Annotated in this window: 51 protein-coding genes (2 of these 51 only partly in view); 30 read left to right on the top strand and 21 right to left on the bottom strand. The window is 69.8% G+C overall.

Translation table 11 applies throughout. From position 1 onward, the window contains the following. Window positions 1–583, top strand: the final stretch of a protein-coding gene (locus C3V41_RS08140) for a chemotaxis protein (protein WP_106110751.1). The gene continues 761 nt to the left of window position 1, outside the view; the window shows 583 of its 1344 coding nt (coding positions 762–1344); its start codon lies beyond the left edge, outside the window; the stop codon is at window positions 581–583. A gap of 465 nt (window positions 584–1048) precedes the next feature. On the opposite strand, the gene C3V41_RS08135 is transcribed toward C3V41_RS08140, so the two are convergent. Then, window positions 1049–2512, bottom strand: coding sequence for a methyltransferase domain-containing protein (locus C3V41_RS08135; protein WP_106109858.1), 1464 nt, complete (start codon window positions 2510–2512; stop codon window positions 1049–1051). 768 nt (window positions 2513–3280) lie between these two features. Between C3V41_RS08135 and ispF the strand changes: the two genes are divergently transcribed. The 5 genes from ispF (at window position 3281) to C3V41_RS08110 (ending at window position 10220) form a co-directional block, all read left to right on the top strand. Then, on the top strand, window positions 3281–3847 hold the full coding sequence (gene ispF, locus C3V41_RS08130) for a 2-C-methyl-D-erythritol 2,4-cyclodiphosphate synthase (RefSeq protein WP_106109857.1): 567 nt from the start codon (window positions 3281–3283) through the stop codon (window positions 3845–3847). Between the two features lie 197 nt (window positions 3848–4044). Beyond that, entirely contained in the window at window positions 4045–5592 is a 1548-nt protein-coding gene (cysS, locus tag C3V41_RS08125; RefSeq protein WP_106109856.1) for a cysteine--tRNA ligase, read from the top strand. Between the two features lie 51 nt (window positions 5593–5643). After that, window positions 5644–6639 (top strand): 23S rRNA (guanosine(2251)-2'-O)-methyltransferase RlmB, encoded by a 996-nt coding sequence (rlmB, locus tag C3V41_RS08120; protein ID WP_106109855.1) that lies wholly within the window; start codon window positions 5644–5646, stop codon window positions 6637–6639. 527 nt (window positions 6640–7166) lie between these two features. Further along, complete coding sequence (locus C3V41_RS08115; protein WP_106109854.1) at window positions 7167–8411, top strand: hypothetical protein; 1245 nt, start codon at window positions 7167–7169, stop codon at window positions 8409–8411. 405 nt (window positions 8412–8816) lie between these two features. After that, on the top strand, window positions 8817–10220 hold the full coding sequence (locus C3V41_RS08110) for a uracil-xanthine permease family protein (RefSeq protein WP_106109853.1): 1404 nt from the start codon (window positions 8817–8819) through the stop codon (window positions 10218–10220). Between the two features lie 87 nt (window positions 10221–10307). Here C3V41_RS08110 and C3V41_RS08105 read toward each other — a convergent pair whose 3' ends face one another. Then, entirely contained in the window at window positions 10308–10850 is a 543-nt protein-coding gene (locus C3V41_RS08105) for a hypothetical protein (RefSeq protein WP_246742181.1), read from the bottom strand. Window positions 10851–10872: 22 nt separating this feature from the next. Here C3V41_RS08105 and C3V41_RS08100 point away from each other — a divergent pair, with 22 nt between their 5' ends. The 5 genes from C3V41_RS08100 (at window position 10873) to C3V41_RS08080 (ending at window position 14646) form a co-directional block, all read left to right on the top strand. Further along, on the top strand, window positions 10873–11241 hold the full coding sequence (locus tag C3V41_RS08100; protein ID WP_106109852.1) for a hypothetical protein: 369 nt from the start codon (window positions 10873–10875) through the stop codon (window positions 11239–11241). A gap of 393 nt (window positions 11242–11634) precedes the next feature. Continuing rightward, entirely contained in the window at window positions 11635–12102 is a 468-nt protein-coding gene (locus C3V41_RS08095; RefSeq protein WP_129591532.1) for a hypothetical protein, read from the top strand. 6 nt (window positions 12103–12108) lie between these two features. Continuing rightward, window positions 12109–13506 carry a hypothetical protein gene (locus C3V41_RS08090; RefSeq protein WP_106109850.1) on the top strand — a complete coding sequence of 466 codons (1398 nt, stop codon included), beginning with the start codon at window positions 12109–12111 and terminating at the stop codon, window positions 13504–13506. 144 nt (window positions 13507–13650) lie between these two features. Beyond that, window positions 13651–14028, top strand: a complete 378-nt coding sequence (locus C3V41_RS08085) for a hypothetical protein (RefSeq protein ID WP_106110749.1) — start codon at window positions 13651–13653, stop codon at window positions 14026–14028. Window positions 14029–14124: 96 nt separating this feature from the next. Then, window positions 14125–14646 carry a hypothetical protein gene (locus tag C3V41_RS08080; protein WP_254423532.1) on the top strand — a complete coding sequence of 174 codons (522 nt, stop codon included), beginning with the start codon at window positions 14125–14127 and terminating at the stop codon, window positions 14644–14646. A 97-nt stretch (window positions 14647–14743) separates the two neighbouring features. On the opposite strand, the gene C3V41_RS08075 is transcribed toward C3V41_RS08080, so the two are convergent. From C3V41_RS08075 to C3V41_RS08060, 4 genes are all read right to left on the bottom strand, one after another. Beyond that, entirely contained in the window at window positions 14744–16429 is a 1686-nt protein-coding gene (locus C3V41_RS08075) for a hypothetical protein (protein ID WP_254423531.1), read from the bottom strand. After that, a complete protein-coding gene (locus C3V41_RS08070; RefSeq protein ID WP_106109849.1) occupies window positions 16426–17619 on the bottom strand; it encodes an ABC transporter ATP-binding protein in 1194 nt (397 codons plus the stop codon). Before C3V41_RS08070 ends, C3V41_RS08075 begins: the two co-directional genes overlap by 4 nt. Before the next feature lie 9 nt (window positions 17620–17628). Further along, complete coding sequence (locus C3V41_RS08065; protein WP_254423530.1) at window positions 17629–18375, bottom strand: TetR/AcrR family transcriptional regulator; 747 nt, start codon at window positions 18373–18375, stop codon at window positions 17629–17631. Window positions 18376–18607: 232 nt separating this feature from the next. After that, the gene (locus tag C3V41_RS08060; RefSeq protein ID WP_106109847.1) at window positions 18608–18847 is read right to left on the bottom strand and encodes a PspC domain-containing protein; all 240 of its coding nucleotides are present in this window, start codon (window positions 18845–18847) and stop codon (window positions 18608–18610) included. A 291-nt stretch (window positions 18848–19138) separates the two neighbouring features. Between C3V41_RS08060 and C3V41_RS08055 the strand changes: the two genes are divergently transcribed. Continuing rightward, a complete protein-coding gene (locus tag C3V41_RS08055; RefSeq protein ID WP_106109846.1) occupies window positions 19139–19624 on the top strand; it encodes an NUDIX hydrolase in 486 nt (161 codons plus the stop codon). A gap of 335 nt (window positions 19625–19959) precedes the next feature. Here the strand turns inward: C3V41_RS08055 and C3V41_RS08050 are convergent, their stop codons facing one another. Further along, complete coding sequence (locus tag C3V41_RS08050; protein ID WP_106109845.1) at window positions 19960–20448, bottom strand: Dps family protein; 489 nt, start codon at window positions 20446–20448, stop codon at window positions 19960–19962. An 85-nt stretch (window positions 20449–20533) separates the two neighbouring features. Next, window positions 20534–20935 carry a thioredoxin gene (gene trxA / locus C3V41_RS08045; RefSeq protein ID WP_106109844.1) on the bottom strand — a complete coding sequence of 134 codons (402 nt, stop codon included), beginning with the start codon at window positions 20933–20935 and terminating at the stop codon, window positions 20534–20536. Between the two features lie 310 nt (window positions 20936–21245). Between trxA and C3V41_RS08040 the strand changes: the two genes are divergently transcribed. The 6 genes from C3V41_RS08040 (at window position 21246) to C3V41_RS08015 (ending at window position 27539) form a co-directional block, all read left to right on the top strand. After that, window positions 21246–22205 carry a metal ABC transporter substrate-binding protein gene (locus C3V41_RS08040; RefSeq protein WP_254423529.1) on the top strand — a complete coding sequence of 320 codons (960 nt, stop codon included), beginning with the start codon at window positions 21246–21248 and terminating at the stop codon, window positions 22203–22205. Between the two features lie 35 nt (window positions 22206–22240). Next, window positions 22241–22993, top strand: coding sequence for a metal ABC transporter ATP-binding protein (locus tag C3V41_RS08035; RefSeq protein ID WP_106109842.1), 753 nt, complete (start codon window positions 22241–22243; stop codon window positions 22991–22993). After that, a complete protein-coding gene (locus C3V41_RS08030; protein WP_254423528.1) occupies window positions 22990–23949 on the top strand; it encodes a metal ABC transporter permease in 960 nt (319 codons plus the stop codon). The genes C3V41_RS08035 and C3V41_RS08030 overlap by 4 nt, the downstream gene beginning before the upstream one ends. Continuing rightward, window positions 23949–24848 (top strand): metal ABC transporter permease, encoded by a 900-nt coding sequence (locus C3V41_RS08025; RefSeq protein WP_106109841.1) that lies wholly within the window; start codon window positions 23949–23951, stop codon window positions 24846–24848. The genes C3V41_RS08030 and C3V41_RS08025 overlap by 1 nt, the downstream gene beginning before the upstream one ends. 47 nt (window positions 24849–24895) lie before the next feature. Further along, entirely contained in the window at window positions 24896–25768 is an 873-nt protein-coding gene (locus tag C3V41_RS08020) for a MurR/RpiR family transcriptional regulator (protein ID WP_106109840.1), read from the top strand. 121 nt (window positions 25769–25889) lie between these two features. Then, window positions 25890–27539 carry an NAD-dependent malic enzyme gene (locus C3V41_RS08015; protein WP_106109839.1) on the top strand — a complete coding sequence of 550 codons (1650 nt, stop codon included), beginning with the start codon at window positions 25890–25892 and terminating at the stop codon, window positions 27537–27539. 75 nt (window positions 27540–27614) lie between these two features. Here the strand turns inward: C3V41_RS08015 and C3V41_RS08010 are convergent, their stop codons facing one another. The 8 genes from C3V41_RS08010 to C3V41_RS07975 form a co-directional block, all read right to left on the bottom strand. Next, a complete protein-coding gene (locus tag C3V41_RS08010) occupies window positions 27615–29141 on the bottom strand; it encodes a polyamine aminopropyltransferase (RefSeq protein ID WP_106109838.1) in 1527 nt (508 codons plus the stop codon). 145 nt (window positions 29142–29286) lie between these two features. Next, complete coding sequence (locus C3V41_RS08005; protein WP_106109837.1) at window positions 29287–29538, bottom strand: DUF350 domain-containing protein; 252 nt, start codon at window positions 29536–29538, stop codon at window positions 29287–29289. Window positions 29539–29548: 10 nt separating this feature from the next. Then, window positions 29549–30262 (bottom strand): hypothetical protein, encoded by a 714-nt coding sequence (locus tag C3V41_RS08000; RefSeq protein ID WP_106109836.1) that lies wholly within the window; start codon window positions 30260–30262, stop codon window positions 29549–29551. 4 nt (window positions 30263–30266) lie between these two features. Then, window positions 30267–30944 (bottom strand): hypothetical protein, encoded by a 678-nt coding sequence (locus C3V41_RS07995; RefSeq protein WP_106109835.1) that lies wholly within the window; start codon window positions 30942–30944, stop codon window positions 30267–30269. Then, window positions 30941–31288, bottom strand: a complete 348-nt coding sequence (locus C3V41_RS07990; RefSeq protein WP_106109834.1) for an S-adenosylmethionine decarboxylase family protein — start codon at window positions 31286–31288, stop codon at window positions 30941–30943. The genes C3V41_RS07995 and C3V41_RS07990 overlap by 4 nt, the downstream gene beginning before the upstream one ends. Before the next feature lie 56 nt (window positions 31289–31344). After that, window positions 31345–31575, bottom strand: a complete 231-nt coding sequence (locus C3V41_RS13135) for a hypothetical protein (RefSeq protein ID WP_165271607.1) — start codon at window positions 31573–31575, stop codon at window positions 31345–31347. A gap of 111 nt (window positions 31576–31686) precedes the next feature. Further along, the gene (locus C3V41_RS07980) at window positions 31687–32766 is read right to left on the bottom strand and encodes an aspartate-semialdehyde dehydrogenase (RefSeq protein WP_106109832.1); all 1080 of its coding nucleotides are present in this window, start codon (window positions 32764–32766) and stop codon (window positions 31687–31689) included. Continuing rightward, complete coding sequence (locus C3V41_RS07975; RefSeq protein ID WP_106109831.1) at window positions 32763–34406, bottom strand: aspartate kinase; 1644 nt, start codon at window positions 34404–34406, stop codon at window positions 32763–32765. Before C3V41_RS07975 ends, C3V41_RS07980 begins: the two co-directional genes overlap by 4 nt. An 802-nt stretch (window positions 34407–35208) precedes the next feature. Here C3V41_RS07975 and C3V41_RS07970 point away from each other — a divergent pair. The 10 genes from C3V41_RS07970 (at window position 35209) to C3V41_RS14215 (ending at window position 44029) form a co-directional block, all read left to right on the top strand. Further along, a complete protein-coding gene (locus C3V41_RS07970) occupies window positions 35209–35400 on the top strand; it encodes an SAV_915 family protein (RefSeq protein ID WP_254423527.1) in 192 nt (63 codons plus the stop codon). Then, the gene (locus C3V41_RS12870) at window positions 35397–35693 is read left to right on the top strand and encodes a hypothetical protein (RefSeq protein WP_129591531.1); all 297 of its coding nucleotides are present in this window, start codon (window positions 35397–35399) and stop codon (window positions 35691–35693) included. The genes C3V41_RS07970 and C3V41_RS12870 overlap by 4 nt, the downstream gene beginning before the upstream one ends. Continuing rightward, window positions 35690–36847 (top strand): hypothetical protein, encoded by a 1158-nt coding sequence (locus tag C3V41_RS12865; RefSeq protein WP_129591530.1) that lies wholly within the window; start codon window positions 35690–35692, stop codon window positions 36845–36847. Before C3V41_RS12870 ends, C3V41_RS12865 begins: the two co-directional genes overlap by 4 nt. 759 nt (window positions 36848–37606) lie before the next feature. Beyond that, a complete protein-coding gene (locus C3V41_RS07965; RefSeq protein ID WP_254423526.1) occupies window positions 37607–37822 on the top strand; it encodes a hypothetical protein in 216 nt (71 codons plus the stop codon). Between the two features lie 122 nt (window positions 37823–37944). Further along, the gene (locus tag C3V41_RS13810) at window positions 37945–38748 is read left to right on the top strand and encodes a hypothetical protein (protein ID WP_254423525.1); all 804 of its coding nucleotides are present in this window, start codon (window positions 37945–37947) and stop codon (window positions 38746–38748) included. 1031 nt (window positions 38749–39779) lie between these two features. Then, the gene (locus tag C3V41_RS13805) at window positions 39780–40601 is read left to right on the top strand and encodes a hypothetical protein (RefSeq protein ID WP_254423524.1); all 822 of its coding nucleotides are present in this window, start codon (window positions 39780–39782) and stop codon (window positions 40599–40601) included. 776 nt (window positions 40602–41377) lie between these two features. Next, on the top strand, window positions 41378–41587 hold the full coding sequence (locus C3V41_RS07945) for a hypothetical protein (RefSeq protein ID WP_106109828.1): 210 nt from the start codon (window positions 41378–41380) through the stop codon (window positions 41585–41587). A gap of 913 nt (window positions 41588–42500) precedes the next feature. Further along, window positions 42501–42830, top strand: coding sequence for a thiamine-binding protein (locus tag C3V41_RS07940; RefSeq protein ID WP_106109827.1), 330 nt, complete (start codon window positions 42501–42503; stop codon window positions 42828–42830). Between the two features lie 369 nt (window positions 42831–43199). Then, window positions 43200–43916: a hypothetical protein gene (locus C3V41_RS07935; protein ID WP_106109826.1), complete on the top strand. Its 717-nt coding sequence runs from the start codon at window positions 43200–43202 to the stop codon at window positions 43914–43916. Then, window positions 43901–44029: a hypothetical protein gene (locus C3V41_RS14215; RefSeq protein ID WP_302475970.1), complete on the top strand. Its 129-nt coding sequence runs from the start codon at window positions 43901–43903 to the stop codon at window positions 44027–44029. Before C3V41_RS07935 ends, C3V41_RS14215 begins: the two co-directional genes overlap by 16 nt. 717 nt (window positions 44030–44746) lie before the next feature. On the opposite strand, the gene C3V41_RS07925 is transcribed toward C3V41_RS14215, so the two are convergent. Next, window positions 44747–45145, bottom strand: a complete 399-nt coding sequence (locus C3V41_RS07925) for a DUF2218 domain-containing protein (protein WP_106109824.1) — start codon at window positions 45143–45145, stop codon at window positions 44747–44749. A gap of 452 nt (window positions 45146–45597) precedes the next feature. Between C3V41_RS07925 and C3V41_RS07920 the strand changes: the two genes are divergently transcribed. Both C3V41_RS07920 and C3V41_RS07915 read left to right on the top strand, forming a co-directional pair. Then, a complete protein-coding gene (locus tag C3V41_RS07920; RefSeq protein WP_106109823.1) occupies window positions 45598–46719 on the top strand; it encodes an ABC transporter ATP-binding protein in 1122 nt (373 codons plus the stop codon). Beyond that, complete coding sequence (locus C3V41_RS07915) at window positions 46716–47783, top strand: ABC transporter permease (protein WP_106109822.1); 1068 nt, start codon at window positions 46716–46718, stop codon at window positions 47781–47783. The genes C3V41_RS07920 and C3V41_RS07915 overlap by 4 nt, the downstream gene beginning before the upstream one ends. A gap of 127 nt (window positions 47784–47910) precedes the next feature. Here the strand turns inward: C3V41_RS07915 and C3V41_RS07910 are convergent, their stop codons facing one another. The 4 genes from C3V41_RS07910 to C3V41_RS07895 form a co-directional block, all read right to left on the bottom strand. Next, window positions 47911–48807: a MerR family transcriptional regulator gene (locus tag C3V41_RS07910; RefSeq protein ID WP_254423523.1), complete on the bottom strand. Its 897-nt coding sequence runs from the start codon at window positions 48805–48807 to the stop codon at window positions 47911–47913. Window positions 48808–48895: 88 nt separating this feature from the next. Beyond that, complete coding sequence (gene recR, locus C3V41_RS07905) at window positions 48896–49501, bottom strand: recombination mediator RecR (RefSeq protein WP_106109820.1); 606 nt, start codon at window positions 49499–49501, stop codon at window positions 48896–48898. Beyond that, window positions 49501–52710 carry a DNA polymerase III subunit gamma and tau gene (locus C3V41_RS14210; RefSeq protein ID WP_106109819.1) on the bottom strand — a complete coding sequence of 1070 codons (3210 nt, stop codon included), beginning with the start codon at window positions 52708–52710 and terminating at the stop codon, window positions 49501–49503. Before C3V41_RS14210 ends, recR begins: the two co-directional genes overlap by 1 nt. A 101-nt stretch (window positions 52711–52811) precedes the next feature. Then, window positions 52812–57671, bottom strand: the 3' portion of a protein-coding gene (locus C3V41_RS07895; RefSeq protein WP_106109818.1) for a DUF4011 domain-containing protein. The gene runs 384 nt beyond the window's last position; only the last 4860 of its 5244 coding nucleotides appear in the window; the start codon falls outside the window, past its right edge; it ends in the stop codon at window positions 52812–52814.

Here is a 57671-nt window from a genome sequence, read left to right as displayed (position 1 = left end):
CCCGGGGGAGGCTGACGCCGTCCGTCTGCGCTACCGGCAGGTCGACTCCCTCGTCCTGGAGTGCTTTGAGGAGCTGCGCCCCCTGGCCGGGCAGATCACCGAGCTGCGTGGGGACGTGGACTCCGTCCGCTTCGGCATCGCCCTGACCCGCCTGCACAACCTGGCGGCAGGGTTCTTCGCCCTCCAGATCCTGGACGGGCAGGACGCGCTGGAGGAGAACGACGCGGTGGGCTCCCTGGCGGAGCTCGTCTCGGCCCTGTCCGACGGCGCCGCCAGCCTGACCGACCGGCTCGCCCTGCTCGATGCCCGCCGCGAGCTGGTCGGGGGTGACCTCGACGCCGTCGCACAGGCCCTGACTGCCACCCACGCCCCGCTGCTGGACCTCCTGGAGACGGCCGCGCGGGCCGGTGCCGGGAGGTGCCAGAGCGTGGACGCCGCTCGGGCCCTGCTCGGTGACGGCTTCCCCGAGGCGCTCGACCTGGCCGACCTGGCCGGTGCCGTGCGCGACCTGGCGGTCCCCTACGAGGCCGAGGATCTCCGGGAGAGGCTGCGCCAGGTACGCGAGGCGCTGGCCGAGCTCTGAGGGCGTCCCAGCCCCTCCCCGCGAGAACGGTACTTATTGCTCGCGAGAACGGTACTTATTGCTCGCGAGAACGGTACTTGTTCAGGGCTCCCGTCTCACTCGCCCTGGGCCGCGTGGATACCTGGGTGGGCCGGGGTACGGCCGTGGGTGGGTCAGCACTCACCCCGGACTGCCTGAATATCTGTTAAGTGTTGGTGATGACTACTTGGGTGAGTAAATACCTACTGATCATCTATACATATATGGCAACCTATCAGGTACTGCTCTGGACTGTATTTTGATCTGTGTTAAGGCCGCTAAGACCCTGACCAGCTGCTGCCTCGGGCCGTGTGGCTGTGCCTTCTGGGGCTGAGGGAGGGGCCGTTCGGGCCAGATGTCGGTGTCAGTGCGTGGCCGCGCCTTTGGGGGCCGAGGTGGTCCCGCCCGGCTCAGGCCACCCGGCTCAGGCTGCCCGGCTCAGGCCGCTTAGCCCTCAGGCTGCCCGGCTCTCAGGCCACGGGACCGCCCGGCGCGGCCACCACCGCTCCCGGACCGGCCCAGCTCGACCAGGACCTCGGCGTGGCCGGTGTGGGGGAACATGTCGAACAACCGTGCCTGTCTCACCCGCAGCGAGGGCATGGCCGCCAGGTCGCTGACCAGGGAGGACGGGTTGCAGGAGGAGTAGAGGACCCGCCCCACCCCGCTGGCCTCGATACGCTGCGCCAGGTCGGGCCCGATCCCGCGCCGGGGAGGGTTGACCACGAGCAGGTCCGGCACGCTCCCGGACCTCGGGTCCAGGACCCGGGCGTCACCGGCCTCGAACCACACCCGTCGCGGGTCCAGGCCCATGAGGCGGGCGGAGGCCTGGGCCCCGTGGATGGCCGACGCCGAGAGCTCCACGCCGCGTACCTGCGCGCCGTGCAGGGCCGGGTGCGAGGCCAGCGCCAGGGCGAAACCGCCGACTCCGCAGAAGAGGTCCCACAGGCGCAGGGGGACGGCGCCCCGCTCGCTGCTGGCACCAGCCCGCCCGGCACCGGTTCGCCCACCGGCCCACCCGGCACCAGCCCGTCCGGCGTCGGCCCACCCGGCGTCGGCCCGCCGCCTCGATGCCCACTGGGCCGCCCACTGACGGGCGGTGGCGTAGAGCTCCTCGGCCACGGCGGTGTTCGTCTGGAAGAAGGAGCGGGTGGGCAGCAGCAGGGGCAGCACCGTCTCCTCTGCCTTCCTGCCCTCCGGCCGTCCGGGAACGTCCTGCGCCGGTAGGAGCAGGTCCATCTGGAGGCGGTCGGACATCCCCTCCGCCAGCCCCAGGAGGATCTCCTCCTCACCCTCCAGCACGGCCTGGCGGACCGGCTGGATATTGGCGCTCATGACCTCAAGCTGCGGCAGGGCCCGGCGGATCCGCGACAGCGCCCGACGCAGCGTCCCCACGTGCCGATGGGAGCGCAGGACCCAGCGGACCATGAGCGCCCCCGTCGGCGAGGCGGTCAGGAGGAGGTACTTCAGCTCCCCCCGGTCGGCCGCAATGTGGTAGGGCTCCAGGCCGAGCCCGGTAACGAGCTGGCCCAGGACCGGCAGCGACTCCTGGATCGCGTCCACGTGGAGCGGGCAGCCGCGCAGGTCCAGACTGCCCCCGAAGCGGTCGGCCAGCCCCAGGACGGGGGCGGACACGCTCCCGGAGACCGCCATCTTGGCCTTGTTGCGGAAACCGGTCGGGGCGCTGCCAGCTGGCGGGAGCCAGGTGTCACGAGCGACCGGGGCGGGCCCGTCGGCCAGGAGGCCGGCCACCTGCGCCTGCTTGGCGGCCAGCTGCTCGGGGAGGGGACGCGCCAGGTCCGGGCAGGAGCGGCACGCCCCGGCGTCGTGCAGGGAGCAGGCCGTCCGTGAAGGCGCCCGTCGAGAGGGGGCCGAGCGGGCACGGCCCGCCGTCGGGCGTGGTGGGCGTCCCATGCGTCTCCTGTCTTCCTGGGCTGTGTGCCGGTTGTGCGAGGCTGCCGACGGCGTCCGGCGCGGGGCCGGACACGCCCCTCGCCGAATCTTATGTAATAAATATCACTTATATGTCTGTAGGGGCGGACGCCGCCGCGACCGCCCCAACCGACCCAGAAAACCCCGGCCGAACCCAGGCCCCAGAGCGGTGGCCCGGAGGTGCTTCGCAGACGACCTGGACGGCAGTATCCTGCTGTGTGATTGTGGAGAGGCTGTCCTTCTTGGTGGAGTCGTCCGGTGTGTTCCGGGATTTATGGATCATTTTATGCGGGTGTGATATTTCTATATTATTGTAGCGAGGGTTTCTAACCTTTGCGGTCGATCCGGGTCGAGGCGATGGATACATGCCTGTGTCCAGTGGGTACGCGCTTGCACCCGCCGGAGAATATGACGAGGCCCGCGTCCGAGGTCTACCTCGGCCCGCGGGCCTTCGTCGTCGAGGGGCTCGCTCCCGGGTTCCCATTCCTGGGGGAGCTCCCTCCTTCGCCAGAACGCTCCGTGCGGGCTCCCTTGGACCCGTACAGTGCTCGGTCAGGGTAGGTCGTCGGGTTCCCCAACCCTCGCGACCCGTTCCGTCCGGCGGCAAGAACAATACAACGCCTCCTGCCTGTGAGAAGACCCTATATATGCCTGGGAAGCTGCTGGGAGATGGGGGGTGAATGGGCTCGTTCGGCGGGTGACCAGGTACTGAGCGCGCCTCCTGCCTGTGAAAGGCGGCAGACTGGGGCCATGAGTGAGCCCATTATCACACTGTCTGACCCCTCCGCCGTGCCCGACGACGCCCGGACGGGCCCGGCTGCGGCCGACGGCCCGGTCGTCCTGCCGCGCACGGGCATCGGGACGGACGTCCACGCCTTCGCCGCGCCGGACTCGGGGACACCCCTGCGCCTAGCGTGCCTCGAGTGGCCCGGTGAGGTGGGGCTGTCGGGGCACTCCGACGGCGACGTGGTGGCCCACGCCTGCGCCGACGCCCTCTTCTCAGCCGCCGGGCTGGGGGACCTGGGGAGCAACTTCGGCACCTCCGAGCCCGCCTGGAGGGGGGCTGCCGGAGCGGTCCTCCTGGCCGAGGCGGCACGACGGGTGCGCGAGGCCGGCTTTGAGATCGGCAATGTCGCGGTCCAGCTCGTGGGCGAGCGGCCCCGGGTGTCCGGCCGCGCCGCCGAGGCCGGTGCGGCCCTGAGCCGGGCGGTGGGCGCCCCGGTGTCCTTCTCCGCCACCACCACCGACCACCTCGGGTTCCTGGGGCGCGGGGAGGGGCTCCTGGCGGTCGCCACCGCCCTGGTCTACCCGGGATAGGCGGCCCCCGCACCCGCCAGGTCGGCCCTCGCCCTCAGCGCCCTCCTGGCCGCCGTCGGCGGCGGCCCCCGCACCCGCCCCGGGACCGGGGGGCGCATGGACGTGGGCCGCGCCCTGACCTAGCGCCCCCGCACCTGCCCCGGGACCGGGCCGCGGGGGGCGGGTATGTTTGGGCCGTGAGTGATCTCCAGCCTGGCATGCCGTCCCTGCGCCTGTACGACTCGGCCGCCCGCGCCGTCGTCCCCCTGGCGCCCACCGTCACGCCCGGAACGGTCACGATCTACCTGTGTGGTGCCACCGTCCAGGGCTCCCCGCACATTGGGCACATGCGCAGCGCCATCGCCTTTGACGTGCTGCGCCGCTGGCTGGAGCGCTGCGGCCAGGAGGTGCGCCTCATCCGCAACGTCACCGACATTGACGACAAGATCCTGGCCAGGTCCGCGGCGGCCGAGCCCCCCGTGCCCTGGTGGGCCTGGGCCCAGCGCCACGAGCGCGAGTTCGACGCCGCCTACCGGGCGCTCGGCGTGGCCCCGCCCACCTACGAGCCGCGCGCCACCGGGCACGTCCCGGAGATGATCGACCTGGTGCGGCGCCTGCTCGACGCCGGCCACGCCTACATCGGCGAGCGCGGCAACGTCTACTTCTCGGTGGCCTCCCTGCCCGACTACGGCTCGCTGACCAACCAGCGCCTGGAGGACCTGGCCACCACCGAGGACGAGTCCCAGATAGACGACGACGTCGAGGCCGACAAGCGGGACCCGCGCGACTTCGCCCTGTGGAAGACCGCCAAGCCCACCGAGCCGGCCGACGCCGCCTGGGACTCCCCCTGGGGGCGGGGCCGGCCCGGCTGGCACCTGGAGTGCTCGGCCATGTCCCGCCGCTACCTGGGTGACGAGTTCGACATCCACGGCGGGGGCATCGACCTGCGTTTCCCCCACCACGAGAACGAGCAGGCCCAGTCTCACGGCGCCGGCTGGGGGTTCGCCCGCCACTGGGTCCACAACGCCTGGGTGACCGTCAAGGGCGAGAAGATGAGCAAGTCGCTGGGCAACTCCCTGATCGTGGCTGAGCTGCTGAGGACCTACGACGCCGCCGTGCTGCGCCTGGCCCTGGGCACCGTCCACCACCGCTCCACCGTGGAGTTCTCCGAGGAGACCCTCGCCGACGCCTCGGCCCTGTGGAGGCGCCTGTCCTCGGCGGTCGTGCGGGCCCTGGACTACGACGGCACGCATGCTGTTGACGTCCCGGCCGCCGCCCTGCGCGAGCGCCCGCTGCCAGGGGCCTTTACCGCGGCCATGGACGAGGACCTGGGCCTCGCCGGGGCCATGGCGGAGGTCCACGCCGCCCTCAAGCGGCTCAACACGGCCTTCACCCCGGGGGACGACGCGGCCAGGCCCCTGACCAGGGACGAGCTGGAGGCTCTGGGCACGCAGCGCACGGAGGTCACCACCGTGGGCGACCTGGTGCGTGAGCGGGCCCTGGACCTGCGCTCCATGCTCGACGTCCTGGGCCTGGACCCCCTGTCCGCCCCCTGGCGCGACACCGTCCTGGGCCCGGGCTCCCGGCAGGGGCAGGACGCCGCGCTCAAGGCCCTGGGCCAGCTCGTCCAGCACGACCTGGACGAGCGTGCCCAGGCTCGTGCCGCCAAGGACTGGGCCCGGGCCGACGCCCTGCGCAGCAGGCTCGCGGCTGCTGGCGTCGTGGTGGAGGACTCGCCCGCCGGGGCCCGCTGGCACCTGGCCTGAGGCCCCGGCGCCCCGGGGCGTCACCAACCAGCCACGACAAGGAGATCAGCAATGCCAGGAAACGACCGCCCGCACGGTGCCCGACGCAGGCCCGGGAGCAAGAAGGGCCCTACCAAGGGCTCGGGAGGCAACCGTCGCCAGGGCCTGGAGGGCAAGGGCCCCACCCCGCGTGCCGAGGACCGCGTGGGTCACCCCAAGGCCCGGGCGAGGGCCCGCGCCGAGGCCCGTGCCGCCCAGCCCACACGGGCCAGGCAGCTGGAGAAGATCAGGCGCCGCTTCGGCGTGCCCGAGGGCCACGAGATCGTCTGCGGACGCAACGCCGTCGCCGAGGCCGCCCGCGCCGGTGTGCCCATCTCCCGGGTCTTTATGGCCGTGTCCGCCGAGTCCGACGACCGCCTGGGGGCGGTGGTGCGTCGCGCCGTCCTCGTGGGGGCCCCTGTCCTGGAGACCACCAGGCTGGACCTGGAGGCGCTGACCGAGGGCGCCGCCCACCAGGGCGTGGCCATTGAGATCCCCGCCTACGAGTACACCGACGCCGACCTGCTGCTGGAGCGTGCCCGGGCCCTGGGGCACACCCCGCTGCTCGTGGCCCTGGACCAGGTCACCGACCCCCACAACCTGGGGGCCGTGCTGCGCAGCGCCGGGGCCTTCGGGGCCGACGGCGTCATTATCCCCGAGCGGCGCAGCGCCGGGGTGAGCGCGACGGCGTGGAAGGTCTCCGCCGGGGCCGCCGCCCGCGTGCGCGTGGCCCGTGAGACCAACCTGGTACGCACCCTGGAGCGTCTCAAGAAGGAGGGCTGCTTCGTGGTCGGGCTCGACGGCGGGGGTGAGACCCTCGTGGAGGAGCTCACCCTGGCCGACGCCCCGCTGGTGGTGGTCACCGGGGCGGAGGGGACGGGCCTGTCCCGCCTGGTGCGTCAGACCTGCGACGTCATTGCCTCCATCCCCATTGCGACCAGGGTGGAGTCCCTCAACGCGGCCGTGGCCACGGGTATCGCCCTGTACGAGGTGGACCGCCTGCGCCGGGCCGCGCAGGCCGGAAGCTAGTGGCCCGCCCTGGGGCCGAGTTGCACATTCTTTTTACATTCGGCGATCATAAAACGGCATGATCACGCGGGTTCGCCTGACGGTGCGGGTGCCGGAGACAGTGATGAATGTGCAACAGCGACCGAGTTGCACATTCATTCTGCTCCCGACCTCCGCTCAGGGGCGTAGAACGTTGGAATCACGCCAGTGCCCTGCCAGCGCCCCCGGGATGAATGTGCGACTTCGCTCGGGGCCGCACTGGCGTGAGCCAGCCTCAGCCCGGGACCGCTCCTGACAGGACCCCGGCGCTGGCGGGCTTCGCGGTACTGGCCCGGTGCCGGCGCGCATGGTACCGGCAGCCTCCCAGCACCAACGGGCTCCTGTTACCGGCCGTAAGTGGTCGCCCCAGACCTGCGCCAGCAGCCTGGCGGAGGAGGTGGGCTCCCGGCGTCGGCCCCCTGAAGACGGCGCTCGGGGCGCGTGGGCTGCCGAAGTGGCGTAGAACCTGACACAATAGGCCCAGTTACCTGACAGACAGGAGGGCGTGCATGTCCGCCACCGAGGCCAACCAGCGCTGGAACCGTACTGAGGGTGTTCTCATTGCACCCGGGACCACCTCCGAGGAGGTCGCGGCCGTCCTGGACCAGGAGCGGGTCCTCGCCCGCCTGGAGTGGTATCCGGCTACGGAGCACCTCCTGTCCCTGACGCTCCTGACCGACGCCGAGGGCCGGGTGGCCGTCACCCCGCCCGCGCGTGGTGGTGTCGTCGCGGGCCTGGGGGTCTCCGAGCTGACGGAACGCCTGGCCCGGCACTTCCACGCCGACGCCGTCATCGGCCCCGCCTCCTTCCACGACCTGCCGCGTGAGGCCACCCACGACGCCGTCCGGGAGCCTGACCCGGCCACCCTGCGCGCCGTGGTCGTCTCCCCGCTGAGCGCCTACACCGTCCCCCTGCAGTCCACGCTCCTGGAGCGGCCCCTGGCGGTGGTCAGCCTGCCCGCCCTGGACCGGCGCGTGGTCATGTACACCGGTGAGGGACTGGACCTGGGTGCCCTGGGCTGGGACGAGGAGTCCCTGCCGGCCCTGGTCCTGGAGTCCCAGGACGGGGACCTGCGGGTGCGCGCCGTGACCACCGGGGACCCGGACGACGACGCCGTCTACTCCTGGGGCATGCGGTCGCGCTACGTCTGGGGCGGCGTCGAGCAGCCCGGACCGGCCCTGCGCGCCCGGGCCGAGGAGTTCCTCGCCGACGTCACCGACGCCTCCGCCATTGCCGCCGCCGTCCCCGGGGCGGACGCCCAGGCGGCGGCCGAGGCCCTGGCCACCCCCGGTGAGGACGGCCTGCGTGCCATGGTGGAGGCCCTGGGCCTGCCCGCCTGGGTCGAGGCCGTGCTCTCCGGGCGCCTGGCCCCCGACGAGGTCCCCGGTGCCGTCGTCCACGAGCCCAGGGGCCTGTCCAACGCGGTGGGCCGCAGCGTGGGCATGATGCTGCGTGACCCGGCGACCCCCGGCTCGGCCTACGTGCGCGGCTACGTGCGTACCGTCACCGAGATGCCCTGGCTGGTGCGCCTGGGTGCCCTGGCCGGGGTCGGGCTCGGTGGCCTGCTCATTAACCGGGCCCTGCGTCGGCGGGCGCGTACGGGCGAGCTCCCCGTGGGCATGGTGGTCGTCGGCTCCCTCATGGTGGTCAACTCCGTGCTGGAGGCGTCCATGGCCTCGGTGACGCGCCACCGTGAGCTGCGTCGGCGGGCCGACGAGGAGATGGCGCTCGTGGCCGAGGAGCTGGGGGCCTGACGCGCCTGTAGGCAGGCCCGAGGGGTCCACGGGGTGGCGGACTGCACAGGAGCAGGCCTGCCCGGGCCCCGGCGTCCCGTGCTGCCACGGCCGCAACCGCCTGGCCGTCCGACAGGCCCGGGGCCCTGGACGGCGCGACGGGCCCTTCGGTGGGCCCTCCGGCCGGGCTCGCCCCCGGCCTCTGGCGGGACCGGCGCGGACCAGCGGGACCGGCGCCTCCTGGCAGCACCCGGTGCGGGCCAGGCCCTCCGGTGGACGGATCCCTCCTGGTCAGGGGCGGTACCCGGAGCCCGCTACACTGGCCACCTGGCAGGAGTGCCAGTTCCTGTCGCGGTGAGCGCCGTCGCCGGGCCCAGGGGCGGACGACGTCGTTCCCGCCTTCCCCGAGCACGACAGGAGACCGCTGTGCCTGCACCTACCACGCCGTCCAGGAGCCGATCTCGGGGGTGGCGTCTTCACGGCGACGGCCGTTCCATCGCCCCCGGGGAGGTCGTGGCCCCTGGCGAGCGCCTGACCTGGCCGCGCACGATCGGTATCGGCGTCCAGCACGTGGTCGCCATGTTCGGCGCGACCTTCCTGGTGCCGCTGCTGACCGGCTTCGACCCGGCCACCACCCTGTTCTTCACGGGCCTGGGCACCCTGCTGTTCCTGGGGGTCACCTCCGGGCGTCTGCCCTCCTACCTGGGCAGCTCCTTCGCGCTCATCGCCCCTATTGGCGCGGTGACCGGCTACGTGTCCGGGGGCGGCGGCACCCTGGACGCGGCCAAGGCGTCCCTGGCCCAGGGCGGGATTATCGCCGCGGGCGCCACCCTGGCGGCTATCGGCCTGGTGGTGACCCTGGTGGGTGCCAGCTGGATCGACCGGCTCATGCCCCCGGTGGTCACCGGCGCCATTGTGTCCCTTATCGGCTTCAACCTGGCTCCGGCCGCCTGGACCAATGTCAGGAGCGCGCCGGTGACGGCGGTCGTCACTATTGTGGCGATCCTGCTCATTACGGTGCTGTTCAAGGGGATTGTGGGGCGCCTGGCCATTCTGCTGGGTGTCCTGGTGGGCTACGTGACCGCCTGGGTGCGCGGTGAGATTGACTTCTCCGCCATCTCCCACGCCGGGTGGGTGGGTGTCCCGACCTTTAGGGCCCCCGCCTTTGACGTGAGCCTGCTGGGGCTGTTCGTGCCGGTGGTCCTGGTGCTCGTCGCCGAGAACGTGGGGCACGTGAAGTCCGTGTCGGCCATGACCGGGGAGAACCTCGACGACGTCACCGGCCGCGCCCTCCTGGCCGACGGCGTGTCCACCGTCCTGGCGGGTTCCGGGGGCGGCTCGGGCACCACGACCTACGCGGAGAACATCGGGGTCATGGCGGCTACCCGCGTCTACTCCACGGCCGCCTACGTGGTGGCCGCCCTGGCCGCCCTGGGCCTGTCCATGCTGCCCAAGTTCGGGCAGGTCATTGCCACTATCCCGGCGGGGGTACTGGGCGGGGCCGCCACGGTCCTGTACGGCATGATCGGCATGCTGGGTGTGCGTATCTGGGTGCAGAACCGGGTGGACTTCTCCGACCCGGTCAACCTCAATACCGCTGCCGTGTCCATGGTGGTGGCGGTCGCCAACTACACCCTGGTGTGGGGGCGGATGAGCTTTGAGGGGATCGCCCTGGGCAGCGGCGCGGCGATTGTGGTCTACCACGTCATGCGCTGGATCTCCCGCCTGCGGGGCACCATCCTGGAGCAGGCCTCCCCGGCCTCCGCGCCCGCGGGGACCGAGCTGGAGGGGCAGGCCTACGCCACGCGGCGCAAGGCGGTCACCGAGTAGGGCCCGGGTGCTGCCGCCCCGCCTGCGGTATGCGTCAGGCGCGGGCGGCGCGGCCGACGGGCATGGCGGGCGTGGTGGCCGAGGAGCTCAGAGCTGCAGGTCGCGCAGGAGCTCAGCGGGTGGCAGGGTGCCGTCAACGACGTAGGCGCGGAAGATCTCGGCAGCCTCCTGGCCGCTGAGGACCTCCTCGGGGTGGAGGCGCAGGGTAATGCGTCCGTTGTCCACGGACAGCTCGTTCCAGGCGTCGGCGTCGGCAACGGGGATCCGGCTGACGGCGTAGTGGTTGAAGCCGGTGGGGCTGGAGACCCGGACCTCGACGGTCATGGCCGTGGCTGACCCGGCGCACTGCATGTAGTTGGAGGTGGCCAGGTCGTCGGGGTCCTCCTGGGCCAGGTCCATGACGTCGTCGGCCAGGGCCCGTGCCCCCAGGGAGAAGCGCCGTTGGCCGTCGAGGTAGCCGGGGTGGGTCAGCTGGTTACGCAGCTCGTCGGCGACCCGCTGCGGGCTCACGGAGGAGCGGTCGTGCTCGACCCTGGCCACACCCACCTCCCAGGTCATGAAACGGCGCGCGGCTGCCTGCCGGGCGGGCTGGCTCGGGGTGCTCTGCGGCGGCGCGTCGTGCATGTCCATATGATGACGGTAGCCTGCACCTATGAGTTATGACATCCTCGTCTTCACCCCTTCAGCGGTCAGCGATGACGGGCTGTCGGCATGGCTGACCGAGCAGGTGGAGGGGGGCGACGGCGACTCCTGCGACCCGGCGGTCACGACGCCGGCGCTGCGGGCCTTCTATGAGGACATGCACCAGATCTTCCCTCCGGTTAACGGCCCGGACCGGGTCGATGAGGAGGTGCTGGGCGACCTGCCGGCCACGGACTACAGCTTTGGCCCCAACCACGTCTATGTCAGTGTCTCCTGGGACGGCGCCGCCAGGGCCGTGGCGACCGCAGAGACCATCGCCCTGCGTCACGCGGTGGCCGTGAGCCGGGTCAGCGAGGACGGCTCGGTCCTGCGGCCCTGAGACGGGCGCGTGCTCGTCCCTACGGTATTCCGGTGCTGACGGCCCGGGCACGTGCTCGTCCCTACGGTATTCCGGTACTGACGACCCGGGCACGTGCGGGTCTTGCTGGGGACCCCCGCACCTGGGCGTCCGGGGTCAATGACGACCCGGGCACGTGCGGATCTTGCCGACTACATGGCCGCCCAGGTCCCTGTCATGACGGCCCGGGCAGGGTGCGGCGGTGGGGTGTCGAGGTTGACACCCTTGTAGTGCCTTAGATCACATCTACCGGGTCCGTCGAATCCGTTGACAGGGTGTGTGTTCTGGGCTACTTTATGTAGTGGGTCGCTTGGTGGTCTGTTCCCTGTTTGTCTTCTCTTTCCTCGTTCCCTAATCTCTTGGAGGTTGCTGGTGGTGGATCTGCATATTGTCGACGGTGACCTGGAGAGGTTACGTGACCAGGTGGGCTGGATCGGGGAGGACCTGGGTGGCCTGGAGACGGGTGTGGTGGGGCGTGTCGCCTCGGGTGTGCCCGGTGCGCGTGCCTGCGGGGCCTGTGCTGCGGCCTCCGGTGCGGTGGGGGACTGGCTGAGCGGCCTGGAGGGCCGGTACGGGGCCGTGTCGGCCGGGGTGCGGGCCATGGCGGCTGCCTACCGGGCCGATGACGACGCCCAGGCCGGGGCCCTGGCCCAGGCGGGAGCGGGCCTGGGCGCGGGAGCCGCCCTGGGCGCGGGAGCCGCCCTGGGCGGTGGCCTGGTCGGTACCGGTGTGGGGGAGGGCGGTCCTACCGGTGGTCCCGCCCCCGGGGAGGCTCCTGGTGCGGTGGAGGACTCCCCCGGGGTGTCCGAGGCCTTTGAGCGGCTGCGTCAGAGGCTGGGGTGAGACGCGGTGGTCGCGTGGTCTGACGTGTGCCTGTGGGACGCGGGGGTGCTGGAGGAGGCGTTCTACGACCTGCGGTCCCTGACCCGTAAGGTGGACCAGGCCCTGGGTGACGCCCAGTCGGCTGAGTGCCAGGTCCTGTCCGAGGGCCAGGGCGTGGAGGCCGCCCGGGGTGCCTTGAGGGAGTGCAACGACTCCTGCGCGGACCTGGTGGAGGCGCTGCGGTCCCTGGCCCGGGGGGTGGACGAGGCCGCCCAGGGCGTGGCCGAGGTCCGGCGCCGTGTCCTGGCCTGCCAGGACTACGCCGCCTCCCACCCCCTGGTCACCCTCTGCCCCGACGGCGCCGTCACGCTCAGCCCGCAGGACGGCACCGCGGCGGGGCCCGGGCCGGGCGGCCTACCCGGTCGGGCCGCCCTGGAGGCGGCCCAGGCCGCCGCCCAGGCCCAGGAGCTGGCCATGATGGTCCGCGACACCACCGCCTACGCCGACCAGGTCGACAATGACCTCACAAACGCCCTGACCAATATTGCAGCAGCAGCCCCACCGCCACCACCACCCAGTCCCGGCCGCCCGACCACGGCCTATTTCGTCACGATATTTCTTCTGGGCCTCGGGCCCGCGTTCTTACCCCTGCTCAAGTACGTGGACATATTTCCTAAACATCCTCTTATTCTTAGAGGGCACAGGAGGCCCGGGCGGAAGAGTTTCGGGGGCCCGGGGCTCGGCAAGCCGGTCCCTGGTGAGCACGCGAATATGCCCGGCGTTGACGCCTGGGACTACCAGGGCGACTCCGAGTACGAGGGGTCGGGCCCCTATGCGCAGCGTCCTTCTGACCCGGTGGACCACTTCGTTCACGGGTGCGCTCTTAGGATCGCTAAAGCGCTCACCTTCACCCTGCCGGACGCCTCGAAGAACCTGACCCACTACCTCGACAACACCGGCACCCCGCAGGACGTCGACGTGGACCGTATGCTGCAGGACCTTCCCGACCTGCCTGTTAACGCCAGGAATGCCGCCGAGAAAATGGCCGCGGAGGCGGTGGAGGCCGCTAAGACCTCAGGGGCTACCGGCCCGGTGACCTACCCCTTCACCACCCCGTGGGAGCCGGAGCACGCCAGTCGGAGCGAGAGCATGAACTGGTTCCTGGCCCTGGGAGGTTACCAGGCCTGCACGGAGGGTACCGTCACCGTCTACCCGCCCGACCCAGCCAACGGCAGACCCGACTGGACCTACAAGTACGACTACCGCGTCCACGTGGCCGACCGATACAACTGGGACAAGGGGAAGGACACGGATGTCGGTGGCGTCACAATAGGTGACGATCAGATGCGGGCCCTGCACCAGGCCGGACTGGCCCAGGAGTACGACGTAACTGGTACGTCGTCGGTTATGAGCGGGGAGGGGTAGAGTGTGTGTAAGAGGTTCCTAGTGGCCTGGCGTGTGGTGGTGGTCGTGCTGGCCTGTGCCTGCCTGACGGCCTGTTCCCTGTCATACCCGGGTGAGGTCAGTGGTACCCCCACCATACAGAAGGGTGCCCCCTACCCGGCTGACATGGAGCACCTGGACCAGATCCTCACCGTCGGTAGGGGCCCCCACGGGCGGAAGGGGCAGGAGCTACCTGAGGGGGCCCAGGTGGTCTCGGTCGCCCCGGCCCTCAACTTCGCGGCAGACTTCCCCGGCGGCTGGGGGTACGTCATAGCCTTTACCGCCACCGAGGAGGCCATACGCGACTACGTCACCAGGAATACCGGCTTCAACGGAAAGTACATTGACAACAGTCCGGCGGCGAATCCGGAGAGCAACAGGTTTGAGGATGTTGACCTCAGTGGTATTCAGAACCCCTGGTCAGCAGGATTCGGGGATGTGGTTCTCCTCCTGGAGCGTCCCCTGGGCCGCGGCTGGCTCATTGTCTGGGGCGGCCGCCGCTGACGGATCAGACATACCAGGCTGGACTGGCTCGGGAGTACGACGTAACTGGTACGTTGTCGGTTATGAGCGGAGAGGGAAGTGCGTAGGAGAGTTTTGGTGGCCTGGCGTGTGGTGGTGGTCGTGCTGGCCTGTGCCTGCCTGACGGCCTGTTCCCTGTCCCGTCTGGTCGGTGTGCCAGCGACCCCGGCGACCCCGGTGGGAACGTCTACCGTGCAGGAGGGTGCCCCCTACCCGGCTGACATGGAGCACCTGGACCAGATTCTCACCGTCGGCAGGGGCCCCCACGGGCGGAAGGGGCAGGAGCTACCCGAGGGGGCCCAGGTGGTCTCGGTCGCCCCGGCCCTCAACTTCGCGGCAGACTTCCCCGGCGGCTGGGGGTACGTCATAGCCTTTACCGCCACCGAGGAGGCCATACGCGACTACGTCACCAGGAACACGATCGCCTCTGGTAAACTTATTGACAACAGTCCCGTGACGAGGCCGGATGACGAGGATCTGGTCGAGATTGGCGCCGATAATATCACGCGCCCCTGGTCGACAGGCTTCGGGGACGCGGATATCGTCCTGGAGCGCCCCCTGGGCCGCGGCTGGCTCATTATCCGCGGCGCCCCCCGCTAACAGATCATGTGCACCAGGCCGGACCAGGGGACGTTCGGCCGCCTAAACCGCGGTGGATTCCTCTCCGGCGGCGCGCCCTTGTCAGCACAAGCGCAGCTCACCCCTGCAGGTCCCGACGGCGCAGGGCACCAGCGGCTACCACCACCAGGGCCAGCGCGACCAGCAGGCACACACCCGGGCCCACCCAGGCGTCGGCCTGTCCCCACAGGCCTGTCTGACCGGGTAGGTCGGGCCTGTGCGTGAACGGCGAGAGGTTGAGCAGCCACCGAGGGGCCCGGACCAGGGGGCCGAGCACCTGGAGGACGGCGACCAGCAGGAACAGCCCCCACCCGGCTGGGCGGGCCAGGCGGGGCGCCAGGGCGCCCACGGCCAGGACGACTGCCCCCGTGAGCAGCCCGGCCGGCCACGCGGACAGGGCGCCCACGGCTACCGCACCCACCAGGTGCCAGGGCGCGTCCGCGGCCGGGGAGCCGTGCGCGACGAGCCCGGGTACGGCGCTGGCGGACAGGGCGGCGCCTACTGCTGCGAGCATGGTCCCGGTACCGGTGACCACCACGACCACCCGGCCTGCCAGCCACCGTAGCCGGGAGACAGGAGCAGCCAGGACGGTCGCGGTCCGTCCCCTATCCTCCTCGGTCACGCTGCCGGTCGCGAGCGCGACGGCGCAGGCCCCGGTCAGGAGGCCCCCGTAGCCGATGAGGAGGGACAGGTAGGTCTGCACGGTGAGCTCACCGCCCACGAAGTCCTTCATGAGGGGGTTGGTCTGGAACATCTCGGCGAAGGTGTCCTCGATACTGGGGGCGAACATCCCATAGCAGACGCCGAAGAGCACACCGCCGAGCGTCCACCACCACCGTGTGGGTGCGCAGGTGCGCAGGGCCAGGGCGACGGCACCGTGCGGGCCGGGGCGGTGGCGCCCGTTGCCGCGGCGTCCGGCCAGCAGCCCCTGACCCAGCTCGCGTCGGGTGTGCAGGTGCAGCCCGGTGCCTACGAGGACCGCCGCGGCCAGGGCCAGGAGGGCCACGGGCTCCCAGCGCATACCGGTGTAGGGGCGGGTCTGCTGGACCAGGCCGACGGGGGTGAGCCAGGACAGGAAGCCTACCGAGCTGTCTGCGTCGCCGATGCCACGCAGCAGGAACCAGGCGACCGCGAGCAGGCACCCGCTGCCACGGGCGGCGCGCGCGGAGGGTGCCAGGGCTGCCAGGACGAGGCCGGCACCCCCGGATACCAACCCGGTCAGGACCAGGGTCAGTCCCATGACCAGGGAGTCGGCCACCTCAAGGCCTCCGCCGAGCGCGGCCAGGGCGGGGAGCAGCCCGGCGGCCAGGGAGGTCAGGGTGACGCAGGTCGCGGCGGCGCGGGCGTTCTCCCCGTGCCTGACGGGTGCGGCGTGCAGGAGCTCACCGGGACCGTCCTCCTCGTCCCCGCGGGTGCGCGCCACGCTCATGAGCGTCCCCATGAGGCAGGTCACCGTGGCCAGGTAGCCCAGGACCGCGCAGGCGAAGAGGGCGCCGAGCGTGGGGTCGGGGGCCTCCAGCCCGTAGCCGGGTCCGGTGAAGACGATACTGGCGGGGGTGGTGTACGTCAGCGCGGCGGTGGCGCGCTCCTGGGGTGTGGTGTACATGCTGGTGAAGGCCACCACGCAGTACAGGGACAGCAGTCCCGTCCCGAGGGCCCAGGCGAGGACGCTGCGCCGCTCGCGTCGCAGGGTCAGGCGGGTCAGGGGGGAGAGCATGGTCACTTGGTGACCCGTCGTGGCGGAGAGGCTCGGGGCCGCGCTCATGACTCCGCCTCCGTGCTGGTGGCGGGGTCGACGGCGTCCTGGGCACCGGCCCTGCGGGTGGCGTGGACGGTGCTGCCCTTGGGCCTGGTGGCACCAGGCCCGCCGTCTCTCAGGGCGGCGGTGTCGGGCCTGGCACCCTCCCTGCGACCCGGGGTCGCCTCAGGCTCGCTCAGGTCCTCCTCGTAGTGACGCAGGAAGAGCTCCTCCAGGCTCGGCGGGGTGGCGGTCAGGGAGCGTACGCTCAGGGCGGTCAGGGCGCTCATGACCTGCGGGCTGCAGGCGGGGTCCAGGCTCAGGTCCACCTTCCAGACGTCGCGGTGGGCGTCCCCGTCCCTGCCCTTGTTCCGGGCTCCAAGGGGGCTGGAGGTCAGGTCGTGGACACCTGCCAGGGTGGTCAGGGCGTGCGGGTCGTGCTCGACGACGGCGTGGACGCGGGTGCGCAGCAGGGAACGGATGTGGTGCAGGGAGCCGTGCTCCACGGTGCGTCCGGCACGGATAATGGTGACGGTGTCGCAGAGGGTCTCCACCTCGGACAGGATGTGGCTGGAGAGCAGGACGGTGGTGCCCTGTTCTGTGGCCTCGACCACGCACTGGCGGAAGATCTCCTCCATGAGGGGGTCCAGGCCGGAGGTGGGCTCGTCGAGGACGAGGAGGTCCACCGGCTCGCTCAGGGCGGCGATAAGGGCGACCTTCTGCCGGTTGCCCTTGGAGTAGGCGCGCACCTTCTTGCTCGGGTCCAGGTCGAAACGCTCAATGAGCGTGGCGCGACGTCGGGCGACCTCCTTGCCCTGGGCCCCGGGGCGCCGTCGGAGCGAGGCGAGGGCCTCCAGGGTCTGGCTCCCGGTGAGAGAGGGCCACAGGGCGACGTCGCCGGGCACGTAGGCCAGGCGCTCGTGGAGGGTGACGGCGTCGTCCCAGGGGTCGGCGCCGAAGAGGCGGGCCCGGCCGCCGTCGGCGCGGATCATGCCCAGCAGGATGCGCAGGGTGGTGGACTTGCCCGCGCCGTTGGGGCCGAGGAAGCCCGCCACCTCACCGGGGGCGACGCTCAGGTCCAGGCCGTTCAGGGCGCGGGTGGCGCTGGCGCCCCGGCCGAAGATCTTGACCAGGCCCCTGACGTCGATGACGGGGGCAGGGCTGTTGGGACGGGTCTGCCTGGGCTGGCTGGCCCGCGGTACCGCAAGGGGTTCCATGATTCCTCCTTAAGGAAGGTCGGACGGGAAGGAGTGGGGGTCGTGCGACGGGCCGGGGGCGGGGACGTCGGGGCCGGCCCTGGTGTCTCCGGTGGGAGGGATCGCGGCGTCGGGGTCGGCTGACGTGGCCTGGACGTAGTCGGTGTAGAGCCCGGGGTCGGTGAACAGGGGGCGGGAGTAGAGCTCGGCGGTGACGGGGCCGTAGCGTTCCATGAACTCCCGGATGGCCGACTCGATGTCGCCGGGCTCGGAGGCCTCGTAGCGCAGGAAGAGCAGGATTGCGCCGAACCCGGCATAGAGCAGGTACCGGGCGCGGGCCTCCTCGTCGTGGGAGGGCGTCACGGCGCCCGCCTTCACGGCGTCGGACATGTAGGAGACGGTGTCCCCCACGAAGAGGTCCATTAGGGCCGTGGCGAGCCCGCCGCCCTCCATGAGGGAGCGCATGGCGTAGGCCGTGGCCGGGACGTACTCCTCGACCTGCGACATCTGGGTCATGAGGTCCGTGGGCCCGCCGAAGTAGGCCGAGGAGCGCTTGACCTCCTCGGTCAGGCGCAGCACCTCGGCGTCGCAGGCTCGGCGCAGGCCGTCCTTGGAGCCGAAGTGGTGGGTGATGAGCCCGGCCGTCACCCCGGCGTCGGCCGCGATGGCGCGCAGGCTCACCCCGAAGCCGTCGTGGGCGAACCGCGCGATGGCGGCGTTGCGGATGCGGGCGGCGGTCGTGAGGTCGGAGTCCCGGGGTAGCGGCGTTGAATGCACGGCCAATATGCTATACAAGTGTTTAGCTCGGGGCAAGGGGGTAGACGTGCACGCCCCTGTGCCGGGTCGTGGGCGTTACAGCCGGCTGTGGCTGCGGACGGACCTGGCACAGGGGCGTGCACGCGGGAGCGGGACTCAGGCGGGGCCCCGTGGTTGGTGAGATCTCGTGGTTGGTGGGGCCCCGTAGTTAGGCGAGGCCTCGTAGTTGGCAGAGCCCCGTGGCCTCCTGCCTCTACTCGTCGGCGTCGGGCATGAGGATCCAGGCTGCGGCGTAGGCCACCCACATGGGCCCCGGGAGCAGGGACAGGGCCAGGTAGCCCAGGCGCACGAGGGTGGGGCTCATGTCCCACGACTGCGCCAGTCCGCCGCACACGCCGGCCAGGAGACGCCTGCGGGAGCGGCGCGGGAGGTTCATGCGCCAGGACTCGGTGCGCTCGGAGAGGGACGGGCCGCCGGGGTACTGCTGTGTCATGAGGCCAGTGTGCCGAGCCGGGACCGGACCGGGTATCAGGGACCACCCTGAAATCACCCTGATCCTGTCGGCTCGCCTTGGGGGCGGCCCGCGGGGGGCTGGCGCTAAGGACGCAGGCGGTCCACAGGGGGCGGAGGTCTATGGGCGCCGCTCCCGGCGCGCGGCGCGTAGGCGGACGCCGCCACGGGCTGGCCGGGAACCCGGCCGTTCCCGGCGCGTAAGCTCAGGCACTATCGGCCAGGCTGGCCCGCATGATGGGGAGGCCAGCCCCGGCGCGCGTAGGCTCAGGTCATGGTGACACCTGACTTCATCCTGTCCCTGCGTGCCAAGATCGGTCACGAGCAGTTGTGGCTGCCGGGGGTCAGCCTCGTGGTCCTGGACGACGCCGACCGGGCGCTCCTGGGGCGCCGCAGCGACAACGGGATGTGGGCCGTGGTCTCGGGCATCCCTGAGCCGGGGGAGCAGCCGGGGGAGGCGGCCCTGCGCGAGTGCGTCGAGGAGACCCGGGTGCGCCCCAGGATCCTGGGTGTGGCCCAGGTCCGTGCCGAGGAGCCCTTCGCCTTTGCCAACGGGGACCGGGCTGTCTTTATGGACATCTGCTTCGTGGCGCGGGCTGACGCCAGCCAGGTGGCCGCCGCGGGCGTGGGGGATGAGGAGTCCACCGCCGTGGGCTGGTTCGCCCTGGACCGCCTGCCCGAGCCCCTGACCCGCACCACCCGGCGGCGCCTGGCCGCGGCCCGGGACTGGCTCGGTGACGGGGTGACGCGGTTCGACTGACGGCGCTGGCCCGGCCTTAAGGCAGCTCTGCCGCGGGGCCAGCCCGGGCACCTCGGCTCGCTCCGGCGCCACGGTGCCGCCGGTACGCGAGCCGGGTCGCCTCGGGAGCCGCCCTCGGGAGCCGTGCCGCGAGTTGCACATTCTTTTTACAGTCGTCGATCAGTAAACCGCGGGATCATGCGGATCCACGAAACTGCGCGAGGCACAGAAAGAGGATGAATGTGCAACGCGGTCGTCGTTGCACATTCATCCTGCTTCCTGGGTCTGCGTCGTCACAAGGATCCGCGCGATCCCGCCACTTTATGATCGTGGATTGTAAAAAGAATGTGCGGTGCTCAGACGGCGCGGTAGTTCTGGGAGGCCAGGAACCAGGCCTGCTGCTCCAGGCGGCTGGTGTAGTCCTCCAGGATGCCGGAGGAGGAGGGGTCGGCCTCGTCCACGGCGTCGTGGATGTTGCGCAGGGTGGTCACGACGGCGTTGATGGCGGAGACAATGTAGTCCACGGCGTCGGGCACCAGGACCAGCTCGGCGGGGGCCTCGGGGAGCGTGGTCTGCGCGGACACGGTGGCGGGACGGCCGTCGGGGACGGCGTTGACGGCGCGCAGGCGCTCGGCCAGCTCGTCGGAGCCCTCGCGGGCGATGTCCACGACCTCGTCGAGGTTGAGGTGCAGGTCGCGGAAGCCGGCGCCGACGACGTTCCAGTGGATCTGCTTGCCCACCAGGGACAGGGCGGTAATGTCCGTCAGCGCGCGCTGCAGGTCGGCGACCAGCTCGGGGCCGGCGGTGAAGGTCGGCAGGACCGGGGCGGTGTACTTCTTGCTCATGTGCTCTACCTTAGTGCTAGATGGCTTAAAGGTCTAATGTTTGTGGTGTTGTCAACAGTTGTGACGTGGTTTGAAATGACTTACCTCAGGCCCGGACTAGCCCGCTGCTCGCCCTACTGGCCTCCTCGGCCTCCTCGGCGGCGATCTTGGCCTTGACCTCGGCCATGTCCAGGCCGCGGACCTGCTCAATGAGGGAGTTCAGCGCCGAGGCGGGCAGGGCGCCGGCCTCCCGGTAGACCAGGACGTCGTCGCGGAAGACCATGAGGGTCGGGATGGAGGAGATGCCCAGGGCGCTGGCCAGGCCCTGCTCGGCCTCGGTGTCCACCTTGGCGAAGGTGATGTCCGGGTTGGCCTCGGCGGCCTTCTCGAAGACCGGCTTGAAGCGCATGCAGGGGCCGCACCAGGAGGCCCAGAAGTCCACGAGGGTGATGCCCTCGCCGCGGACGGTCTTGTTGAAGTCCTCGCCGGTGATGTTGATGGCGGCCATGAGGGTCCTTTCCAGGAGAGTCGGTAGCGGCTCGTTCTGTGCGCCAGGCACAACCACCGGGACCCAGGTCCTATTCCGGGTGTCCCAGGGGTGGGGCTGTGGCGTGCCCGACGGCACGGGGCCGGAGGCCGGGGCCTTGAGGGCGGACGAGGCCCCGGGCCCGCCTGCGCCCGGCGGCGTCGGACGCCCTGCCCGCCCGCGGCAAACCGGGCCCCGTCGCGGACGACCCGTCCTTGCAACTGACAGAGGTTGTCGTTATCATCCCTGTGCCCCTGAAGTTAGCCTCATCTACCTAACCTTGGAGACCCCTGTGCTTATCTCCCGCCGTTCTGCCCTCGTCTCGGCCACCGTCCTGGCCGGGGCCGCCCTCGCCGCCTGCGCCACGGACAAGACCAGCTCCGAGAAGGGGACCGCCGGCTCCACCGGCTCCACCGGCCTGACGATCGTGGCCACCACCGGCTACCTCGGGGACGCCGCGAGGAACATCGCCCCCGACGCCACCGTCACCGTGCTCGTCGGTCCCGGAGGGGACCCCCACACCCAGGAGCTGACCACCAAGGACACCCAGGCCATTGAGCAGGCCGACGTCGTGCTGTGGACCAGCCACGACATGGAGCACAAGATGATGGGCCAGCTCGAGAAGCTCGGCGACAAGCAGGTCGCCGCCGCCGAGGCCATCCCCGAGGACATGCTCCTGCCCTGGGAGGAGGACGGCAAGATCGAGGGGCACGACCCGCACGTGTGGAACTCCCCCGACAACTGGAAGTACGTCGTCACCGCCTGCGCGGAGAAGATCGCCCAGATCGACCCGGACAACGCCGCTACCTACAAGGCCAACGGCGAGGCCTACAACGCCAAGATCGACCAGGCCAAGGCCGAGGCCCAGACCAAGTTCGACACCATCCCCCAGGAGCGGCGCGTCCTGGTCACCGGCCACGACGCCTTCAACTACCTGGGCAAGACCTACAACATCGAGATCCACGCCACCGACTTCGTCTCCTCCGAGTCCGAGATCTCCGCCACCCAGATCGAGGAGCTCGCCACGCTTATCGCGGACAAGAAGGTTCCCACCATTTTCCAGGACAACCTGAAGAACCCTGAGGCCATTAACCACCTCAAGGAGGCTGTGGTCGCCAAGGGCTGGAGCGTTGAGGTCTCCGACAAGCCGCTCTACGCCGACTCCCTGGGCGAGCAGGCTCCCGTAGACACCTACCTGGGTGTCTTCGCCTACAACGCCGACACCATCGTGGCCGCCCTGGCCACAAAGTGACGTCGGTGGGCCACCCGCGTACCGCGAGCAGACCCGTGCACGACGTCACTACCCCCTGCCAGGTGACCGGCCTGAGCGTGGCCTACCACGACCGCCTGGCCCTCAGGAACGTCACCCTCGACGTGCCGCCCGGTGCGGTCATGGCGGTCCTGGGGCCCAACGGCGCCGGGAAGTCCACCCTCCTGAAGGCCATGATGCGGCTCGTCCCCACCCTGACAGGGAGGGTGCGGTTCTTCGGGCAGGATCTTGCCCGTTCCCGCAGCCGTGTGGCCTACATGCCCCAGACCGCGGAGGTCGACTGGGACTTCCCCACCACGGTGCGCGACGTGGTCACCATGGGCACCTACGGGCACCTGGGGTGGTGGCGCCGTCCCGGGGCGGCCCAGCGCGCCGTCGTCGAGGCGGCCCTGGAGGCGGCTGGCATCTCCGACCTGGCCGGGCGGCAGATCTCCCAGCTCTCCGGGGGGCAGAAGCAGCGCACCTTCGTGGCGCGCACCCTCGCCCAGGAGCCCGACGTCTACCTCATGGACGAGCCCTTCGCCGGGGTGGACGTCGCCTCGGAGCGGGCCATCGCCAGCGTGCTGGACTCCCTGCGACAGGACGGGAAGACCATTGTGATCGTCCACCACGACCTGTCCACGGTGCGGCGCCTGTGCACCCACGCCCTGCTCCTGTCCGAGGGGGACGTCGTCAGCGTCGGGACCCTGGAGGAGGCCTTCACCCCCGAGCACCTGCACCGGGCCTACGGGCTGGTCGACGAGGCCCTGCACCCCCAGGAGGAGCGGTGAGCGTGCTCGCGGCGCTTCCCGAGCTGGTCGGGCCCGGTCAGCTGCTGGCCAGCTACACCTTCCGCACCATGCTCCTGGGGACGGCCGCCGTCGGGGGCGCGGCAGGCCTCCTGGGCTCCTTCCTGTACCTGCACAAGCAGTCCCTGGTCTCCGACATTATCGGGCACGCCGCCACCCTGGGGGTTGCCGGGTCCTTCATCCTGGCCACCGCCGTGCTCGGTGTGGACGGACGCTCCATGCTGGTGCTGACCATTGGCTCGATCATCGCCTCGACCTGCGCCGTCCTGCTGGCAAACTGGATCGCCCGCCACTCGCGGGTGGGCATGGACGCCGCCATGACCATCTGCCTGGCACTGTTCTACGGCTCGGGCATGGTGCTGCTGCGCGTCATCGTCCACTCCTCCCTGCCCAACCGGGGCGGGATCAGCCACTACATGTTCGGCAACGCCTCCACCCTCACCAGTGCCGACCTGGTGACCATAGGCGGCTTCGGCACCGCGGCCCTGCTGGTGGTCCTCCTGGCCTGGAAGGAGTTCAAGGTCTTCACCTTCGACCCGGTCCTGTGCCGCACCATGGGATTCTCCCCCACCGTCCTCGGCCCCCTGCTCCTGGGCACCGCCACGGTCGCCGTGGTCATCGGGATCAAGGCCGTGGGGCTCATCCTCATGATCGCCTTCGCCATTATGCCCGCCGCCGCGGCCCGCCAGTGGACGCACCGGCTGTGGTCCATGGTGACCCTGTCCGGCGTCATCGGCGCCCTGTCCGGGGCCGTGGGCTCCGGCCTGGCGGTCAACCTCGGCAAGGTGCCCACCGGGCCCGTGGTGGTCCTGGTCCTGACCGTCGTGCTCGTCGTCTCGCTGCTGGCCGCCCCGGAGCGCTCCGTGCTGCAGCGGCGTCGGGCCCTGCGCGCCCAGCGCCGTCGGCTCCTGGCCCAGGCGAAGGGGGAGGAGTCCTAATGCCGTTCATTGTCGCCGTCGCGCTCCTGGCCGTCGTCACCGCCGTCACCTGCGCCCTTCCCGGCACCTTCCTGGTGCTGCGCCACCAGGCGATGCTCGTGGAGGCCATGTCGCACGCGGTCCTGCCCGGGATCGTCATCGGGGCCATCCTGTCGGGCACCACCCACTCGCCCCTCATGGTGGTGGCGGCCTCCGCCATGGGGCTGCTCGTGGTCCTGGGGGCTGAGCGCCTGCGGGCCAGCGGCCTGGTCGCCGGTGACGCCGACCAGGGGCTGGTGTTCCCGGCGCTGTTCGCCCTGGGGGTCATCCTGCTGTCCACCACCCTGTCCGAGGTCCACATTAGCGAGGACACGGTCCTGACCGGGGATCTCAACCTCATGGCGCTCGCTCCTGAGCACGTGCTCGTCGCGGACGGCGCCATCGACCTGGGGCCGCGTACCATGTGGCGACTGCTCGGCGTGTTCGCCATCACTGGTGTCTACGTGCTCGTGTCCTTCCGCACCCTCAAGCTCTCCACCTTCGACCGCGTCACCGCCTGCACCATGGGGCTACCGGTGCGCAGCACGGATCTGGGGCTCATGGCACTGGTGTCCCTGACGGTGGTGGTCGCCTTTGACGCGGCCGGGGCGATCCTGGTGGTGGCCCTCATGACGATCCCCCCGGCCACGGCGCTGCTGCTGGCCCGTACCCTGCCCGGGGCGGTCCTCCTGAGCCTGGTCATTGCGGCGCTCTCGGCGCTGCTGGGCTTCTGGGTGGCGCTCCAGGCGGACCTGGCGACATCCTCGACCATGGCCGTGGTGGACGCCCTGGTGTTCCTCGCGGTCATGCTGGTCACCCGGCGTCGTCCCCGCCTCGTCCTGCCTGACTCCAAGACAGCTGGTGGTGCCCGGAGCGTGTGACACCCCGCCGACTCCGGGCCCCTCGCCGCGTCGGCTAGATTGGCGCCGTGGAGCCTGCGGACACGCCCTCTGAGACCCCGTTCCTGGACCGGCTCGCGTCGGCCGACCTCACGGCCCGCGAGCGCGACGTCGCCTGCTTCTACGAGGACCGTCTGCCCGGGGCCGCGCTGCTCAACCTGGAGGAGGTCTGCCAGGGCGTCGGCGTCTCCTCGGCCACGGTGGCCAGGTTCGCGCGCAAGCTCGGCTACGCCGACTTCCGGGACATGACCCGCAGCCTGCGTACGCGCGTCCGCCACGACCTCTCCCTGCCGGTGGAGCGGCTCCGGCGGCTCGGTGACGGCGGGGAGCCCGGGCGGGCGGTGCTGGGCCACCGGGCCGCCCTGGCCCAGGAGGCCGTCTCCGGGGTCCTGGCCTGCGTGGACGATGAGGTCCTTGGGCGCGTGGGCGCCCTCGTGGCCGACGCCGACCGTCCCCTGTACCTCGGTGCGGTGGCCTCGGGTCAGCCTCTGCTGCACTACTTCGGGCTCCTGCTGTCCTACCTGCGCGGCGGGGTCACCGTCCTGGACGGCACGGACCGCTGGGCCCACGCCCTGGCCGGCCTGGACGCGCGGGCCGTGGTCCTGGCGGCCGCCTTCGACCGCAGCCCGGCGCCGGTCGCCGCCCTCCTGCGCCTGGCGCGCGAGCGGGGCGCCACCTCGGTGCTGCTGACGAACCGGCGGGTCGGCCCGCTGCCGCCCCTGGCCGACGTCCTGCTGGTCACCCCCTCCACCGGCCAGGACGCCATGTTCCGCACCCGGGTCGGCACGCTCGTGGTGCTGGAGGCGCTGCTGGACTCCGTGGCCGCCGTGCACCCCGAGCTGCGGCGGGCGGCGGCGGTCGAGGAGGTCTTCACCGCCCTGGGCGGCTACATCACGTGCTGACCGGCCCGGCGGGCACCCAGGTTCCGCCCAGGTACCGGAAGTAACTTCTCTCGAGGTATCAGGCAGTGGGCGTCAGTTGACTGACGCTCCTGATGTCACCAGCACCACCCCGGGAGAGCACATGCGCGCCAAGCCGTCCGTCATTACCAACCCCCTGACCAACCGCGGTACCGCCTTCACGCTCGAGGAGCGCCGTCGCCTGGGCCTGGTCGGCCGCTTCCCCGCGGCCGTGGAGACCCTGGACCAGCAGGCCGCCCGCTCCTACGCCCAGCTGCGCTCCTTTACCACCGACCTGGACAAGTACGTCTTCCTCGACCAGCTCCACAACCGCAACGAGGTGCTCTACTACCGGCTCCTGACCGACCACCTGGTCGAGCTGCTCCCGATCGTCTACGACCCCACCGTGGGGGAGGCCATTAGGAAGTGGAGCCGGGACTACCGTCGCTCCCGGGCCGTCTACCTGTCCGTCGACCGTATCGAGGACGTGCGCCCCTCCTTCGAGGGGCTCGGCCTGGGCCCCGACGACGTCGACCTGCTCGTGGTCTCCGACGCTGAGGAGATCCTGGGCATCGGGGACTGGGGGGTCAACGGCACGGACATCTCGGTGGGCAAGCTCGCCGTCTACACGGCGGCCGCCGGCATCCACCCCGAGCGGGCCGTCGCCGTCAACCTGGACTGCGGCACCGACAACGAGCTCCTCCTCAACGACCCCGCCTACCTGGGCAACCGGCACGCGCGCGTGCGCGGGGCGCGCTACGACGCCCTCATCGACGAGTACCTGGCGGTGGCCAGTGAGCTCTTCCCCAACGCGCTGCTGCACTTCGAGGACTTCGGGCCGGCCAACGCCCGCCGCATCCTCCAGGCCAACCGCGAGAGGTACCGCGTCTTCAACGACGACATGCAGGGCACCGGCGCCATTGTCATGGCCGCCGTCGTCTCCGGTATGCGGGTCACCGGCCAGACCTTCGCCGACCAGCGCCTGGTGGTCTACGGGGCCGGGACCGCGGGCACCGGTATGGCCGACCAGATCCACGCCGGCATGGTGCGCGACGGCCTCTCCCCCGAGGAGGCGACCGCCCGCATCTGGCTCGTGGACCGGGCGGGCCTGGTCACCGACGACATGACCGACCTGCCCGACTACCAGCGCGCCTACGCCCGCCCCGCCGCCGAGGCCGCCGACTGGCAGCGCTCGTCCCGCGGCGCCGTCGAGCTCCTGGAGGTGGTGCGCCGCGCCCGCCCCACCGTCCTCATTGGTACCTCCACCAACCACGGGGCCTTCACCCGCGATGTCGTCGAGGCCGTGAGCGCCGGCGTGGAGCGTCCCATTATCCTGCCGCTGTCCAACCCCACCGAGCGCATTGAGGCCATGCCCGAGGACGTGGTCGCCTGGTCAAGGGGGAAGGCCCTGGTGGCCACGGGCATCCCGGTGGTCCCCTTCGACTACGAGGGCACGACCTTCACCATCGGCCAGGGCAACAACGCCCTGCTCTACCCGGGCCTGGGGCTGGGCGTCATTGTCTCGGGGGCCTCGCGGGTCACCGACGGGATGCTGCTGGCCGCCGCGCGGGCCGTGGCCAGCCAGGTGGACCCCACCGAGCCCGGCGCCTCACTGCTGCCGCCGGTGGAGAACCTGCGGGCCTCCTCGGCGACCGTCGCGGTGGCCGTGGCGCGCCAGGCCCAGGCCGACGGCGTGGCTACCACCAGCCACGACAACCTCGTCCAGGCGGTGCAGGACGCCATGTGGCAGCCGGCCTACGGCGAGCTCGCCTGACGCGCGGGCCCGGGTGGGGCGCGGGGGCCGTCGCGCCGTCCCCGGGACCACCCCTCGGTCCGCCTGCGACTCCGCTCAGTAGTAGCGCCACTGCCGCATGTCGCTGTTGTAGCGCTCCACAATGCGCGGGTGCAGGAGGGTCGAGGGCTCCACCTCCGGGGTCCGCGCCGGGTCCTGCACCAGGATGAAGTCCAGGAGCCTGTGGTTCTGGTAGTCCAGGCCCGCGGGCAGCGGCTGGCTGGCCAGGGCCTCGGGCGCCGTCGTGGACAGCACGAAGCCCCACTCACCGAAGGAGGGTACGTTGACGCTGAAGGGGACCACGGTGCGCCCCGGCTGGGCGGCGCGCACCGTGCTCGCCACCGTGGCGAAGGCCGACGGTGAGAAGTAGGAGGAGGTCGCCTGCGTGACCATGACCCCCTTGTCGGTGAGGACCTTCTCCGCCTGGGTGTAGAACTCCTGGGAGTAGAGCTTGGCCAGCCTCTCGTTGGAGGGGTCCACCAGGTCGACGAGGACGGCGTCGTAGCGTGCGGTGGTGTCGAAGACGTACTGGAAGGCGTCCCCGTTGACCACGTGCACCCGGGGGCTGGACAGGGAGCCGTCGTTGACCTCCCGCAGCAGGTGGTTGTCGCGTGCCAGCGTGGTCACGGCGGGGTCGATGTCCACCAGGGTAATGTCCTGGACGCTGGGGTAGCGCAGGACCTCGCGCGCCAGGAGCCCGTCCCCGCCCCCCAGGATGAGCACGTGGGCGGGCCCCTCCACGGAGGTCAGTGCGCTGCCGGCCAGGGTCTCGTGGTAGCGCCTCTCGTCCAGGGAGGAGAACTGCAGCTGGTTGTCCAGGTAGAGCCGCAGGTCGGCGCCGTACTTGGTGATGACGATCTTCTGGTAGGCGGACTGGTCGTAGTAGATGACCGGGTCGCGGTAGGTGGCCGCGCCCACTGAGTGCTCCAGCTGGTTGGCCCCCAGGAACAGGCCGGTGAGCGCCACCAGGGCGGCGACGGCGGCCGCCAGCGCCTTGCGGGAGCTGCGCAGCTGGACGAGCATGAGCACGGCCACGAGCGTGTTGACGGCCCCCACCAGGTAGGCGCCCCGCATAAGACCCAGCTGGGGCAGCAGGAGTAGCGGGAACACCAGGGAGGCCACCAGGGCCCCGAAGTAGTCAATGGCGAGAACCCGGCTGAACAGCTCCACCGAGGAGCCCCGCCCGAAGGCGGCGAAGGTCTTGACCAGCAGGGGTATCTCCAGGCCGATGAGCACCCCGATGACCAGGCTCATGGCGCAGAACACCACCCAGTGCAGCCGGGTGTAGCCGAAGGCCAGGTACAGGACGAGCACCGAGTTGCCGCCCACCAGCCCCAGCGCCACCTCGTTGACGGCGAAGCTGGTGGCGGGCTCCCAGCCCAGGTGGTTCACCAGCAGGGAGCCGAGCCCCATACCGAATAGGGTGACGCCTGTGGCCAGGGAGAAGCTGAGGACGGAGTCCCCGACGAGGTAGGAGGCGGCCGTACCCAGGATGAGCTCGTAGATGAGCCCGCCCACGGCCACCAGGGCCGCGGCCGCGAACAGCGTGGCGTCCTCACGCCGACGGGCCCCGGCGCGGCTCACGGGCGACCTCCCGGCAGGGGCGTGCCGGGGCGGGTGGGGTGGGCACGGCAGGGGCCCGCCTCCTCGCAGGCAGGGGGCTTGATAGCACCAGGGGCGCCGTGGGCGGTGCGCACGGCCGACGCCCCCGGGGTCGTGGCTGAGGCGGTCAACTGATAATCGTCCCGGCAATAATAATGGCGATGGCGATCACCGTGCCGGCGAACGCCAGGCCCAGACCGGGGTTCTGGTCCTCAATGAGCTCGCGGCGCAGGTCCAGCTTGAAGACCACGTTCACGACCCAGGCAAAGAGCATGAGCAGCACCACCCCTATTACCGCGTAGACCACGGTGCTCAGGAGCGGCTGCCAGGCCAGGCCCGCAATGTCCGCGGACTGGGTGGGGGCAGTGAGTGGGCGCATGCGGGCTCCTTTACTTTCCGACGCCGCCCCCGCCGCCCCCGTAGGGGCCGCGGTGACGGTAGCTGCTACTGCTGCAGTCCTCCTTGGTGGGGTCGCAGCGATTGCCTCTTGTGGCGCAGGTGGCCATGACCGAGATGACGACGGCGATCACGACGACCCACAGGAGCAGGTACCAGGCCCTGGCGGAGCCGCTCGCGTGGATGACCCGGCCGAACCGGCGCCTCTGCTCGGCGGAGGAGACGGCTCGCTTGCGGTAGGCGCGCAGCGGGCGTCCCGGGCAGTTCTCGAAGGTGATCTCCGTACCGCCCTGCCCCTTGGTCCGGACGGTCACGTAGATCATGGACTCACCGGGGGAGGCGGGGTAGGTGGTCCGGCCCATGACCTTCTCGATGTAGCCGAGCCCGCGCTCGGTGACCACGGCCTGCTGGCCCGCCATGGTGCCGGTGAGTGTGACGTACTGCCCCACCTGGAGCCCGACCGGGTCAATGACGTCCGTCGCGGGCAGGAGCTCGTAGAGGCTGGTCTGCCCGGAGTCGTGGTCCACCTCCACCCAGTACTCGTACCGGTTGGGGCCGACCAGCTCCCACTCCTCCCAGTAGTAGAGCTCGCCGTCCTCCTCGTCCCACTCCTTGTACAGCAGGCACGCCTGGGCGCGCAGTCCCGGCTCGGTGCCGCCCAGCACGTCACCGATCTTGAGGTTGGCTTTTGTGTCCGGTGTACTCATGCTGTTACCTCATGAACCACAGGAGGATCTTAATGACCCGCGCGACGGACTCGAAGACTATGTCAATAATATTGAAGAAGGTGTTTGAGAAGAGGACCCGGCCGAACCGGCGCTTCTGCTTCCGGGGGGAGAGGACCTGCCTGCGGTAGGCGCGCAGCGGGCGTCCCGGGCAGGACCTGAAGGTGAGGCTCACCCTGTCCCCGCCCGTGGTCCTGGCGGTCACGTAGGTCACGGGCTTGTCGGGGGTTGCCGGGTAGGTGGGCTGTCCCGTCACCTGCGAGACGCGGCCGAGTCTGCGCTCGGTGACCACGGCCTGCCGGCCCGCCATGGTGCCGGTGAGCGTGACGTGCTGCCCCACCTGGAGCCCGGTCGGGTCAATGACGTCCGTCGCGGGCAGGGGCTCGTAGACGCTGGTCCGCCAGGAGCCGTGGTCCACCTCCACCCAGTAGTCGTGGCGGTTGGGGCCCACCAGCTCCCACCACTCCCAGTAGTCGGACAGGCTGGGCTCCTCGTCCTCCTCGTCCTCGTCCTGACTCTGCGCGTGGAGCCTGGCCGCCCGGTTGAACTCCTCGTCCTCGTCCAGCACCCGGTACAGCAGGCACGCCTGGACGCGCAGTCCCGGCTCGGCGCCGCCCAGCACGTCACCGATCGCGATCTTGGCCCTGGTCGGGGACCCGCTCACAGGGACACCACCGTGCTCGTGACCTCCTGGGCGTCAAAGGCCCTGGTGAGGACGTCCGCGACCGCCGTGACGGCCTCCTTGCTGGCGGGTGAGCAGCTGGTCGCCGTGACGTAGGCGCCACCCGCCTCCGGCCAGGTGTGGGCGGCCAGGTGGGACTCCGAGAGGATGAGGGCCAGGCTGACCCCCTGGGGCGTGAACGTGTGGTGGGCGCAGGACAGGACGTGCAGCCCGGCGGCCTGGGCGGAGTCCTGGAGGGCCTGTCGCACGGTGGGCAGGTCGTTGAGCAGGTCGGGCCGTGCGCCACTGAGCCGGTAGCTCACCGTCCATACCTCCGCGAAGTTCATGGGGGCACCCTAGCAAGTGTGGCCGACGTCGGAAAGAAGGCTGGACGGCGCCTGGGTCAGCCGAGAAGAGCCAGGGGGAGGACGGTGGGGGCGCCGTCCAGGTACTCGCCGGGGCCGGCGGCGACCGCGGCGGCCACTGCCGGGTCGTCGAGGCGGACGACCCGGCGGACCCGTCGCTGCGCCGTCTCGGTCTTGCCCACGGCCCTCGCGCCGTCAACGGCGACGGCGCGGGCCGCGGGGAAGAGGTCGTCAAGGACGTCGTCCAGCGCCCGACGAAGATAGGACATGGGGCCAGTCTACGGTAGGCAGACCCCTTCTACTGAGCAGAACGCGAGGCTCCTACTGAGCAAAACGCGAGGTCCTTACTGAGCAAAACGCGAGGTCCTGCCAGCGGGTGCTCAGGAACGCAGTTCGGCGGCCACCAGCTCGGCGAGCTGGACGGCGTTGAGGGCCGCGCCCTTGCGCAGGTTGTCGCCCACCACGAACATGGACAGGCCGTGACCGGGGGCGTAGGCCTGGTCGGCGCGCAGGCGGCCCACGAAGGTCCCGTCGCGCCCCGCGCCCTTCAAGGGGCTGGGAACGTCGGCGTAGGTGACCCCGGGGGCGGCGGCCAGCAGCTCGCGGGCCCGCTCCACGCTGATCTCGCGGTCGAACTCGGCGCTCACGCTCAGGCCGTGGCCGGAGAACACCGGGATCCTCACGCAGGTGCCGGAGACCGCCAGGTCGGGGATCCCCAGGATCTTGCGGGACTCGTTGCGCAGCTTCTGCTCCTCGTCGGTCTCCCCGCTGCCGTCCCCGGCGTCGGAACCGGCCCAGGCGACGGCGTTGAAGGCGATGGTGTCCACGTAGACCTGCGGCGCGGGGAAGGTGACGGCGCGACCGTCCAGGGCGAGGCCCTCCATGTCCTGATCGGCGGCGGCACGCACCTGGGTGGCCAGCTCGGTCACCCCGGCGCGCCCGGAGCCGGAGACGGCCTGGTAGGTGGAGACAATGAGGCGGACCAGCCCGGCCTCGTCGTGGAGGACCTTGAGGGCGGGCATGGCGGCCATGGTGGTGCAGTTAGGGTTGGCGATAATCCCCTTGGGGCGCTCGGCCAGGGCCTCGGGGTTGACCTCGGCCACCACCAGGGGGACCTGCGGGTCCCGACGCCAGGCCGAGGAGTTGTCCACCACCACGGCGCCGGCCGCCGCGAAGCGGGGTGCGTACTCACGCGAGGCCGTCGCCCCGACGGAGAAGACGGCGACGTCAATGCCGTCCAGGTCGGCGGTGGCCACGTCCTCGACCTCGATGCGGGCGCCGCGGAAGTCCACGACCGTCCCGGCGCTGCGGGACGAGGCCAGGAGGCGCACGGCGCGCGCCGGGAACCCGCGCTCGGCCAGCATGGTCCGCATGACGCGGCCCACCTGCCCTGTGGCGCCCACGACGGCGACGGTGACGCCGTCGGCCTGCCCGGTGAACGTGTTGACGGTGTTGCTCATCGTCCGGTCCCTCCGTACACGACCGCCTCCGCGGAGGCGGCATCGAGGCCGAAGGCGGTGTGGACGGCGCGTACGGCCTCGTCGAGTACGGCGTCGTCCACCACCACCGAGATGCGGATCTCGGAGGTGGAGATCATGTGGATATTGACCCCGGCGTCGCTCAGGGCGCCGAAGAGCTTGGCGGACACCCCCGGGTGGGAGCGCATGCCCGCGCCCACCAGGGAGAGGATGCCGATGGCGGGGTTGAAGTGCAGGGAGCGGAAGCCGAGCTCGCCGCGCGCCTTCTCCAGGGCCTCCATGGCGGCCGCGGAGTCGCCGTCGGGACAGGTGAAGGAGATATTGGTCAGTCCCGTGCCCTCGGCGGAGACGTCCTGGACGATCATGTCGATATTCGTGTCCTGTCCGGCCACGATCGCGAAGATGCGGGCGGCGGCGCCGGGGACGTCGGGGACGCCCACGAGGGTGATCTTGTCCTGGCTGCGGTCGTGCGCGATTCCGGTGATGACAGGGGCTTCCACGTGTTCCTCCTTGGAGGTGGGGCGAGGGCGCGAGCGGGCGCGGTGGCTGATGGCGGACATGTGGGAGTGGTGCACCGAGGGGCCCGTCGGCGCGGCCGTGCCCTGGGGGGCCACCACCCGCCCGGTGACCGCGTCGACCTGCGGCCGGACGGCGGGGTCCGCATGGGAGTCGGGGGTGGTGGAGGCGGGGGTCGTGCCTGTGGCCGGGGTGCTGGTAGCTGGGGCGCCGGTGGTGGGAGTGCTGGCGCCTGTGGCCGGGGCGGCGGCAGGCGTGCTGGCGCCGGCCGCCGCCAGGGCCCCGCCCGTTCCCAGGGAGGGGGCTAGGGGCGTGGAGGCGACGTCGTCGTCATCGGCGGCCGGGATGTAGGGGGGGACGAAGGGGCCGCTGCGGCGGCCGTCGTAGATCCAGGTGCCGGTCTTGTCGGAGAAGGAGGAGCGCACGTGCAGGGGCACCCCGAAGCGGCGGGCGTACTCCACGGCGCGCAGGTGGAGGATCTTGGCGCCGTGGGCCGCCATCTCCAGGGTCTCCTCGCTGGAGAGGATCTCGACGCGGCGGGCGGTGGGCACAATGCGCGGGTCGGCGGTGAACAGGCCGTCCACGTCGGTGTAGATCTCGCAGACGTCGGCGTTCAGGGCGGCGGCCAGGGCGACGGCGGTGGTGTCCGAGCCGCCGCGGCCCAGGGTGGTGACGTCCTCGACCTCGTTGATCCCCTGGAAGCCGGCCACGATGGCCACGGCCCCCATCTGGATGGTGCGGGCCACTCGCTCGGGGATAACGCCCACGATGGAGGCCCGCCCGTACCTGGAGTCGGTCAGGACCCCGGCCTGGGCGCCGGTGTAGGCGCGGGCGGGGACGCCGAGCTGGCTGACCGCCATGGCCAGCAGCGCCATGGAGATGCGCTCCCCGGCGCTCAGGAGGATGTCCATCTCGCGGGCGGGGGCGGCGTCGGTCAGGGCGTCGGCCATGTCGAGCAGCTCGTCGGTGGTGTCACCCATGGCGGAGACCACCACCACGACCGTGTTACCGGCCTGGCGTGTGGCCACCACCCGCCTGGCGACACGGCGCATCGCCTCAATGTCACTGACGGAGCTACCGCCGTACTTCTGCACGACCAGGGCCATAGGCTCTCCTCATTGCGGTTCTGGGGGGTCCAAGGCCCCGGCTGCGGTGCCGCACCGGGGCGTCGCCTGGCTGGCGGCGGCCCACACCGGCGTGACATCGCCGCCCAGCATACGGATCCGCGGGGGCGGTGGCGAAGCGAGGAGCCTGTATGAGACGGGGTAAACGGCCAGCGGCCGGTGGTACGGGCCCTGGCCTCCCCGGGCCGTGGCGTGGGCTTGTCTTCCCGACGCAGGCGCCAGCGGCCCCGTCAAGGCCTCTCCGGGCCGTGGCGCGAGCCCCCAAGTGCCCCAGAGCCCCTAAACGCACGACCGGCCTCCCCGGGACCCGCGGCACAGGTACCCGTTGGCCCGTCACCATATCGTCCGGACCGCCTGGCCTCCCCGGGCCCGTGGCGTGGGCGGTCGGCACGTCCCACCACCCAGCCTCCGAGAAAGCTTCTGTCGCTCCTAACCCACCTGGCCTGGGACGTCCTTCCGGGTGCGGCTCCAGAGGTCGTCGGGGGCAGGCGGGTGGCGTGGCAAGGTGCTGGTGCGGTGCGCCCGTATGGCGGCGGTGTGCCCGACGCTGGGGGATTGGGTGCACAAAACGGGTACATAAAAGGGTGTTCCCTACAGAGGGCGGGCGGAGTAGGCTCTGCGTATGGTTCCCCGACCCGGCTATGACGCCTCCCGCCCGGCTCCTGCAGGAAGATCCTCTGAGAGGCCGCAGACCATTGTCCCGCCCGTGCTCTACCTGCCGTGTGCAGGCCCGCCTACGGAGTGGGGAACTGAGGTTGAGATGCGGCGTACCAAGGACGGGCGTGTGGCTCTCCTGGCGTACACGGCCCTGGACCGCCTCATCGACTGCCTGGGTCCGGACCAGCCGTGGATCCTCTACCACACCGAGCACCTTAAAGAGATCGGAGCCGACCAACCCTACGAGGTTATCTACCTGGACCTGCCTGTACCCCAGGAGCTCTGGCACTCAAAGAGTGAGAATGAGGTGAGACCATGAGCAGGCAGCTGGAGGTCGACTACGAGAGCGCACGAGAGTTCGCCCGACACCTGGATAGCGCACAGACGAATCTCGAAGCTGCTGCGCCTACAATGCCTTCCAGAGTACTAGCAGGTGATGGGACAGCATATATCGTAGCCCAGATTAGCCGTTTCTCGGAGGCGGCAGAACTCTTTGCGTCCTTGGCGGGTCAGACTTCAGGTTTGGTTCGTAAGGGTATTGACCAGTTTGTCGGTGTTGACCAGGAGATTGCCGACAGTCTTTCCGTCTTGGCTAAGGAAATGGAACAATGACAGAGGTTAGCGCTTGTTTTAGACAGATTGACACCGATATCGACGCCAATGAAGAGGACATTCACAACGCGGCTTACTGGCTGGATAAGCTGAAGAAAGGTTTCATAGAGGCTGAAAAAGACATGAACGTCAGCCGTCGTTCTCGGATGAGAGTCTCTGGGAAGTTCGGGGACACGATCCGGTCCATCGGGGACGATCTCGGATCCGCGTGCGACAGCGCGGAAGACGACCTTGATGACGTCATTGACATTATTCGATCCTGGGCGGACCAGGTCAAGTGGCGCAAGGATGATATGGCCGACTGCCGAGACGAGGCTACAGACGGCGGCCTCGTAGTTAATGATATGATTATCGAGTATCCTGTCGAGGTCCAGCCCGCAGGAGACCTTCCGCGCGGGGCCACACGTGATCAGAAGAAGGAGTGGCAGAAGCGTAAGGACGCGTATCAGGACTACCTGGACAAGGTAGAGCTCTTTAATGATCTTGAGACGGAGGTTAAAGACATACGTCAGAAGCTCACTGACTGGGTTGCCAAACATATGGTCATAGATGAGGCAAATGAAGGTAGTTGGGTGATGGTCCTTGCGAAAAATTATAAGAATGATGCGTTCTGCACCGCACTGGGACTGTTTTCTTCCAGAGTCTATGAATGGCATCTTCGTGCTTTGGCTGCCGATGCGACGACTAAAAAGATGATCGAACGAGTGCGGGCAAAATCGCCTAGCCCAAAAGTGCGATCGGGAGAGTGGGCTCCAAACGAAAAGAGTATCGAAAAGCGAACTGCCGTTTCGCTTAAAGCTCAAGCTGGAAAAATAAAGGAAGTTGCTGGTCGTATCGCAAACCCTGTGGGAGTCGTGACGTCGTTAGTCTTTGCTGGTTATAGCATTTCTCAAGGAAGTTCCCCGTCTCGGGTCACTGTTGAAACTGGCGTTGCGATAGCAACAACTATCGGTGTGGGCAGCGTTCTTGTGACAGGCTGGTTGCCTGCGCTTGTTGCTACTGGAGTCGGTACTGTGGCTGCGATGGCTACGGGGTGGGTTTATGAAGAAGTCGTTCCTTTGGAGGTGAGAGAGTGGATAGATGAAGGCATGGAAGATGTTTGGGACTGCATTTCTGATGGAGCTGAGTCGGTTTGGGATGCAATATTTGAGTAAGATCAACAATGTCGATGGCATTTATGCACATTTATTTTAAGGTCGCACACATTTGTGAGTGCCCCGCGCCCTGCCGTTTTAAACTTAGCTCGGACAAGTAGATTGCAGTAACGCCTTGGAGAAATCTTAATGTTAGAAGAATATGAACTTATATGGCCTTTTTGGCTGAGGAGCAGACGCATTGGGACCTGCGCCGAGGCGGATCGAGGGCGACGTAAGAATACAATGATATTCTCCGGGGGTGCGGCGTTATCGTCCCCGCTTCTTCTGCTGGCCGTGCTAGAGGATCCAGTAATACTCTTGGCTTATCTTCCTCTGGGCGGGCTGTTCACGATCTATGCGGTGTCGCTGATCCGTTTGAGACACTATATGAGGGCAGGACGCTCTCTGTGGTCGGCGACTGAAAGTGGAGTCGTCATGGAGGTGCCACGGGAACTGATAGTACTTGACCTGGCGCCGTGGGTGATGTATTTGTCATTTGCTTTCTCTGGCGCGTTCGAAATGATTTGCAGCGATTATCTTCCAGGATCTTTCCTTGGCGTCGCGTTCGTACTGTCTTCCGTGGGCGCTGTACGTTGTTTCTGGAGGAGTCTGCCTGCGAGGGAGCGCATCCTCGTTACGGGTGAGGGAGTTCGGCTTACCCGAATCACGGGACAAAGCAGTTTCATTCCCTGGTCGCAGAAGCCCTCGGCCTCGCACGTAAACGGCGGGGACCTGCTTATTAACACAAAAGGAAGAGTTGATGAGATGCGGTTCCCCATGTCTCTCCTTCCAGTGTCGTGCCGTCAGTTCCAGCGTCTGCTGGACACCTTTTCTCGCAGCGTCTCAAAGCGTCACCGACTTGACGGACCATACGCTCTTCGAACGGTCCTGGACGTCCTGGAGCCCACCGAGGAGGAGTACTCCGACTCCTCCTGGACCTGGGCGCGTCCTGACACCTCTCGCGACACCGTGCACAATACCGGAGTGGAGTAGGCTCTGCGTATGGTTCCCCGACCCGGCTATGACGTCTCCCGCCCGGCTCCCGCAGGAAGATCCTCTGAGAGGCCGCAGACCATTGTCCCGCCCGTATGTGGGCTGGATGTCGGGAGGGGGTCGTGCTGAAGAAGAAAACGAATAAGGTGTTAACCTGTGGCGAGTTTGATCGCAGGCGCAGAAGAGGGCTAATATCGTGTCGTGTTACGGCGGCTCTCAGCTTTCTGGTTGCCTGCCTGTTCGCACTGGGCGTGTACTACATACTGGTTATCAGCTTGTGGGCTGGCATAGCCTTTTTGTCATGCAGCGTGTCACTGGCCCGAGTCAGGTCGTGCCTGCTTGGAGGCAGGCGTCTCTGGCACGCTAATGCCCTGGGCGTGGTCATGGAGGTTCCTCGCGATCTCGTTATGCGGGAGCTGATCGAGTGGGTGCTTATGACGCTCGGTATTCCTGGGGCGGTCTTGGTGCGTGCGTTGGGAGGGAATGCGGTTGCCGTAGGCTTTTTCGCTGGTGCTGGGATCTACGGTTCCATGCACATTGTGAGCATTCTCTGGAACGGAGGCATGGAGGTAGAACGGATTCTCCTTCACGATGAAGGCGTCCGCTTTACCTGGGCCACTGGCGGGCACGTATCCATTAGCTGGCTGCAGAGGCCAGCGGTCATTGGTGCCAGCTGGCAAGGCGCTCTTATCGAGGCAGCATACTACCCCGGACGATTGGAGTTCCCCATGGGCTATGTGCCGATGTCGTGCCGTCAGCTCCAGCGGCTGCTGGACGCCTTCAGCAACGACCCTGGACTGCAGGCGTCTTTGAGCAGTCCGGAGGCCCTCACCGCGGTCCTGGACGTTCTGGAGCCTACCGAGGAGGAGTACTCCGACTCCTCCTGGACCTGGGCGCGTCCTGAGGTCTCGCAGGGTGGCGCGTGAGGTCAGGGCGTGGGTGATGCCAGGGCTCACGCGGCCAGGCGGGTCTGGTGCGTCCTGCGAGGAACATTGGAAGGTAGTCCAGCCACACTGTTGCGGGGTTCTTGAGGAATCTTCATGACAGAAGGGCCCGCATGGCCTTTTTGGCTGAGGAGCAGGCGCATTGGGACCTGCGCCGAGGTGGATCGAGGACGACGTAGGAATACAGTGATGTGCTCCGGGCTCGCGGCGTTATCGGTCCCGCTTCTTCTGTTGGTCGAACTAGGGGCTCCATCGATACTCTTGGTTTATCTTCCCCTGGGCGCGCTGTTCGCGATCTACGCGGTGTCGCTGATCCGTTTGAGACACTATATGAGGATGGGGCGCTCTCTGTGGTCAGCAACTGAAAGTGGGATCGTCATGGAGGTGCCACGGGAATTGATAATACTTGATCTGACGCCATGGGTGCTGTATGGGTCGTTTGCTTTTTGTGGCGCGCTCGAGATGATTTTTGATGATGACCTTCTGGGATTTTTCCTTGGCATCGTGGGCGCACTGTCTCTCGTGGGTGCTATATGTTGTTTTTGGAGAGGTCTGCCTGCGAGGGAACGCATCCTCGTTACAGGTGAGGGCATTCGGCTTACCCGAATCACGGGGCAAAACAGTTTCATTCCCTGGTCACAGAAGCCCTCGGCCTCGCACGTAAACGGTGGTGAACTGCTTATTAACGCAAAAGGAAAAGTTGGCGGTATGCGGTTCCCCATGTTTCTACTTCCGGTGTCGTGCCGTCAGTTCCAGCGTCTGCTAGGCACCTTTTCTCGCAGCGTCTCAAAGCGTCACCGGCTTGATGGGCCGTACGCTCTTCAGACGGTCCTGGACGTCCTGGAACCTACCGAGGAGGAGTGTGCCGACTCCTCCTGGACCTGGGCGCCTCGTGACGCCTCGCGGCACCGTGCGCAATACCGGAGAAAGTGGTGGTGAGGTTATGACCGGGGATCTGGTGGCAGCTGCGCCGAGGCGGCGCGCTCGCCCTGCAGCGATAGGAGCCTGTGTTGTTGAAGAAAGATGACGAGCTCTGGGCCTGCGATAAGTATGACCGTAAGCGTGTCAATACTTTGACGATATTGCGCGTCATGACGGCTTCGTGTTTTCTGGGCGCGCTCCTGTCAGCGTTCGGGGCGTACGGGATAATGATTATCCTCCTGTGGACCGGTATCATCTTCCTGGTCTACAGCATCTCATTTGCCCGGATCAGGTCGTACATACGTGAAGGCCGATGCCTCTGGCGTGGCACAGATCGTGGTGTGACCATGGTGGTTCCCCGGGAGATCATTGTCTGGGAACTGGTTCCGTGGGGGCTCATGATGCTCGGTCTTCCAGGGGCGGTCCTGATTCACGCCCTAGGGGCTCCCGCTGTTTCCGGAGGAGCTGTCGGCGGTGCCGGAATCTGCGGGTCAGTATATCTTGTGCTTATGTTCCGGGAAGGGGGGCCGGAGGCTGAGCGTATCCTCCTTGACGGCAAGAGGATCCGTTTTACCCGGATCAATGGCGAGCAGGTGTCCTTTGACTGGTCCCAGGAGCCGGTCGTCCAGGGAGGCAGAGGGCCGTCCCTTTTTATCGGGACAAGCGACCTACATGAGGGTTGGCAGTTCCCTATGGCCTACGTGCCGGTGTCGAGCCGTCAGATCCAGCGTCTGGTGGATGCCTTCTCGCCCCGTTCCTCGAGGCAGTGGCGACGTCGGCTTGACGGGCCGCACGCTCTTCAGACGGTCCTGGACGTTCTGGAGCCCACCGAGGAGGAGTACTCCGACTCCTCCTGGACCTGGGCGCCTCCTGAGGTCTCGCAGGGTGGCGCGTGGAGGCCGGGACGTGGGTGATGCCAGGGCTCACGCGGCCAGGCGAGGCCCTCAGAATCTGGGCGACAGGAAGAGGAAGTGATGCCAAGGCTCACGTGCTCAGGCGGGCCCAGTGCGGCCTGCGGAGAACATTGGAAGGTGGTCCAGCCACACTGTCGTGGGGTGCTGGAGAAATCCTAATGTTAGAAGAATATGAACTTATATGGCCTTCTTGGCTGAGGAGCAGACGCATTGGGACCTGCGCCGAGGCGGATCGAGGGCGACGTAAGAATACAATGATATTCTCCGGGGGTGCGGCATTATCGTCCCCGCTTCTTCTGCTGGCCGTGCTAGAGGATCCAGTAATATTCTTGGCTTATCTTCCTCTAGGTGGGATGTTCACGATCTATGCGGTGTCGTTGATCCGTTTGAGACACTATATGAGGGCAGGGCGCTCTCTGTGGTCGGCGACTGAAAGTGGAGTCGTTATGGAGGTGCCACGAGAATTGATGATACTTGATCTGGCGCCGTGGGTACTGTATTTATCATTTGCTTTCTCTGGCGCGTTCGAAATGATTTGCAGCGATTATCTTCCAGGGTCTTTCCTTGGCGTCGCGTTCGTACTGTCTTCCGTGGGCGCTGTACGTTGTTTCTGGAGGAGTCTGCCTGCGAGGGAGCGCATCCTCGTTACGGGTGAGGGTGTTCGGCTTACCCGGATCACGGGGCAAAGCAGTTTCATTCCCTGGTCGCAGAAGCCCTCGGCCTCGCACGTAAACGGCGGGGACCTGCTTGTTAACACACAAGGAAGAGTTGATGAGATGCGGTTCCCCATGTCGCTCCTTCCGGTGTCGTGCCGTCAGTTCCAGCGGCTGCTGGACACCTTCTCTCGCAGCGTCTCAAAGCGTCACCGACTTGACGGACCATATGCTCTTCAGACGGTCCTGGATGTTCTGGAGTCCACCGAGGAGGAGTACTCCGACTCCTCCTGGAGCTGGGCGTGTCCTGAGGTCTCGCAGGGTGCCGCGTGAGGTCGGGGCGTGGGTGATGCCAGGGCTCACGCGGCCAGGACGACTCCACTGGAATATAAGTGCAATCGATTTTCCGGAGACGGGTTTAGAACCGCAAGTCTTGAGACCCTGCGTGGTAGGATCAGGGACATTATTAAGGGCCCCGCAGGGCCGGTGGCGATCCAGCCCCTGGAAACGTTGCAACCACGCGCCTCCCAGGAGCAGGGGTCAGGGAGCACCCCGCACCGCTAGGTGCATTAAGACTCCATGATAGTAACCTTTCTGGTTGTAGGGGTCGTCAGGGAGCACCCCGCACCGCTAGGTGCATTAAGACTCGGGAGCACTGCCAGGATCCGCTCGGTTGGAACGTCAGGGAGCACCCCGCACCGCTAGGTGCATTAAGACCCCCCGGCCCGGCGCATCCACGCGCGGGCACGGGCGGTCAGGGGCCACCCCGCACTTTTGCGTCACCAGCTCACCACCTCACGGGCGGACCACGGTGACCAGCTCAAAGGGCTCGAACAGGCCGGGACCTAGTCCTCTGGCGGCTACCACGCACAGGGGAACATTTTGTGCAGAGCGGGACGTTTTGCGCACAAAGTGACCTGGATTGGTTACTTTGTGCGCAATCGGTTACTCTCTGTACAAAATGTTCTCCTGTGCACAGAATGTTCCCCTACACGCAGTTCTCCGTAGTGCTCCGTATGCTGGTCCCCTCATCCGTGGGAGCATGGGTGAATGAGAGCGCCCGTTCGCGCTGAGATCAATGCCGGTCCCCTTGGTCGTGGGGCGGGGTGTGCCCTGCGCCAGCCCGGCTGCCCTTTCGAGCTGCCGCGGTACGTGGCAGGGCGCGCCGGGCCAGCTCGGTTGCTCTGGTTAGCCTGGTTGGTCGGCCAGCCAACACCAGCTCGGCTGGTCCGGCTAACCTGGGGGCATGCTCGTCGCCTTCTCCGTGTCCCCCACCACTACCGACGCGCCTGACGGCTCGGTGTCCGAGGCGGTGGCCCGGGCCGTGCGCGTGGTGCGCAGCTCCGGCCTGCCCAGTGAGACCACCTCCATGTTCACCACCATTGAGGGGGAGTGGGACGAGTGCATGGCGGTAGTCAAGGCTGCCTGCCAGGCCGTGGCCGAGGTGAGCCCCCGCGTGGCCCTCGTCCTCAAGGCCGACATCCGCCCCGGCTGGACGGGACAGCTGAGCGCCAAGGTCGAGCGGGTCGAGGCCCGGCTCCGGCAGGACGACGTCGACGGCGGAGACGCCAGCTGAGGCCCGCCAGGCGCTGCAGGGATCCCGACTGTCCCGGGGTCACCCCCGAGCAGGTCCGGTAAGGCCCGCCAGGCGCTGCGGGGACCCCACCCCCGGGCCCGAGGCCCAGAGGCGGTTCTGAGCGGACGGCATGGCGTAAGCCTCTGCTGTCCTCATGGGACGGGGCGCGGGACGCCTAGCCGGGCCACCGAGCTGGGTACACCAAGATCCGGGGTACCGAGCCGGAGCACCGAACCGGGTACACCGCGAGCCGGGCCCAGGGCCTGGGTGGTCAGGACCCAGGGGCCCACCGAGCCGAGCGCGCCGAGCCTGGCGCTCGGAGGGACTCGGGTGCGTCAGGCAGCTGACCGGGAACGTACTATCGTCACTATGTCCGCCCTGTACGGCCTGCCCCATGTCCCGCCGCACGTCCCGTCGGCCGGGTGCACGTGGGAGGACCGCCGCCAGCACCGGGCGATATGGGTCTTCGCGCTGCTGTCCCTGGCGACCGCCATGGGTGCGGCCCTGGCCTGGTGGGCTGGTGCGGGCGTGCTCCTGGTCGCGGTGGTGGTCTGGCTCGGCTGCCTCTGCGGGACCTACCTGCTGAGCATGGTGCGCCTGCGCCGCTGCCGCGCCCGGGGGCGTACGGCCTGGACGGCGTCGCCTGAGGGCGTGAGGATGCTGGGCTCCCGTGAGCTCGTTGCCTGGGGCCTGGCCTTGAGGCTCATAGCAGCCCTGGCGCCGCTGACCGTGCTTGCGGCGCTCCTGGCCGGTGACCACGTGCCGGTCCTGGCCGGGGGGCTGATCGGGGCCCTCGGCCTGGAAGCGGCCTTCTACCTGGTGAGGATCATCTACCGTGGTGGCCCGGTACGACCGGGGATCCTCCTGAGCCCCATGGGGGTGCAGGTCACGCGCACCGACTCCTCCGGCGACTTCCTCCCCTGGGACCGGGAACCACGGGTGACGGCGGTCTCAGGGCGTGTGCGCATTGAGTCCCAGGGTCGTGGGCCGGTGCAGTTCTCTGTGTGGTACTCCCGGTCTCCTGCCGGCAGCTGGAGCGGCTCCTGGGTGCTCTTGGCAACCGCCCCGATATGCAGGCGCGTCTAGGCGGCCCGGAGGCGCTCGCCATGGTCCTGGGCGTCCTGGAGCCTACCGAGGAGGAGTACACCGACTCCTCCTGGACCTGGGCGCGTCCTGACGCCTCGCAGCGCCACACGTGAGGCTGTCGCAGCCCTGGATGGCCTGGAAGAGCCCGCCCTGGTCGGGATACGTGAGCGCCTGGTGGTCAACGGTCTCTGCGGGCAGGCGGTCCACCGCCTCGTCCGGGGCCGGACTGGCAGCCAACGGCCTCCGCGGGCAGGCTTGTCCACAGTGCCCTGACCGAGGCCGGTGAACGGGCCCAGGCAGTCCAGGACGCCGTGGAGCAGTGCCGATGGGCCGGTGCGGCCAGGACCATGGCTAGCAGGCTCTTGCCGAGTTCGCCCACTTGCTGGCGGGCCGGGCGGCCTGAGCCTGGGCGTTACCGGCCTGGGGCTGGACGCGCCTTCGCGTATATGAACGCCGTTTCGTGCGTGTGAACGCCATTTAGCGTATGTGAACGTCGCCTTAAGTGGCGTCCATATGCGTGGGAGCGCGTCCACCGGAGCCAGAGCGCGTTTACTTACACGAGAGCGCGTTCACCTGGGTCAGGGCTGATCAGTACCCAAGCGGGCGACGCCCAGGGCAGGCAGGAGGGGCGGGCCCGTCAGCCGGGATCAACGCAGCCGTGGCGGGCGGCGCCCGGGGTAGGCAGGACGGGCAGCTCCCGGGGGCAGGGCTAGGCGTGCATCCCTACCAACCTGCCTAGAGACAGTCGAGGGCGGCCCCGGGCGGGGTTAGGTCTCGCCGGGGCTTTATTCTGCGGCGGCGAGGAAGGCGGGGCGGACTCCGGGGCAGGATTAGGCGGTCTCGCGGCGCCGGGCGCGGGTGGCCAGGTCCTCGGCGGTCAGCGGGCCCTGCGTGGTGCCGGCGGAGCCGTCCGCTCGCACCCAGGAGACACGCAGGGCGTCCTTGCTCCCGAACCGGGCCAGGTGGATGCCGATGACCTCCTCCAGGTGGGCCAGGTGCTCCTCGTCCGAGCTCAGCCTCAGCACCAGTGTCCCGGGCTGGCAGGACAGGTCGCAGACCCCGGTGGAGGTCCCGCCCCGGTTCATGTCCAGGCTCCCGGTGGACGACGCCTCGTCCCAGGCGGCCGAGATCTTCCGTCCCATGTGGCTGGTCAGCTGGCGGCCGTAGCGGGCGGGCCTGTCCGTCTTGACGTGGGCGGTGGAGACGGCGGTCAGGGAGGGCGATATCATGGGGCCAGTCTCCCACTCTTACTGAGGTGAGCCTTATGTGATCCGTGGTGCCAGGTGCGCGGCCCCGTGGCCAGCCCCGGCATGGACGGTCCCGCCGCCAGCCCCACGACGCCCGCGCGGCCGGCCCCGGCCCTGGACGGGAACCGCGGTGGCCCGACGTGGAGGGCGGCGCCGGGCTCGGTCTGGCCCCGGCATGGACGGTCCCGGCACGGATGCGGCCCGCGGGGAAGCAGGCCGGGCACAGGAGCGTGTCGAAAGCCGGTCCCGGCATGGACGGTCCCGCCGCCAGCCCTACGACGCCTGCGCGGCTGGCCCCGGCACGGCCGAGCCTCGTCCCCGGCCCCTACGACACCTGCCCGCTCGACGAGCCCAGGGCAGACGCAACGCAGGACCCCTACGACACCTGCGGACAGGTCCTGTACGTAACCTGTTCTCTCCGGTAGCATCTTTTTATGAGTGTTGAGGTCATCAACGTGACCCGTACCTTCCGCGGCGCCCCTGCGGTGCGGGGCCTGAGTGTGTCCGTACCCAGCGGCGCCGTCACGGGCCTGGTGGGTCCCAACGGCGCTGGCAAGACCACGCTGCTGCTCATGCTCGCAGCCCTCCTGCGCCCCGATACCGGGACCATCCGCGTCAACGGCCTCGACCCGGTCACCCAGCCCCGAGAGGTCCACCGCGTCGTCGGGTGGATGCCGGACAGCTTCGGCACCTGGGACTCCCTGACCTGCACCGAGATCCTCCAGACCTTCGCCGTCGCCCAGGGGGTCGAGACCCGGGAGGCGGCCGGGCGCGCCGCCCAGATGCTGGCCGTCGTCCACCTGGAGGACATGGCGGCCGCCCCCGCTCGGGTCCTGTCCCGGGGCCAGAAGCAGCGCCTGGGCCTGGCCCGCGCGCTCATCCACTACCCCAGCGTCCTCCTGCTCGACGAGCCTGCCGCCGGGATGGACCCGCGCTCACGGGCCGACCTGCGCCAGCTCCTGCGCTCGCTGGCCGACGGGGGCGTCACCGTGCTCATCTCCAGCCACGTCCTGGGCGAGCTGGAGGAGATGATCGACGGCGCCGTCTTCGTCTCCAGGGGCCAGGCGCTGCGCACCGGCGAGGAGGACGAGGCCCCCTCCCGCACAGCCCCCTACGGCCTGGGCCAGGGGTCGGGAGCCTCGTCCTCCTCGCCGGACGCTGCCGGGTCGGCCCCACCCGGCACCGCTCCCGCGGAGCCGTCGGCAGGCTCGGCCTCAGAGGGCGCGTCCCTGGGCCAGCCCGGCCTCCCTGCGATCGGGGTGCCGCCCGTACCGACCGTGGTCCCGGTGCGGCCGACCTCGGTGCGCACTGTCTGGCGCATGAGGATCCTGCCCGGTGAGGACTCCCACGCCGCCATGAGGGCCTGGAGCCAGGGCGACCGGACGCCCCTGAAGGAGGAGGACCCCGAGTCCTTCCGGCTGACGGTCCCCGACCAGGCCGCGGCCTGCGCGATCCTGGGTGAGGCGGTACGGGCCGGAGTCAAGGTGGTCTCCTTCGCTCCGGTGACCGGGCTGCTGGAGGAGACCTACCTGTCAATGGAGGAGGAGCGCCGATGAGCTGGTCAGGGATCCGCACGGTCATGGTGCTGGAGCTGCGTCAGCGGGTGAGGGCCACCCGCTGGAAGGTCATGCTGGGGATCTGGGCGCTGGTCCTGGTCCTGGTGTGCCTCGGGCTGACGTCGCTGCTCAACCCCGGTGATGGCTACGACTACGCCTCGGAGGCCCTGTACAACTTCATCCTGTGCTTCGTCCTGGGGATCGGTCTCATTGTGGCCCCCACCCTGTCGGCCATGTCGGTCAACGGCGACCGGGCGGACGCCACCCTGGCCCTGCTGCAGGCCACCATGCTGCGCAGCCGGGAGATCGCCGTCGGCAAGCTCCTGGCCGCCTGGGTGGCGGCCGTGGCCTTCCTGGCGGTGGCGCTGCCCTTCCTGCTCGTACTGACCCTGGCGGGTGGCGCCTCGTGGCTCGCCTTCCTGGGGCACGTCCTGGTGCTCGTCGTCACCCTGGGCTCGGTGTGCGGCGTCGGGCTGGGCCTGTCCGCCATGACGGCGCGGACCTCGGCGTCGGCGGTCCTGTCCTACCTCGTGGTCGTCATGCTGACTATCGGGACGCCCCTGTGCGCGCTCATAGCCTCCAACTCGGTGACGACGACCCAGACCCGCGTTGTCTACCATATAGACTACGACAAGTCCGACAACAACCGCAGGGTGTGCAGGGAAAAGCCTGAGGTCGACAGCCGGGAGGTCGTCCACGGCGAGTGGATCTGGTGGATGCTCGCGCCCAACCCCTACATTATCCTCAGTGACGTCTCAGCGCGTGCCCCCCTGCCGAAGAGCGAGTACAGGTACGGAGGGAAGTCCTTCCTCGAGGCCTCGGGGTGGGCTATGGACGCAATGCGTACGCCTGAGCCGAGAGAGATTGTCATCAGGTACTGCGAGGAATCAAGTAAGAATAAGAATGAGTCCGACCGACGTAGTCGCGACGAGCTGCAGCACCTGGCCTTCTGGCCCGTGAGCCTGCTGGTGCTCCTGGGCATTGGGGCCGGGGGCGTGTGGACCGCCTCCCGCCGCCTGGACGTCCCGGTAGGACAGCTGCCCCAGGGGGTGCGCCTGGCCTGAGCGACGCAGCCGGGGCTGGTCGCGGCCCTGCTGCGTGGCCCCACCCTGCGCCGCCGCCTTCCCTGCCTGGCTCCGGACAGTGGTGCCGACGACGGGGTGTGAGAACCTGCAGGGAGTGCGGGACCGCTCAGCACCAGGTGGCGTGCTCCACGTCCACGCCGTGGGCGATGGCATTGGCGTTGACCACCTGCTGGAGCCAGGCGGCTAGGCCGGGTGCCTGGCGGTCGTAGTGCGCGGCGAAGCGCGGGTCGGCGGTGTAGCCGCGGGCAATGAGGACCTGCTTGGGGTAGGTCACCGTGAACCACTGGCCCAGGTCGGCACGGTGGCGCTCGGCCAGGGCGTTGGCCTCCTGGCTGCCCGGCTCCACGCCACGGGCCATGGCCGCGACGAGGTCGGCCTCCAGGGCCAGCGTCCGGGCCTTGACCTGCTCCCAGTCCTCACGGGTCATGGCGGCCTGCCGGGCGGTGGCCTCAGCCCACTCCGGGGTGTCCCCCCAGCGCTCCTGGGCCTCTGCGACGTACTGCGGGCTCCAGTCCGTCCCCAGGATCTCGGCCTGCTCGGCAGGGCTCAGGGGCCCGGACCGCGGTGAGGTGCCTACGGTGCTCAGCGTCCTGTCAATAAGGGTGTCGACGGCGCGGACCATCCGCATGGTGCGTGAGAGCTGCTCGGTCAGGAGGTCGCGCTGGCGCCTGAGGTGGGCCAGCGCGTCCGTCCCCGGGTCGTCCAGGAGCTCGCCGATGCAGGCCAGGGGCAGGCCGGTCTCACGGTAGACGAGCACCTGGTGGAGGCGGGTGACGTCGGCCGGGGAGTAGAGCCGGTAGCCCGACCAGGAGCGCTGGGAGGGGCGGACCAGCCCGATGGTGTCCCAGTAGTGGAGTGTGCGCACGCTCACTCCCGCGAGGGCGGCGACCGCCCCCACGGTGAGGTCGGGAGCCTCCCCTGTGCCAGCGGCGTCCTGCCCCCAGGCGACGGCGTCGGGTGCCTCCGGACGGGCGTCGGTGCGTGGGTGGTCTGTCCTGCTCACGGTCCCAGCGTCTCTCATAGGCGGGACCATGGGGCCTCACGCCGCGTGAGGGTCAAGCAGGACGATAGCTGGCGGCCGCTGGGGGTCCTCACTCCACGCGACGGCGTCCCTCGAAGGCGCGTCCCAGGGTCACCTCGTCGGCGTACTCCAGATCCGCGCCCACGGGCAGACCGGAGGCCAGCCGGCTCACCGGCACCTCCAGGGTGCGCAGCATGCGGGTCAGGTAGGCCGCCGTCGCCTCACCCACCACGTTCGGGTCCGTGGCCAGGATCACCTCGACGACGTTCCCGCTGCCCAGGCGTGTCAGGAGCTCCCGCACCCTCAGGTCGTCGGGCCCCACGCCGTTAATGGGGTCAATAGCCCCTCCCAACACGTGGTAGAGCCCCCGGTACTCCTGGGTGCGCTCAATGGCGACAACGTCCTTGGGCTCCTCCACCACGCAGATGACCGAGGCGTCCCGGCGCGGGTCCTTGCAGACGGCGCACAGGGTGTCCTCGGCGATATTGCCGCACTGCTCGCAGAATCGCACCCGGGCCTTGACCGCGTGCAGGGCGTCCACCAGCCGCTCCACGGCCGCGGAGTCGGAGGACAGGACGTGGAAGGCCAGGCGCTGGGCGGTCTTGGGGCCGATCCCGGGCAGCTCGCCGAACTCGTCAATGAGATCCTGCACGGCCCCCTCGTAGATGACTGGCATTAGCGTCCTTCCTGCGTCACGGTGACGTTCTCAATGACCGTGGCCCCCAGGAGGCGGATGACCACGTCCAGCCCGACGGCGCCCGCCTCCTCGGCGTCCTCGTCGTCCTCACTGGGCACGTCGTCCTCGAGGGCGACGACGGAGCGCGCCCCCCGCCGGCCGGGGCGTGACTGGCGTGCCGCGGCCCGGGCGGCGCGCTCGGCGGCGCTCATGTGCGCGCTCGGCGGGGATGTGCCCGCCTCCGGCGCCGGTCCCTCGGTCCTGCCGGGCTCGGGCACGCCGTCGGGGAGGCTGGCGGGGGCGTCCTCGTCAGTGCGGCCCGAGTCGGCCCGCTGGGGGGCGTCCGGGTCCGGGGAGGCGTCCGGGCCGTCCCAGGAGACCGGGGCCAGACGGCTTACGGGGCTCGGGGCCGGGTCGGGAGCGGGCAGGGAGGGCAGGGGGTGCAGCCGGTGGACGGTGGCCAGGTGCGGCTCCTGCTGGGTGGTCGGCTCGGGGGGTGCCTGCTCGACGGCGGGCCCCGGATCCCAGGCGACGGCGGCGCGCTGGGGTGAGGTGTGGGGTGACCAGGAGCCGGGCCGGGGGCCGGGGGCCGAGGCGGTCGACCCCGCGGTGGGGGCCGAGGCGGCGTGCGCCGAGGTGGAAGGGGCCGCCGGGGTGACGGCGTGTGCTGCGGAGGGGGTGTGCGCTGAGGCAGGAGGAGGTGCTGGAGATGCAGATACGGGTGATTTAATAGGTTGAGACAGGGATGGTGTCTCAGAAGCGTCGGTATGCACCGATGGTATATGGTCTGTGGCGTCGTGCCCGGTGGTGGTGGGACCTTGGCCAGGAACGGCCACCGGCCCCCAGCCGTCCTCCTGGGGGGCCGGTGAGACCGCCTGGGCCGCCGCTGGAGGTGCTGGAGTGGCCTCCCAGGAGGAGGTCGGTGAGGCCGCCTCCGGGTGAGGTGCTGGAGGGGCCGCGGGTGAGGCTGTCTGGAGGGCCGCGGGTGAGGCCGGGGGAGAGGCTGGAGGGCCCGTGGGGACAGGCTGGCTCGCCAGCCCCGCAGGACTCGCGACAGCGGTCGGCGGCTGCTCCTCGTAGTGGGCGAAGGGGTCGGCCTCCTCGCCGGCGGCCCCGGGCTCGGGGCGGGGGCCACCGCCTCCGGGACTGATACCCCCGCCTCCGGGGCCACTGCCTCCGGGACCGCGGAAGCGGCCGGGGCCGTCCCCCGGAGACCTCCCGCCGGGCCCACTGGGACCTGCCGGCCCGTCCCCTCCGGCCAGGACGGCGTGGACCTCCACCCTCAGGCCGAGGGCCTGGTGGATCGCTGCCGCGAGGATCGGGCCGTGGCCGCCGTTCTCAAAGGCGTTGACCAGCCCGGGGGCGGTGAACAGGACGGTGAGGACACCCTCGTGGAGGGGGCCTGGCTGGGCGTTGGGCTTGACCAGGGCCCAGGTGGCGCGGCGGCTCCGTCTGGCGGAGTCCAGCACCTCCTCCCAGCGGGCGCGCAGCATCTCGGCGTCAGCGGCACCTGGGCCGGTCGGCCCCTGCGCGGGCGCCGTGCGCTGCCCCTGGTGCTCGCCCCGCCGGAGGGCCGGGTCCGCGGGCCCGCTAGCAGCTGGCAGCCCGCTAGAGGTCGCGGTCCCGCCAGCAGTCGGAATCCCGCCGGCAGCCGGGAGCCCGCCGGAGGCTGGAAGCCCGCTGGCAGCCGGGTGCCCGCCAGGGGCCGGGGGCCGGGCCCGCGGGCCCGGCCGGTCCTGGTAGGTGGCCTCCAGGGGCCGCCCCTCCTGGGGGGACTGCCAGCCCTGCGGGGCTGCCGGGGCTGCCGGGGGCGCCCCCTGTGCGGCCTGGGCGCCGGGGGCCGCCTGCGGGCCGGTCGCGCGCCGCTGCTCGCTCGCCCCCTGTGCGGCGTCCCAGTCAATGCGGGTAGGGGAGGCCTCGGGCCGCCAGGAGGCCGCCGGTCCCGTGGCGCTGGCGGAGCGCTGGGCGATCTGGGCCGCCCGCGCCCGTCCGGAGGTACCGGCGGGGCCTGCGTCCTTGCCCGCGCCCGTCCCGGTCCTGGCGGGCGCGCCGCGTGTCCCCGCAGCCCCGCCGGCCGGGGCGCCCGCTGCCTGAGCGCCCGGGGCGGGCTGGGCGGGGACCAGCAGACGGGCCATGAGCAGCTCCAGCTGGAGGCGCGGTGAGGTGGCGCCCACCATCTGCCCCAGGGCCTGGGCGGTCATGTCCGCCGCCCGGGACAGGCCGGCGGCGCCGATGGTGCGGGACTGAACCTCCATGCGCTCCAGCTCCCCGGGCGGCAGGGAGCCCAGGGCGGGCCCGGCCTCCTCCCCGGCCAGGGCGATGACCAGCAGGTCCCGCAGCCGCGTCAGCAGGTCCTCCACGAACCGGCGCGGGTCGTGCCCGGAGGTGACCACCCGGTCCACCACCCGGAAGACCCCGGCCCCGTCGGCCGCCGCAATGGCGTCCACGCAGGAGTCCAGCAGGGTGACGTCGGTGTAGCCCAGGAGGGCGACGGCGCGCGCGTAGTCCACGGTGCCCTCCGTCGCCCCGCCCATGAGCTGGTCCATGACCGACAGGGTGTCACGCACGCTGCCGCCGCCGGCACGCACCACCAGGGGGAAGACCCCGGCCCCCACGCTCACGCCCTCGGCGGAGCACAGGTGGCCCAGGTACCCCTCCAGGACGTCGGGCGGCACCAGGCGGAAGGGGTAGTGGTGGGTGCGTGAGCGGATGGTGCCGATCACCTTCTCCGGCTCGGTGGTGGCGAAGACGAACTTCACGTGCGCCGGGGGCTCCTCGACCAGCTTGAGCAGGGCGTTGAAGCCCTGGGCGGTGACCATGTGGGCCTCGTCGAGGATAAAGATCTTGTAGCGGTCCCGCGCCGGGGCGAAGGCGGCACGCTCGCGCAGGTCACGGGCGTCGTCCACGCCGTTGTGGGACGCGGCGTCGATCTCCACCACGTCCAGGCTCCCGGGGCCGCCGGTGGCCAGGTCCCGGCAGCTCGGGCACTGCCCGCAGGGGGTGTCGGTGGGGAAGTGCTCGCAGTTCAGGCAGCGCGCCAGGATGCGGGCGCTCGTGGTCTTGCCGCAGCCGCGCGGGCCGGAGAAGAGGTAGGCGTGGGTAACGCGGTCGGCCCGCAGCGCCGCCATGAGCGGGGCGGTCACGTGCTCCTGGCCGATCACGTCCTGGAAGGTGTCGGGGCGGTAGCGGCGGTACAGGGCGGTGGTCACGCCCCGAGCCTAATCGGCCGGGCCGACGTCGTGCGAGAACGCGCTCAGGGGCCTGCTGGCGTCCGGCCTCCTCCCGGGGCACCGCCTACCTGGTTATCATATTAAACAATGCTTCTCGTTCCCATCTCATCATTTTGAAGTAGTATCAATATATTTTCCAAATGTTCGCGCCTGCTAGGAGTGATTCTGCGTTTCTTGGTACTAAGACGTTTGAGTACCTCCAGAAACAGGTCGTCCTTGGAGATCCAGGCGGGGCTGGCAGAGCGGACCTGGGCCATGAGGGCCACCAGCTCACGGGGGTGGATGTCCTCGATCCGCTCCACGTGGTCCAGGGCGTTGCGCCGCCAGGGCGGTGCCGTGCGCACACTGTCCATGCTGGCCCACACGAAGTCCTCCTCGTCGACGTAGGCGAAGGCGCTGCCCAGGATCCGACGCACCTTCCGCTCGCGGGAGGCGAATACTGGCGACAGGTCAAAGGCCCAGCAGACCTTGCGCACGAGGCGGGGGTACCTCAGCGGCGACTCGACGGCGCAGATCTCCTTGGCCACCCTGATCACCTCGGCACGGGCCTGGGGGTCCTGCCCCGGCCCCGCCTCGGCGCGGTCCAGGACCTTCCGGGGTCGTACCTGGGTGCGCCTCCACGCCACGTACTCCGGCACCCGGCCAGCCGGTGCCGCATGGGCAGAGGCAGGACCGAGGGCGTCGGGGCCGGTGGTAGCCGGGGTAGTGCCGACGGCGCTGCCCGCCCCGGCCGGTGGGGCAGCCGGAGCGGCCCCGGTGGTGTCCGCCCTGGTAGCGTCGCCTGCCCCGGCGGCCGCGCCTGGCCCGGCGTTCCCGGTGTCCGCGCCTGGCCTGGTGGCCCTGCCCGCCCCGGCGCCCCCGTCCCACCCGACCGCCGCCAGGAGCCGGTCGGTGACGGCCCGGCTGTCCCTGACCCACTCCGGCATCCAGATCCGTTCGACCCGCTCCCACCCCATCTGCCGCAGCACGTCGACCGGGAGCAGGTCGCGGTCCGTGACCGTGCCGCGCTGGTTCCACTCGTGCCCGTCCAGGAGCACCGCCACCCGCGGCCGGTCGGGCTGGTCAGGACGGGCCAGCACGAGGTCGACCGCGAAGGACGAGTGCCCGACCCCGACGTGGACCGTCAGCCCCCGTGAGCGCAGCGCCTCGGCGATCTCGTGGCGGTGCCAGTCCACGGGCAGCGCGAAGGCCGGGGAGGACAGGCAGGGCGGCACCCCGCCGTCGCGCGCCAGCTCCAGGTAGGCGCGCAGGTCCTTGAGACCCTGGTGCCTGGAGCGCTCAGCGTGCAGGTCCTCGGGGTCGAAGCTGGAGAAGACCAGGACCTGCCGCCGCGCCCGGGTGACGGCCACATTGAGGCGGCGCTCCCCTCCGGCCTGGGACAGGGGGCCCAGGCTCAGGGGTACCCTGCCGCTGGAGTCGGCCGAGAAGGTCACCGAGAACAGGATCGTGTCCCGCTCCTCGCCCTGCACGTTCTCCAGGTTCTTCACGAACAGCCCGTCGGGCTCCTCCAGGGCCCTGGCCACCCGGTCGGCGTCGGGCCCCTCCCGCAGGAAGCGCTCAATAAGGTCCCTCTGCGCGGCGTTGAAGGTGATGACGCCCAGGGAGGGGGTGCACTCTGAGGCCCTCAGGCGCAGGAGCACCTCGTTGACGATCTCCCGGGCCTCACGGGGGTTGGTCCGCGGGCGCGCCTGGGGGTGGTGGTGGCGCTCCTCGGGGCTGATGTAGGTGCCCTGGACGCGGCGCAGCGAGATCCCGTACCCGTCCGGGGAGTCGTCGGGCCGGGCGGCCATGGCCAGCGGGCTGGGGAAGGAGGCCAGGGTCCCGTCGTAGTAGCGCTGGTTGGAGAAGGCGATGAGCGACTCCACCCGGCTGCGGTAGTGCCAGCCGAGCCGGTAGCTGGCCACCCCGCCGTCCAGGCACCGGGTGAGGACCGAGGTCTCGTCCGCCACCTCCCCGCCGGCGGCGCCGCGGGGCCTGGCGGTGGCCGTGGGCGGCATCTGCCGGGGGTCGCCCACAATGACCGCCGAGCGCCCCCGCCCTATGGCCCCCACGGCGGCGGCCACCCGGATCTGGGAGGCCTCGTCGAAGACGACAATGTCCACGTACCGGCGTCGGGCGGGCAGGAAGTGGGCCACCGAGTCGGGGGAGGCCAGGATGCAGGGCGTCAGCGCGGTGACCAGGTCCCCGTAGGCGCCCATGAGCTCCTGGATGCTCATGCCCTTGCGGTGGAGGATCTCCTGACGCAGCTCCTGGGCCCTGCGACCCGCCTCGGCCAGCACCTTGTCGCGACGCCGGGCCACGGCGGCCAGGGCCTCCTGGCTCAGGGCGGCGCGCACCCGGGCCTGCGCCTGACGGTAGTCCTCCACCAGGTCGCGGTGCGCGGCCGGGTCGAAGGAGTCGAGCCCGGTGCGGTGGGAGAGCTCCTTGAAGAGCCTCAACGTCTCGTCCTGGGGGCCGTCCGCGCGGGGGGCCACCAGCCGGGCGCGGGCGTCGTAGTAGGAGCGCACCGACCCGTTGGGCCTGTGCAGGGCGGTCCGGTAGCGCTCCAGCTGGGAGCGCAGTGCCCGGAGGCGCTCGCGGTCGGCTGCCAGGCGGGCCGCGTCCACGGTCCCGGGGTCCAGGCTGTAGGCCGTGCGCAGGGTGTCGCGCACCTCGGCGGACCTGACGCTGTTGTCGTGGAGGTTGAGCAGGAGCGGGCCGATGCCGGTCTCCTGGCGCAGTCGGCGGGCAACGACGTCGAGCGCCGACTGCTTCTCCGCCACGAACATAATGGTCTTACCGGTGGCCAGGGCCCGGAAGACGAGGTTGGCGACCGTCTGGGACTTGCCCGTCCCTGGCGGCCCCTCCACCACGAGGCTGTGCCCGGTCACGGCCTCGGCCACGACCCGGGCCTGGGTGGCGTCGGCGGTCAGGGGCAGGTCCTCGACGACGGCGTCGAGGCCGGGCTCGCTGGCGGGCACCCCTGCCGGGTCGACGAAGTCGTGCCCGGGGGCCTCAATGAGGTGGGACACCAGCGGGTTGGCGGCGAGGGTGCGCCAGGAGTCCTCCAGGTCCTGCCACATCCGGTAGGGGGAGAAGCGGAACAGCCCGAGGTGGACGGTGGGGGCGAGGGTGACCTCCTTGTCCTTGTGCGCCTGGTGGAGCCTGAGGCGGATCGCCTTCATGGTGGCGTCCACGTCAATGCCGTGCCTGTCCCGCTGCGGGTTGACCAGCTCGGTGAGCTCGATGCCGGTGTCGGCCTTGAAGCGGGTGACCAGGGAGTGGTTCGGGGTGGAGACCACCGTCTCGTCAGGGGTCAGGACGTAGCCCTCCTCGGTGAGGCCGAGGGTGACCGGGATGAGGATGAGCGGTGAGCGCACCTGCTTCTCGGACGTCTGCCACCTCAGAGTCCCGATAGCCAGGTAGAGGTTGCTGGCCCCGGTCTCGCTCATGGAGCTCTGGGAACGGTCCGTGAGGGAGGCGAGGACGGGCTGGTAGTGCCTGGTGGCCAGGTTGACCTGCACCGTCCTGTGCTCGGTGAGCAGGGTGGTGGCCAGGGCGTCTGCCTGGGGGGTGCCCTGCCGGACGTCCGAGTCGGCCGGGACCAGGGCGATAAGGTCCTTGGCGTTGACCCGGTCCTCCAGCTGGCTGACGAGGTGCCCGGGCATGAGGAGCTCGACGACGTCCTTGGGCATATTGCCGGCAGATGGAATATTGTTATTGTATGATGGAATATGTATAAGAGGATTGTATGTGCTCAGATCGAGGAGGCTCTGCTTCCACTCCTCGACGCGCTGAGGCACCGGGCCGGTAGCCGTGGTGCCGTCTGGGCCGGGGCCGGTCGGGCTGGTGTTAGCGGGGCCTGAGCCGCCTGGGCTGGCCGGGCCGGGACCGCTGGGGCTGGGGGCGGGTCCGGTTGGGCTGGGGCCGGTCGGCTGGTCCGCGGGCGCGGCCCCTGGGCGGGCGGGTACCGGGGTGGGGGTGCTGGTGGGCGCCGGGACCTGCGTCGTGGGGTCCTGGTGGCCCGGATCGGGTTGGGGGAGGATCCTGCCTGCCCGTGCGGCGCCGATCGAGACCGTGAGCGCGAGGTCCGCCGGGGTGAGGACCGTCCTGGGGCCCTCCTGGCTGGGCGCGAGGTCGTTGAAGGCCAGGAGGGCGGGGTCAATGAGCTCCACCACGCCCCGCTTGACCAGGTCGATGACCGCCTCGGGCGAGGAGGCCGCCACTGCCCCGGCCTGGCGCTGGTAGCCCACGAGGACGTGCGTGGGTGTCAGGAGGAGCAGGGCGGGTACCTCCAGGTGCTCCAGCACGCTGGCGATGAGGACGGCCAGCTCCAGCGTGCTGCCCCGACGCAGGTCGAGCAGGGAGGCGCCCGGACGTATGGGTAAGGCCACGCGGTCCCACGGCGCGGGGGGCTGGGTGGCCCGGAGCCCGCGACGGTGCAGGGCTGCCAGGACGGCGTAGACGAGGGCGTCGGCCTCCTCGGGTGAGCCGGGGCCGCTCGGGGACGGGGTGGTGGCGCGTGGCGTGTTGGCCCGTGGTGGGCTGGCGGGACTGCCCGGGCGCAGGCGCCCCAGCACCTCGGCCGCCAGGGTCCGGACGGCGGACTGGGTCGGCTGGACGAAGGTGGCCAGGGCGTCCCCGGCCCACGTCGTGTCCCCGGCCAGTATCCACCGCCGGGGAGGCAGGACGGTCAGTGCGCCGGGAAGGCGGGTCACCGAGTAGCGGGTCGCCTGGGCACGGGTCGCCGAGGGGGCTGGTCCGGCCCCGGGACGCGGCTGGGCTGAGGCCTGGGGCCGCGCGTCCAGCGTGACCTGGATGCGGGCGCGCCCCTCCCGGGTCACCCGGAGCAGGCCTGCCCGGTTGAGGGGCAGGCGGCGGGTCGCCTTCAGGACGGGGTGGCTGGCGGTGTCCCACGTCAGGTGCCACGGCTCGGTGAGCTCGTACCCCTGCTCGTGACG

It is taken from the genome of Actinomyces sp. oral taxon 897 (assembly GCF_002999235.1).
In the GTDB taxonomy this organism is placed as follows: domain Bacteria; phylum Actinomycetota; class Actinomycetes; order Actinomycetales; family Actinomycetaceae; genus Actinomyces.
The sequence above is the reverse complement of the archived record's forward strand: the minus strand, read 5'-3'. Positions and strand labels throughout refer to the sequence as shown.

Bases quoted from the DNA above. Each gene is read 5' to 3' on its own strand.
- C3V41_RS08055 (WP_106109846.1), top strand. From the start codon at position 19,139: ATGGTGACACCTGACTTCATCCTGTCCCTGCGTGCCAAGATCGGTCAC.
- C3V41_RS07965 (WP_254423526.1), top strand. From the start codon at position 37,607: ATGTCTCTCCTTCCAGTGTCGTGCCGTCAGTTCCAGCGTCTGCTGGAC.
- C3V41_RS07935 (WP_106109826.1), top strand. From the start codon at position 43,200: ATGTCCGCCCTGTACGGCCTGCCCCATGTCCCGCCGCACGTCCCGTCG.
- recR (WP_106109820.1), bottom strand. From the start codon at position 49,501: ATGCCAGTCATCTACGAGGGGGCCGTGCAGGATCTCATTGACGAGTTC.
- C3V41_RS07925 (WP_106109824.1), bottom strand. From the start codon at position 45,145: ATGATATCGCCCTCCCTGACCGCCGTCTCCACCGCCCACGTCAAGACG.
- C3V41_RS07990 (WP_106109834.1), bottom strand. From the start codon at position 31,288: ATGAACTTCGCGGAGGTATGGACGGTGAGCTACCGGCTCAGTGGCGCA.
- C3V41_RS08000 (WP_106109836.1), bottom strand. From the start codon at position 30,262: ATGAGTACACCGGACACAAAAGCCAACCTCAAGATCGGTGACGTGCTG.
- trxA (WP_106109844.1), bottom strand. From the start codon at position 20,935: ATGGCCGCCATCAACATCACCGGCGAGGACTTCAACAAGACCGTCCGC.
- C3V41_RS08025 (WP_106109841.1), top strand. From the start codon at position 23,949: ATGCCGTTCATTGTCGCCGTCGCGCTCCTGGCCGTCGTCACCGCCGTC.
- C3V41_RS12865 (WP_129591530.1), top strand. From the start codon at position 35,690: ATGACAGAGGTTAGCGCTTGTTTTAGACAGATTGACACCGATATCGAC.
- C3V41_RS07915 (WP_106109822.1), top strand. From the start codon at position 46,716: ATGAGCTGGTCAGGGATCCGCACGGTCATGGTGCTGGAGCTGCGTCAG.
- C3V41_RS08085 (WP_106110749.1), top strand. From the start codon at position 13,651: ATGGAGCACCTGGACCAGATCCTCACCGTCGGTAGGGGCCCCCACGGG.
- rlmB (WP_106109855.1), top strand. From the start codon at position 5,644: ATGCCAGGAAACGACCGCCCGCACGGTGCCCGACGCAGGCCCGGGAGC.
- C3V41_RS08050 (WP_106109845.1), bottom strand. From the start codon at position 20,448: ATGAGCAAGAAGTACACCGCCCCGGTCCTGCCGACCTTCACCGCCGGC.
- C3V41_RS08005 (WP_106109837.1), bottom strand. From the start codon at position 29,538: ATGCGCCCACTCACTGCCCCCACCCAGTCCGCGGACATTGCGGGCCTG.
- C3V41_RS07920 (WP_106109823.1), top strand. From the start codon at position 45,598: ATGAGTGTTGAGGTCATCAACGTGACCCGTACCTTCCGCGGCGCCCCT.
- ispF (WP_106109857.1), top strand. From the start codon at position 3,281: ATGAGTGAGCCCATTATCACACTGTCTGACCCCTCCGCCGTGCCCGAC.
- C3V41_RS07945 (WP_106109828.1), top strand. From the start codon at position 41,378: ATGCGGTTCCCCATGTCGCTCCTTCCGGTGTCGTGCCGTCAGTTCCAG.
- C3V41_RS08105 (WP_246742181.1), bottom strand. From the start codon at position 10,850: ATGGACATGCACGACGCGCCGCCGCAGAGCACCCCGAGCCAGCCCGCC.
- C3V41_RS08060 (WP_106109847.1), bottom strand. From the start codon at position 18,847: ATGACACAGCAGTACCCCGGCGGCCCGTCCCTCTCCGAGCGCACCGAG.
- C3V41_RS08135 (WP_106109858.1), bottom strand. From the start codon at position 2,512: ATGGGACGCCCACCACGCCCGACGGCGGGCCGTGCCCGCTCGGCCCCC.
- C3V41_RS08070 (WP_106109849.1), bottom strand. From the start codon at position 17,619: ATGGAACCCCTTGCGGTACCGCGGGCCAGCCAGCCCAGGCAGACCCGT.
- C3V41_RS08100 (WP_106109852.1), top strand. From the start codon at position 10,873: ATGAGTTATGACATCCTCGTCTTCACCCCTTCAGCGGTCAGCGATGAC.
- C3V41_RS13135 (WP_165271607.1), bottom strand. From the start codon at position 31,575: ATGTCCTATCTTCGTCGGGCGCTGGACGACGTCCTTGACGACCTCTTC.
- C3V41_RS12870 (WP_129591531.1), top strand. From the start codon at position 35,397: ATGAGCAGGCAGCTGGAGGTCGACTACGAGAGCGCACGAGAGTTCGCC.
- C3V41_RS08115 (WP_106109854.1), top strand. From the start codon at position 7,167: ATGTCCGCCACCGAGGCCAACCAGCGCTGGAACCGTACTGAGGGTGTT.
- C3V41_RS08015 (WP_106109839.1), top strand. From the start codon at position 25,890: ATGCGCGCCAAGCCGTCCGTCATTACCAACCCCCTGACCAACCGCGGT.
- C3V41_RS14215 (WP_302475970.1), top strand. From the start codon at position 43,901: ATGCAGGCGCGTCTAGGCGGCCCGGAGGCGCTCGCCATGGTCCTGGGC.
- cysS (WP_106109856.1), top strand. From the start codon at position 4,045: ATGCCGTCCCTGCGCCTGTACGACTCGGCCGCCCGCGCCGTCGTCCCC.
- C3V41_RS08075 (WP_254423531.1), bottom strand. From the start codon at position 16,429: ATGAGCGCGGCCCCGAGCCTCTCCGCCACGACGGGTCACCAAGTGACC.
- C3V41_RS07980 (WP_106109832.1), bottom strand. From the start codon at position 32,766: ATGAGCAACACCGTCAACACGTTCACCGGGCAGGCCGACGGCGTCACC.
- C3V41_RS07975 (WP_106109831.1), bottom strand. From the start codon at position 34,406: ATGGCCCTGGTCGTGCAGAAGTACGGCGGTAGCTCCGTCAGTGACATT.
- C3V41_RS07940 (WP_106109827.1), top strand. From the start codon at position 42,501: ATGCTCGTCGCCTTCTCCGTGTCCCCCACCACTACCGACGCGCCTGAC.